The following is a 57671-nucleotide window of genomic DNA, read 5'->3' as shown; positions in this document are numbered from 1 at the left end:
ACGATTGTGGTGTTACTCAAAGCTAGGCGCGAAGCAGCTTAAGCCCAAAGTCAAATGACCTCAAACTTCCTCAATCTCATGAAATATTTTAATGTTTCCGAACTAGCTCTTTACAGATTCTTTTGATCAGTCCCGGACCTTCATAAATGAAACCAGTATACAACTGAACCAATGAAGCACCTGCATCAAGCATAGCCTGCGCATCTTTAGGAGAATGAATCCCTCCTACTCCAATGATTGGAAATGCTTTGTTTGATTTGGTAGATAAATACTTCACCACCTCAACAGAACGATTGGTTAGTGGCTTACCACTTAAGCCTCCCATTTCACTTCTAAGTGGCTCTGGACTTTGTAAAGTACTCCTATCGATAGTTGTATTGGTAGCGATAACCCCTGCGATGCCTGTCGTCATTACAATCTCTACGATATCGTCGAGCTGTTCATTAGTCAAGTCTGGAGCTATTTTAAGCAGAATTGGTCTGCTGATGTTATTTTTACTATTGCGTTGCTGTAAGGTATTCAACAGCTGCATCAATGGTTCTTTTTCTTGCAATGCCCTTAATCCTGGCGTATTTGGAGAACTTACGTTTACTACAAAATAATCGACTACATCGAATAAACGGTCAAAACATTTTATATAATCGCTTAGCGCATCCTCATTAGGAGTGTTTTTGTTTTTACCGATGTTACCGCCAACAACGATGTCGCTGTTTTTGCTTTTTAACAATCTAAGTCTTTCAGCAAGGGTATCTACACCTTTGTTGTTAAAGCCCATGCGATTGATAATTGCATCATCATCCTGCAAACGGAACATCCTTGGTTTATCATTACCCGGCTGAGGCAAAGGTGTAACTGTTCCAACTTCTATAAAGCCAAAGCCAAGATCGCTTAATGCTTCTATGTACTCTCCGTTTTTATCAAAACCTGCCGCAAGACCTACAGGATTTTTAAATTTAATACCAAAAACTTCGCGCTCAAGTCCCTTAATGTTAACATCAAAGCTCCCTCTAAGGATAGTTTGACCAAGCGGGAAGTGATCATGAAACCATTTCAATCGCTTAACGACGAAATAATGAACTTTTTCGGGATCAAATTGAAAAAATATAGGCTTAATTAAACGGTACATGGGACGAAGATAGGAATTTGTTTGTATTTTTGCAGCCACATGATTTCGATAAACGACTTAACATTCCTGATAGGCTCCAGAGCTTTATATGACGAGGCTAATTGGCACATTAAACCGGGAGACCGAGTTGGGCTAATTGGTGCCAATGGAACAGGAAAATCTACACTTTTAAAAATAATAGTAGGTGAGTATGCTCCTTCTTCGGGTACTATTTCTATGTCTAAAGACTTAAAAATAGGTTACTTAAACCAGGATTTACTTTCTTACGATTCTCACCATAGTATATTACACGTTGCAATGGAGGCTTTTGAACGCCAAAACCAATTGCACGATGAGATTGAAGAACTACTTAAAAAAATAGAAACAGATTATTCTGAAGAAGTTTTAAATAAACTGAGCGATAAGCAACAGGAATTTGAAGCTTTAGACGGGTATAATATAGAATATAGAGCTAACGAGATTCTGGCCGGTTTGGGTTTTAGTACTCAGGATCAGTTAAGACCGCTAAATACCTTCTCTGGAGGTTGGCGTATGCGTGTTATGCTTGCTAAAATTCTATTGCAAACTCCTGATATCTTGTTACTGGATGAGCCTACCAACCACATGGATTTACCGTCTATTAAATGGTTAGAGACTTACCTTTTAACTTTTGAAGGTGCTATTGTAATTGTATCTCACGATAGGTACTTTTTAGATAAGGTGGTAAACAAAACTGTTGAATCTCGCAAAGGAAAGTTAACTTCTTATGCTGGAAATTACAGTTTCTACCTTGAAGAAAAAGCATTGCGTGGTGAAATTCAAAAAGGAGAATTCAAAAATCAACAGGCTAAAATTAAGCAGGAAGAGCGCTTAATTGAACGTTTTAGAGCGAAAGCTTCTAAAGCTAAAATGGCTCAGTCGAGAATGAAGGCTTTGGATAAAATGGAGCGCGTAGAGGATGTTGATGATGACAACCCTACTGTAAACTTCCAGTTTAAGTTCTCTAAACCTTCAGGCCGTCACGTAGTTACAATTGAGGGTGCTACTAAGAGCTATCCTAATGTGGATATTCTTGATAATGCCGAAGGTATCATCGAGAAAGGTGATAAAATTGCCTTGATTGGTGCCAACGGTAAAGGTAAATCGACCTTACTGAGAATTATTGCTGAGGCTGAAGGTTTTACAGGTAGATGTGAAACTGGTCATAATGTTACTACTACATTTTTTGCGCAGCATCAATTGGAGTCGTTACACCTTGGAAACAGCATTCTTGAAGAGTTACAGGCTTTTGCGCCTAAACATACTGACACTGAATTACGTGGTATATTGGGATGTTTCCTTTTCACGGGTGATGATGTGTTTAAGAAAATCCGTGTATTATCCGGAGGGGAGAAATCGAGGGTTGCTTTGGCTAAATCGCTAACAACTGACTCTAACTTCCTGATTCTGGATGAGCCAACGAATCACCTTGACATACAATCTGTAAACATCCTTATTCAGGCTTTACAGCAGTATGAGGGTACTTTTATTGCAGTATCTCACGATAGGTATTTCTTAGATAATGTTGCCAATAAAATCTGGTTCATTGAGGATAAAGACATTAAAGAATATCCTGGAACTTATGCTGAATACGAAGAGTGGAATAGCAAAAGACCTCCTGCAAAACCTAGCGATATTCCTGTTAGACCTGACAAAGAGGTAAAAGAGGTTAAAAAAGCAATTGAACAAAAACAACCTGCTGCGCCAAACACTGTGCAACAGCTTAAAAAGCTAAACGATCAATTGAAAAAGATTGAGGTTGAGGTTGCTTCTTTTGAATCGGACGTTAAAGCTGTTGAGGCTGAGCTTGCTGATGAGGCAGTTTATTCGGACGCAGGTAAACTTGCCGAAGCAAATAAGAGATATTTAGCTGCCAAACATAAGTTAGATACTGCCCAAAATACTTGGGAAGAGCTGGCTTCTGACATAATGGAACTAGAAAGTAAATGATAAAACCCGCAGGATTATTCTTTTTACTGTTGTTAAGTATACAAATTGCTGTTGCTCAAAATCAGCAATTTGTATATGAAAACAAGGTGTACCAGCCTCAAATAAAAACGGTACAGTGTTACAACTCGCAAAAAGAACAGTCCCTACCGGTAATTACTTTAAAATCAAGCGAATTCTTAGTGTTTTCATTTGACGACCTGAATGCAGGTAGCAAAAACTACTGGTACACGGTTGAGCATTGCACTTCGGACTGGAAATCGTCTCGCTTATCAACCATTGATTATCTGGAAACCTTAACTGAAGACAGGATCAGTGACTTTAAATACTCTTTTGGGACTATCCAAAAGTACACCCACTACCACTTAACTTTACCGAACAGTCAGATTAAACCTAAAATTGCAGGCAACTATATTTTAAAGGTTTATGAAGAGGGTAATCAGCAGAAACCGGTTATTTCTCAGCAGTTTTATGTGGTAAATAACACGGCCAATATCGCTGTAGATGTGGTGGCCAGTTCGCAGGTATCACTGCGTTTTAGCAATCAGAAAGTTAACTTCACTATCTTACATCAATCGCCAATTCAGAACCCGTATACGGATTTGAAAGCGATAGTGATGCAAAACGGAAATCCCCAGACGGCAATTGTAAACACAAAACCAAACTTTATTAAGCCGGGTTCATTGGCTTACAATGAGATAAACAGCAATGATTTTCCGGCAGGTAATGAGTTTAGAAAGTTTGATATCCGCAGCTTGCGCTACAAGGGCGACAATGTGCAAGATATTATTAAAGACTCTGCAACGAATGTTGTTCTTTTTCAGGACATCAATACCAGTAAGGCTAAATACAGCAATCTGGTTGATGAAAATGGTAATTTCTTTATCAGGAATAAGGAAGGTAGCGATGACCCAACTGAGGGTGATTACGCGAATGTTCTTTTCACTTTAAATGCCGTACCTCCTACCCCAAATGGTGATGCTTATGTTGTTGGCCGTTTTAACAATTATGTTTTAAACGAAGCAAGTAAGCTTAATTATGACTCGTCGCGCAAGCGCTTTTATGGCAACATATTGCTTAAGCAAGGGCTTTACGACTACAAATATATTTGGTTAAATAAGGATACCGGAAAAATTGATCAGACAGTTTTTGAGGGTTCTTTCTTTGAAACATTAAATACCTATCAGGTATTTGCTTATTATAAAAAACCGGGTATGCGCTGGGAAGAATTAATAGGCTATTCGAACGTTGGCAACGTAAAACGGTAAATAGGCTTTAGTTTGGTTTTAATCCAGCCTTAGTCTGGTTTTAATACCCACACAGAAACGCTTTTCTCGGCACATAGAAACGTTGCCCATCCATCTTTATTTACTATCGTAGGTTCGGTTATATTACCAAGCTCATCTATAAAAGTTTTGTTGGCATGTTTAAGTCCCATTTCCATGTTTTTAACACCAGGACCACTGTTGCTCATCACTACGGCAATGCCGGAATGAGGGTGCTCATCTGTGCCTTCTCGTGTCCATCCGATACAATTTGGATGATCCAGATAGTCGTGTTGGACGCCATAGGAGAGGTTTTTACGGACGTCACATAACTTAGGCAGTTCAAACACTGCTGAGAGTTCTATCTCTATTTCATTGCCATTATGGTCTTTGTCTTTATAGGAGCAGCCATAAAGATCGGGATAGAACAGACAGGGCATCCCTTGTTCACGTAAAAGGATAAGTGCGTATGCTAATGGGCGAAACCAGACCTCTATAAACGACTCTAATGCCTGCAAAGGTTGAGAATCGTGGTTGTCAACAAATGTGACTGATAAACATGGCTTTAATTCTGTTAAGGTTCCTTCGAAAATCTTGCTAAGGTCGTATGTTTCATGTTCCTGACTGGCAACATATAAATTGTGGTGTAAGACAGAATCGAAGAGTTGCATCCGGCCTTCGGTAAGTTCTATGTATGTTTCAAGGTCCTCTACATTATCAACCACCCAATTTTCGGCTACTATAAAGAACTCTCTTTTAAGGGTGTTCTTCATGTGGTCTATCCACTCATTTAAAAATTTATGGGAAATGTGCTTTACTGCATCCATCCTAAAACCATCCATCCCACAGGTATTGTAATACCACTCGCCCCATTCTTTTAGCTCTTGTCTTACCGCCGGATTTCTTGATTCTATATCATTAAACATCAGGTAATCATAGTTACCATGTTCTTTAGAAGGTACATCTTCCCATCCTTCGCCGAATTCATTTTGTATGGAAAAGATCCCTCCCTCTTTTAAGTTTGCAGCAAAATCGAGGCCGCTGAAACAGCGGTAATCCCATATAAAACTTGAGTATTTCCCTTGGCGGCCGGGAAAGGTGAATTTAGTCCATGCCTCAATTTCTATAACCGGCGAAATGAATTCTTTACGGTTTTGAGGATCTACTTTGCGCACTTTTATTTTCTCAAGCTCATCTCCCCCAGCCTTGTGATTAAGTACCACATCGGCAATTGTAGCTATCCCATTGGCCTTTAATGTGCTGATTGCATTTATATATTCTTCTTTGGTTCCGTACCTGGTGGCTACGCAATCTTTCTGATCAAATTCGCCAAGGTCAAAGAGGTCATAACAGTCGTAACCTACGGATGTATCGCCTGAAGTTGCTTTGTAAGCAGGTGGTAACCAAGCGCCTGTAACCCCTAAATCAACAAGTGTGGATACTTCTTCGGCTACTCGCGCCCATAGCTTAACGTCTTCTTGATAATACCAGTGAAAATATTGTATCAGCGTTTGATTTTTCATGCCCCTACAATGATGGAGATAATTTAATGACAACGGGGATACTAGAAAATAACATACATCTAAGATACACAATCAACAAGAAACTTGGCGTCATAGTTTGATTAACTTTAACATCCTGCTTTTATCCGGTAAAAGTGATGTCTGTTGAATTTTACTTACTTTTGTGCTGAGATGAGTACAAAAGCTAAAAATCCGAAGGATTCCTTCACCATAATGAATGAGTTGGTTTTACCCAACGATACCAACACCCTTAATAATTTAATGGGTGGAAGATTATTGCATTGGATGGATATTGCAGCTGCAATATCGGCTCAAAAACATTGCAATAGAATTGTGGTTACTGCTTCTGTGGATAATGTATCATTTAAACAACCCATAAAACTTGGTGATGTAATTACTATTGAAGCCAAGGTTACCCGTTCATTTAATACTTCTGTAGAGGTAAGACTTGATGTATGGGCTGAAAATATCCCTTCGGGAAGTAGAGTGAAATCTAATGAGGCTTACTATACTTTTGTAGCTGTTGACCAGAGTGGAAGAACGATCCCTGTTCCGGAATTAAAACCTGAAACTGAGGAAGAAATTGAATTATTTGCCGGGGCTTTAAGAAGAAGACAATTGCGTTTAATATTGAGTGGTAAAATGTTGCCTAATGATGCTATTGAATTGAAAGCCCTATTTTTTAAGGAGTAAACAATAACAGCAGGAATGCTGTTATTAAATAAATAGGAAAAATGACGACCTACACTACACTGATTATTTTAAGCGGACTGGTCATCTTCTCTTATTTGTTTGACCTTGTTGCCAGTAAAACTAAATTGCCATCTGTACTATTGCTACTGATTTTAGGAATAGGCTTGCGCGTACTTGTAGATAATCTTAAGATTGAAACTTTTGATTTTCTAAAGATCTTACCTGCCCTCGGTACTGTGGGTTTAATCATGATCGTTTTTGAGGGCTCTCTTGAACTTAAGTATGATCGGGATAAGAATAAAATTATTAAAGGTGCATTTCTATCGGCTTTGGTAATACTGGTTGCCTCGGTTTCTGTGATCACCTTTATTATATACGAGATTACCGGTCGCGATCTTTACACTTGCTTTAGTAACGCAATTCCTTTTAGTGTAGTTAGTTCTGCTATTGCCATTCCATCCGCCGCAGCGTTATCTAAAAAGGGCAAAGAGTTTATCATTTATGAGTCTTCGTTTTCTGATATTCTGGGGATTATACTGTTCAACTTTGCAATTTCTAATCCTCATATTTCTACCTCTTCGTTTACAGGATTGGGGTTAAATACAATATTGATAGTAGTGTTATCGGCTATTTCCTGCATCGTGTTGTTGTATATTATGGGGAAAATAGCGCATCACATTAAGTTCTTCCTGATCATCTCTATATTGATAATGGTGTATGCGATTGGGCAGTCGTATCATTTGTCGGCCCTTGTTTTAATACTTTCTTTTGGCTTGTTTTTGAACAATGCGGACACTATTAAATATGCGTGGTTCAGGAGTAAATTTATTTACAAGAACTTAGCCACCGACTTAACTCAGCTACATCAGTTATCGGCTGAAAGTGCTTTTATTTTAAGAACGTTTTTCTTTGTGATATTCGGTTTTACAATGAACATTTATCAATTGAATGATCAAATTGTTATTGTGAATGGGTTGATTATGCTCGCCTCTATCTTTGTGATTAGGGTGGTATATCTTAAAATATTTAGAAGGGAAAACAGCGGCGCTGAGAGTTTTATTGCTCCCAGAGGGTTGATTAGTATTTTACTGTACTTTAACTTGCCTCATGCGCTTAAGATTCCTGAAATAGGGACTTCTTTCTTGTTTGTGGTGGTGTTGGGATCGAGCTTGATCATGAGTGTAGGCCTGCTCTTAACTAAGAAATATGTAAGAGCAGAACCTTATACTGGGATACATTGAGTTTAGCTCCCCATCTCTAGTATTTTATCAAATTCTTCTGCTTTAAGGGGCATTACAGATAGTCTGCCTTGTCTAACTAAAGAAACATCTTTTAGGCTTTCTTCTGCTTTGATTTGCTCCAGACTTACCGGATTTTTTAATGCTTCAACCGGCGCCAGATCAACTACAACCCAGTTAGCATCGTCGGTAGTTGGATCTTGATAAAACTCTCTTACCACTTTCGCTATACCGACTACGTTTTTACCTTCATTACTGTGATAGAATAAAACCAGATCGCCTTCTTTCATCTCTTTCAGGTTGTTACGTGCCTGATAGTTGCGTACACCATCCCAAAAGGTTCTGCCGTCTTCGTTAAATTTATCCCAGCTGTATTTAAAAGGCTCTGATTTTACTAACCAATGTTGTGTTTTATTCATATTTAAAAAGGGTTTTACATGTGCTCATTGACAAAACCGTTGACAAAAATATACTTTTATTCCTTATTATTTACATCTGCAAAATAACTAGTAATGGGAAAAGAATACTATCTTCAAAAGAGAAGAATTACTTCACTTTTTTTAGGGTTCAATAATGATGTGGATTAAATTCGGATTGAGAAATGTAGCGAACAATGACATTGAAGATTTATGAGAACTTAAAAGCATGGTACAGTCTGAAAGTAGATAGCACTCCATAAGTGCATCTTTAGCATGTAAGAATGGACTTGAAGTAGAAAAATGTAAGCCTTTATTATTCTTTAAAGTATCTTTATAATCACCTTCAAGATCATACATAATTAGCTTTTTCTTGTATCTTTTTTCCATATATAACCTTAATCTCAATTCATCAGTAGAGAAGAATATTCTATCGCACATATTATTCTTCAACATAAAATCTATTTTCTCTACATATATTCGAAATGGCAGTAGATCGGTTTCCTGAATTTTATCAGTTCCTCTGTAATGAACACCAAGGATTCTGCTCTTGCCAAAGTTCTCCTTCTTGAATAACCTAATAAGCTTCTTGAATTCAATCTGGAGATTGAAATATTTCTTTATCAACATGTTGGCTTTTAGTTTTTCCGAAGTAGAAATTCGGCACCAATACAAGAAAGGAATAGGATTTACCACAAGAATCTTCCCCAATTCAGGAATAGCATCATATTCCTGCGAATAAAAATAATTAAAAATATTACTTCCATGTTCCTCTTCATAGTATAAATGATTAGGTCCAAGTAAAATTATTGGCTCGATGTCCTCCATTTCACAAATGTATAACCCGTATAAAATGCAGTAGAAACTTGCAAAAAGACCATGAACCCTACTATCTATTATACATAATCCATGCTGCTTTATAGAGCCTGAAAATTCAATATTGGGATATTTTGAAAGCGCTTCCATTTTTTATCTATTTTTTATTAGTTATCGCCATTTATAAAACTTATTTTCTTAGTTGCAAATGTTATATAGTAAAAATAATATTTTTTACTATATAACATTGTACGCGTTTTACATTTTTAGATATCCTAATCTTATAAATTTAGCAGATAGACAAAAAATTTACGCATTGCTAGGCGTTTGTGCATCTGCCAATATCTTTGCGCAAAAAAAGAAAACGCCAGTATCTGTTAAAAAAAACTTATGTAAAATCAATCTACGGGTATTTATTAATATCTATAGATACTTACACAAATTATAGCCCTGCTACCTTCTTTATACTATCTCTATCTAACATCTCCATTCTTGTGATTACTTTAGGATTCACTTTACCATTAACATCTACGACCACATAAGATGGGAACCCGCTTTCTGCATTAAATGCAGTTTTTAATTGGGCTATAATTTTTTCATTGACAAAGATATGGGTGCCTGGAATTTGCAGGTCTGCAACTCTATTTTTCCATACATCAATATTTGAACCATCAGTAGTACATAGGTAAACGTATTCTATAGCTAGATCTTTGTTTTTCTCATGAAGACTTTTACTAAATGGTAAATCCGATAAACAAGGAGCGCACCAGGTGGCCCAAAAGTCAACAATAAGTGCTTTTTTTGAGAACTTTGATTTTAGATTAAGTATAAAATCATTAACGTTTGTTAGTGTATCTAATTGATATAGATTAGCTTCGAATGGTAATTTCATCAATGGAGTGCCAATATTTACTGCTTCTAATGTTTTAGATAAGGCAAACAAGCTATCTATCTTTTTTTGACTAATAGTAGCTTTAGCAAATTCATCCGTTGCAATTTTCTTACACCATTTTGTTTTGATACTATTGATAATCGATGGATAAGACTCGGAAAAGCTATCTTTTTCTGATCGCAAAAAATATAGCTTTAATATATCAGATTTCTGTTCTGTATATAGGCTGTCGCATAATTTCAAGGTATTTTCAAGCCTATTTGGTTTTATATCCTGAGTGTAACTCTTCAAATACTGATAATACAAAGCGCCATCATTACTTGTAAAATAAGGTTTATGGTTCTTAACTTCTTTAAAAAGTTTATCAGGCATATCATTACCCCAGTAGGCTACACAAAGATTTCCATAAAACTCAGACAAAGTCTCATTTTTAACCGCCCAACCATAATTAGGAAACTTAGCGATGAACTCGTTATCTATTTCTGTTAGTTGTTTGCGAATAGAGTCGGTTTTAAATAGGAAGGAATCAACAGTATACTTTTTCCTTGAATTGCGTAAACTCCCCAAGCTATCTTGTATAAGTTCTTTTTCCTTCTTTTTAAACAACACATTTTTATTCATTACTGTATTCAACTCCCCATCTTTACCTGAATACGCTACTCCATCACCAATCATGTAAACGCTAGCATTTGATGTTTTACCTGCATCGATGGTAACAGTTAATTCTTCATTTACATATATGCCTGCGTATAAATAATTGCCCACGCTTAACCATATTTGTTGATAAGGTAAGTTCTGATCAAGAGTTATTTTCGATAACCCTGTAGCATCAGTTTCCGTATATTTTTTAACCTGGAACCCTGCTCCGAGCTGTACCAGCGTATACTGCACATCTACTTTTTTAATGCTATCCGGAAGATTTTTCACCAGAATAGTCAATATGGCTGGTTTGCGATTGATGAGATAGGCATCCATTTTTTTATCCTCCATTGTAATAGGAGAAACACTTTGTGCATTTAACTGAATGCAGTAGAATGACAGGAAGAAAAACATTAAATATTTCATAGCGTTTGGGTTTATTTTTTAACGGTGTGTAAAGCTTTTAGTAGGTTTTCTTTTTTACCCCTGGAGATGGGAATACGGGTATTATCGTTTAATAAAAGGTATCCACTGTCTTCTTTGACCAGGCTTTTTATAAACTTCTTATTTACTAAATGAGATTGATGGCAGCGAATGAAGTCATAACTCGCTAATAATTCTTCATATTCGAAAATGGGTTTTGACACCATGATATTCTTTCCGTCAGTTAAATAGAATTGAGTGTAGGCGTTAGATGATTCGCAACGAATAATTTCCTCAGTATGCACAAATCTGATTTCTTTAGTTGAGGCTAACGCTAATTTGTGGTCTTTTTTAGCGTCTTTGTCTCTAATTAGTTCCATCAGATTTTCCAGTTGAAGGTTCTCCTTTTTCCGATTAAGCTTTGCTTCTACTTTATGAATCGATACTTTTAATTCATCAGGATTGATGGGTTTTAGTAAGTAATCTATAGCAGAGAATTTTACGGCCTGTATCCCATATTGATCAAAAGCCGTAACAAAAATGACTTCGAACTGATGGTGTGGCAATGCTTTAAGTACATCAAATCCATTCTTTTCGGGCATTTGAATGTCTAAAAACAATAAATCAGGGTTGGTTGCTGCAATTGTTGCAACCCCGTCGTCGGCATCAGTGGCAGAACCTACAATGGTTACTGGCAGTTCATGTTTTTGTAGTAGCTGTACAATATTTTCAATATTGTTTTTTTCGTCATCAATAATTACGGCTCTTATCATATTAACCAATTTTTGAAATGAATAATCACTTGTGTTTTATCATTCATTCTTTTTACCGAAAAATTAATTTGTTGGTCATTGAGTGTTTGGTTCAATAGTTTAATTCTTTCTTTTGTTAACTGCAGGCCAAACCCCTTAGATTCAGCATTTTCATTAAACCCTTTACCATTATCTGTTACCTGAACAACCATATCGTTATCCACTTTTTCAAATGATACGGTTAGGTATCCTTTTTCTTGTAGGGCGGATATTCCATGTTTTACTGCATTTTCTACCAATGGTTGTAAAAATAGACTCGGAATTTCAATTGCATTGGTGTCTACTTGGGGGCTTGTTTCTATTTTATAATTAAAGCCAAAACGCAATTTTTCAAGATTCAAATAGTTCTCCAGTATCTTTATTTCACTTGAAATGCTTACAAATTCGTTATTAGTTGCCTTTAGTGAATCACGCATCAAGTTGCTGAATTCGATTAAATATTTTGATGCATTCTCCGAATCGTTTTTTGTAATAAGACCTTGTATAGAACTGAGAGCATTGAAGACAAAATGCGGGTTGAACTGAGATCGAATAGATTTTAGTTCGGTTTGCACCAATTGTTTTTGTGTCCCTTGCGCTTTTAGTTTTTCAGCTTGTTTTCTTGAACGCCATAGGAGTACGACAAAACCGATGGCGAGCAGGCCGATTACTGTAAGCCCTATTTTGGCCCATAGAGTCTGGTACCACGCCGCCTGTATTGTAAATAAATATTTGCAGACATTCATCCGCTGTACGCTATAGCGTATTTGCAGTTCATAATTGCCAGGTGACAAATTTTTGAGCCAAACCAGATTGAAGTCGAAATCGTTTACAGCCCATTTCGTGCTGTCGCTTTCTTTTACCAACCTATACTCGATGATGTTCTTTGATATAATGATATCATCTAGATAGAAAATTAAGTTATTCTCATCATGACGGAAGTTCTTTTTAAGTTTTAGAAGTGTAGAGTCTGCACTCCAGTCTTTAGCATCTTCACCAAATGACATCCTCTTCCATTGTTGTTTAAAAATGGTCAAAAATTCAGGAAGTTGGGAAAAGGTAAATACACCTACTACTCTAGGCTTCCATTTTAACCAATAGGCAGTCATTGATGTGTTTATACTGTCAGGAGTATTGATGTCTCTTACCTGAAAGGTCAGAGAAGTTCCGTAATTTCCTTTGAACTGACCCAGGTAGGCTGCAAATTCATCGATTTTCGTTGAATCGGCAATCTTTGTCATCATATATGCTTTGGTAAATAACTTAGGCCTGGTCCATGGCATCACAATTTTTTGATTATCTTCCAGTACCCGAAACTGGTATTGTTGCACGTTTGAAGCATTTATACCATTTACAGTTAACATGATTCCGGTAGAATCGAATATAGGTATTGCATAGGCACCTGAATAGCTATTAAAAGGTCTAGATATTATTTCATATGCCTTAGGACTGCGAAGTAGTTTTAGCTCCGGTATTTTCGATAGTACGTACTCATGGTTGACTGCTAATTTGTTGGAAAAGAAAGCCATCATCATCAGATTCTTTTGCTTTGTCATTTTTGCTTCATGGCTATAAAAGGTATATGAAAAATGTTTTCTGATAGAATCACCATGACTATCATTCTGGATGATTGGATTAATACTATCTAGTTCCATCTCTAGCTTTTGTGCATAGCAATAGATTTGAGAAAATATGATAAATATGAATATAACAATACTGCGCATCTGCTTCTTTGAAATTTATGTTACCTCAAAGTAAAGGCTTTCGAACTCTTTTTGTATATGCAGATTTGAATCTTGTAGAGATTATTTTGAATTGGACGATATAAGCTTTCGTTTATGCAAAATCAAAGAGTATTTATCATTCAACTAAATGAACTTTAATACTCTTATAGAAAATTGTTATCTTTATTTTAACGCTTAACTTCCGCTCTTTGTGAGCAAATAGTATCTTATCTTCCTAATCTAATATGAAAAAAACAATAGCTTTCTTATCCCTTTTATTCTTCATTGCCTTTAGCTCTTGTGCCCAAACTGCTTCGCCCCCTCTCAATAAAGCAAAGCTAGATAGTTTACTCAATGCTCTTGATAAAAATAATAAGGCGATGATGAGCCTTGCGGTAATGCTTGATGGTAAGCTTGTTTATAGTAAAGCAATTGGAGATGCCAACCGTAGCAGTGCTAAACCTATAACCGCTACACCACAAACAAAATATCGTATCGGTTCAATCACCAAGATGTTTACCGGAACAATGATCTTTCAATTGATTCAGGAAGGTAAACTTAGCCTCACCACACCTTTGTCTACCTATTTCCCTCAATTACCCAATGCTGAGAAAATTACGATTGCGAATCTATTGAACCATAGCAGTGGACTATTTAATTTCACCAACGATCCGGGTTACGTTGCTACTCTGGCTCAAAAGGTAAGTCAGGAAGAACTACTGGCTAAGTTTCAACATGCCTCTGTCTTTGAGCCGGGAAGCAAACACGAATACAGTAACACCAATTACGTACTGCTAGGCTTTATTATCGAAAAACTTGATAAGAAAACCTATGATGCAGCTTTAAAAGCAAGAATAACAACAAAACTAGGATTAAAAGACACTTATTATGGAGGTAAAATAAATCCATCAAATAAGGAGGCTAATTCTTATAAATGGATTGGTAGCTGGACACCAGATTCAGAGACAGATATGAGCATTCCTTGTGGTGCCGGAGCTCTGGTTTCCACCCCTTCAGATCTGGTAAAGTTTATAGATGCCTTGTTTAATGGCAAGCTGATTAGTCAGGAGAGCCTTACGCAAATGAAAACTCTGCAAGGAAATTATGGGATGGCAATGTTTGTAATACCTTTTTATGAACGACAAGGTTATGGGCATAATGGAGGTATTGACGGTTTCCAATCGGTACTTGCATATTATCCGACAGACAAAACTGCCATTGCTATTACTGCAAATGGAGTAAACACCCTAATGAACAATGTGACAATCGGTGTGCTAAGTATAGCGTTTAATAAGCCTTACACTATCCCTTCGTATGCTAATACATTTTCTGTTAAACCAGAAGACCTCGATCAATACTTAGGCATCTATTCAACAGATAAATTACCCTTTAAAATTGCGATCACTAAGAAAGATGGTATTCTTTATGGTCAGGCAACAGGACAATCAGCCTTTCCGCTTGAACCGGTAAAAGCGAATGTATTTGCCCTCGAATCTGCAGGTATTACTGGAACTTTTGATGTTGAAAAAAAGCAAATGACGTTTCAGCAAGGTGGAGCCACTTTTGTACTGACAAAAGACCAATAAAGATTTTCCTATGTTTATGTTAATCGTCATTCTGAATTTATTTCAGAATCTCGCACTAGCAAGGTTTTGAATAGCAATTGCGGGATTTTGAAATAAATTCAGAATGATGATTGTGCCTTTTGGGCATCCTCTTTTAAATGATTATATATTAAAGCGTAGTCATATCAATTACAAATCTGTAACGCACATCGCCTTTAAGCATTCTCGCATACGATGCTGTTATATCCTTAATATCGATAACTTCAATATCTGAAACGATGTTATGTTCAGCGCAAAAATCAAGCATTTCCTGAGTTTCAGCGATACCTCCGATACCAGAACCTGCAATACTTTTACGACCACCCAGTAATGAAAAAGGCTGAATTGCATAAGGCTGAGATGGAACACCAACGCAAATTTGTGTACCACTTGTTCTTAGTAATGACAAGTACATATCCATATCGTGCTCTGCAGAAACAGTATCAAGGATAAAGTCAAATGAACCTCTTACTGCATCAACCTGAGCAGGATCAGAAGTCACTACAAAGTGATGTGCACCTAAAGCTTTAGCCGCTTCTTCTTTAGAAGCTGATGTACTTAGTACAGTTACTTCTGCACCAAAAGCTACACCAAACTTAACACCCATGTGGCCTAAACCACCAAGACCTAAAACGGCTAGTTTATGTCCCTTACCAACTTTCCAGTGGCGCAGAGGCGAATATGTAGTAATACCTGCACAAAGCAATGGAGCTGTTGCTGCAAGTGGCAATTTATCTGAAATATGAAGTACAAATTCTTCGCGAACAACAATGTTGTTTGAATAACCTCCATAAGTTGGTACGCCATCCCTACCTTTATTATTATAGGTTTGCGTACTACCTTCAAGGCAATATTGCTCTAATCCTTGCTTACAGTTTTCGCAAGTCTGGCAAGAATCTACCATACATCCAACACCGGCCAGATCATACTTTTTAAACTTCTTTACATGATCACCCACTTTAATTACCCTACCAACAATTTCGTGGCCAGGTACCATTGGGAATACCCCGGGGAACCAATCGTTCTTTATTTGGTGAAGATCGGAGTGACAAACTCCGCAATATAATATTTCCAATTGAACGTCATGAGGTCCTACTTCTCTACGCTCAAAATCCCATGCTGCTAAATCTGTTTCAGCATCTTGTGCTGCATATCCTTTGGCTTGTATCATAGTTAATTTATTTTATTGAAAAATGATTAGTGTAGCATTTTAAATAACAATTCTTTCAACAGCTCGCCATCAGTAGTATTACCTGTACTATCTACCCCTTTACTCTTTAAATCGTACTCCCTTAATAAGCTTATGATATCAAAGGTTTTGTTTAGGCTATAGCTACGGGCTGCTGCTTCGTAATCTTTAACGAAGTATGGATTTACACCCAACTCTTTAGCTGCATCTCCTTTATTCTGTAGGTAATGGTATTTTAAGATCTTTGAGAAATAAGAATTCAGGTTGGCCATAACCATAACCATCGGGTTAGCTTTAGGGTTATCGGCAAAGTAATTAATGATTTGATTACATTTTAAAACATTCTTTACCGCCAGTGCCTTCTGCAATTCAAAAACATTGTATTCTTTACTGATCCCGATGTTCTGTTGAACAAGATCAGTATCAATTGTGGTTTCTTTGGTGATATTTAAAAGCAGTTTCTCAATTTCATTAGCAATCTTTGAAAGATCTGTGCCCAGATATTCGGCCATTAAAGCAGAAGCCTGTGGTGCAATTTTATACCCCTTCTCTTTTACAAGATCGTCTATCCACCCTGCTAACTTATAATCTCTTACCAGTTCAGATTGAAATATCACGCCGTTCTTATCAATGGCTTTATAAATCTTCTTACGCTTGTCGAAATTGGCGTACTTATAACCCAGTACCAGAATGGTGGTTGGCATAGGTTTGTCAAAGTAGTTGAGCACAAACTCAGCCTCTTTACTGCTGCCTTCTGTCTCCTTAGACCACTTCAAATCCTGAGCTTCTTTTACAATGATTAGCTGATAATCAGACATCATAGGATAGCGCTTGGAAGCGTTCATTATGGTAGCCATATCTGTATCTTTCCCATACAGAACAGTTTGATTAAATCCCCTTTCCATATCATTCAACACATTACTTTCCATATAATGGATGATCTGATCTATGTAATAAGGTTCTTCGCCGTGTAATAAATATACAGGCTTAAACTTTCTGGCTTTAATGTCTTTGATTATATCTGCAGCACTCATATTATGGTGTAAACTTAGATAATTTTTTTTGCCTATTTTTACAGAAATGTCATTTACACCTACACCACTTAACCTGCCGGAATATCCTTTCAAGATTACATTAAAGGAGTCGCGTTATTTTATCTTCGACGAAGTAAGAAAAAAACACCTGGTACTTACGCCAGAAGAATGGGTTAGACAACATTTTATCCAGTTTTTGATACTGGAAAAGAAGTTTCCAAAGTCACTTATTCAAATAGAGGGCGGCCTTAACTTAAATCAACTTCAAAAAAGAAGCGACATTGTAATATTTAATAGGCTCGGCGAAAGGATTATGGTGATTGAATGTAAAGCGCCTTCTGTAAAAATTACTCAAGCTACATTTGATCAGGCATCAAGATACAACTCCATCCATAAGGCAAAATGGTTGGTAGTAACTAACGGATTAATGCATTGTTATGCAACGATAGACCACAAAGAGGAACAGTTTGTTTTTATAAAAGACCTTCCTGAATATCAGTTTCTATAAAAACAAACCGTCTTCTCTATGTTATTTTTTATTGCCAACCACCGCCAAGAGCGCGGTAAAGGCTAATTACTGCTTGCCACTGCTGTAATTTATCTCCAATATTATCCAGTTCTGCCGACAATAGATGCTGTTCAGACGTTAATACATCTGTGTAATTTGTAGCAGAACTATAACGCAATAGCTTCTTGGTAAAATCTACAGACTTCTGTAACGACTGCAATTGTTTAGTTCTTATGCTTTGCTGTTCAATTGCTGTTTGGTAAGAGAACAATGCATTAGAGACCTCCTCTCCTGCTTTTAATAAGGATTTCTGAAACAAATACGCTGATTCCTGTTGAGCAGCCTTCGCTGTTGCTAACCTTGCTTTGTTTGCTCCTTTATTAAAAATGGGCTGCGTTATCCCTCCTGCAATATTTGCAAACAAACCCGATGGCGTAATCCAATCTTTAAAACTAAAACTGGTAAAACCACTTGAGGCCGTTATATTCAGTGACGGGTAAAACGATTGTCGGGCGACATTAGTTATTTCAAAAGCTTTCATAAAAGCATACTCTGCCTGTTTAACATCGGGTCTGTTTTGAAGCAATTGTGCAGGAATACCAATATTCAAATCCAAAAGCAATTGCTGAGATTCGAGAGATTTCCTGTCTATTGAGCCAGCCTGACGAGTAAGTAAAACATTCATCACATTTTCAGTTTCTCTGATCTGCCTTTTTAAACGTGGTATAGCCACTTCCGCAGCATATTGATTAGCTTCACTCTGTACCTCGGCTGCACCAGTTACGATGTTGGCTGCTTTTAAAGATTTCATAGTACTTACATCCGTTTTCCTGTTAACAACTGTTTTCTCTAAAACCATCAGTTGCTCATCCAATGCCAAAAGCATGAAGTAATTATTTGCGATATCAGAGATCAATTGTGTTTGAACAGCCTTTCTTGCTTCTTCAGTTTGCAATAAACCTGCCAATGCGCTTCGTTTACTACTTCTTAACTTACCCCAGATATCTGCTTCCCAAGAGGCTGTTAGTCCAACATCATATTGAGTTGAGGAGCTGATGATACCAAAGCCTTGCGGAAAAGCTAGCTTTGATTGGGTTATACTTGCATTACCGTTTAAGTCTGGTAAAAAGGTAGTTTTGCTTTGTTTAAAACTTGCTCTAGCTACATTGATATTTTCAACGGCTATCTTTAAATCCAGATTTTGCTGTAACCCTTCTGTTATCAGTTCTATTAAAAGAGGATCGTTAAACAACTTTTGCCAGGGCATTGTGGCTATCGTAGTTGTGTCTGTATTCTGCTGATCTCTGTAAAGATTGTTGGTATTTATTGTTGGCCTTTCGTATTTCTTTGACACCTGGCACGAAGCCAATACTGTCAGCAAAATTACCAGCCCTATATATTTTCTCATTGTATTCATTTCTTACGGATTATAAAACCTCATTGTTTTTACGTACACCGGATATTTTCTCCTGTAGCGATTGAAAGACCACAAACAACGCAGGAATTACAAATATTCCGAACACCGTGCCGATTAACATCCCTCCAACTGCTGCAGTACCTATTGAGCGGTTACTTAACGCTCCTGCACCAGTAGCTACCATCAGTGGAAGCAAGCCGAAAATAAAGGCAAATGAAGTCATCAAAATTGGCCTTAACCTCGCGGTAGCGCCAGAAATTGCCGACTGGATTAAGCTCATTCCACTAAGTCTGTGCATCAAGGCAAACTCTACAATCAGGATCGCATTTTTTGCAAGCAGACCGATAAGCATAATCAAACTGATTTGCAGGAATATGTTATTGTCAAGCCCAAATAAACGGGCAAATAAGAATGCTCCGGCCAATCCAATCGGCAGAGAAAGTAATACCGAGAATGGCAGAATGTAGCTTTTATACTGTGCGCTTAACAAGAAATAAATGAACAGCAAGCTGAGCATAAAGATTAATAGGGTTTGACTACCGCTAGACAACTCTTCTAATGTTAAGCCCGAGAATTCATAGGTATAACCTTGTGGTAAAGTTTGGGCTGCTACTTCCTGAATTGCCTTTATCGCATCGCCAGAGCTATAACCCGGTTTAGGTGCGCCATTTACTGCACCGGCCGTAAACAAGTTAAAACGATTTAAAAATTCTGGTCCGTAGACCTTTTTAAGTGTAATAAACTCCGATATCGGAGCCATAGCTCCTTTATCATTTCTAACATATATTCTATTGATTGCCTCCTTGTTGGTCCTCTGTTCGGCTTCTGACTGAATCATTACACGGTACTGCTTACCAAAACGGTTAAAGTCGGACGCATAAATACCGCCCAGGTAACCTTGCAAAGTTCCAAGCACCCGATTAACCGGAACACCTGCTTCTTTACATTTAGCAACGTTTACATTAACCTCGTATTGCGGGAAACTTGTATTGTACGACGTAGCGGCATACATGATTTCAGGACGCTGATTTAGCGTGGCCATAAATTTGCCAATTACCGCATCAAAGGCTTTGTAGCTGCCTCCGGTTTTGTCTTGCAATTGGAATTCGAAACCATCATTATTTCCAAACCCTTGTAATGTTGGTGCGGCAAAAAATATGATGCTTGCTCCTTTAATTTCTGCAGTTTTAGCGAACAGCTGGTTCACGATACTTTTAATATCCTGCCCCTTTTTTGTTCGTTCTTTCCATGGTTTTAATCTAATAAAGATAGCTGCGTATGAACTTCCCGCACCACTAATTAAATCCATACCCGCAAGCCTTGATGACAATTCAATTTCAGGGATAGACCTCGCAATACTGTCTATTTTATTGGCGATAAATTCGGTTCGCTCTAAAGAAGTTGCGGGAGGCAAAATCACGTTACCGTATATAGATCCGCTATCTTCATTAGGTACAAATCCGGTTGGAGTGGTTTTTACTAAAAACCAGAACAAGAGACTAAATGCAATGATGATCCCAAATGCAATCCACTTTTTTCCGATCAGAAAAATAACCGACTTCTTGTAACGGTTTGTCATGGTGCTAAATGAGGCATTGAATCCTGCATAAAAGCGTTGTAAAAAGCCTGTTTTCTGTTGATTATTTTCGTCGTGGGGTTTAAGCAGCAATGCGCACAGTGCCGGGCTCAATGTAAGTGCATTTACCGCAGATATGATAATAGCCACAGCAAGTGTTAAACCAAATTGCTTATAAAATACCCCTACCGAACCTGTAACAAAGGTTACAGGAACAAACACCGCAGCCATGATGAGTGTAATTGAAATGATCGCTCCACTAATTTCGCTCATGGCATGCATGGTGGCTTTTTTAGCTGATTTAGCTCCCTGATCAAGTTTTGCATGCACTGCTTCTACTACCACAATGGCATCATCTACTACAATACCAATGGCCAATACTAAGGCAAATAATGTAAGCAGGTTAATGGTAAACCCAAAAAGCTTCAGGAAAAAGAACGTTCCTATAATAGCTACCGGAACGGCAATAGCCGGAATTAATGTAGAGCGGAAATCCTGTAAAAAGATAAATACTACAATAAACACCAATATAAAAGCTTCAATAATGGTAATAATCAATTTAGAAATTGAAGCATCTAAAAACTCATTGGCATTGGCAAACACACTATATTTTACACCTTTGGGAAAGGTTAATGAAGCATCATCCAATATCTTAATACACTTCTTTATAATCTCATTGGCATTGGAACCGGAAGTCTGGTTTATTGCCACATACGGCGATTCATGACCTTGAGCTATGATTGTACTGGAATAAGTAAAAGAGCCCATATCAACCTGAGCTATATCTTTCAATTTAAGTACTTGTCCGTTGCCTACCGACTTAAGGATAATGTTTTCAAACTGGGCAGGCTTTTCAAGCCGGCCGGTATACTTTAAGGTATACTGGAACGGCTGACCGCTGTTCTCTCCTACCTTACCTGGTGCGGCCTCAATATTCTGTTCTGCAAGCGCCTCTGTTATATCAGATGGGATAAGCCCGTAAGCTGCCATTGCATCCGGTTTAAGCCAGATTCTCATGCTATAATCCATGCCACCATATACCGCTGCATTTCCTACTCCCTCAACCCTTTTAATTTGAGGCATCACATTTATCTTCAAATAGTTATCAAGGAATTTCTGGTCGTATTTTCCATCCTCACTATATAAGAGGAAGCTAAAAACCTCACTATTCAATCTCTTACTGGTCGTAATACCTACTTTAATTACTTCGGCAGGCAATAAACTTGTGGCTTTAGTAATCCTGTTCTGCACATTAATTGCGGCCATATCCGGATCTGTACCTTGCTTAAAGTTTATGGTAATGCTGGCACTACCATCATTACTTGCCTTAGAAGTCATATATGTCATATGCTCTACTCCGTTGATTTCTTCTTCGAGTGGAACAATTACACTTTTCATAACTACATCTGCACTGGCTCCCTGGTAGGATGTGCTTACCTCTACCGCAGGCGGCGCAATGTCCGGGTACTGGGAAATAGGCAATGAGTATAGCCCTAGCAATCCAATTATAACAATGATAACCGATATAACGGTAGACAATACCGGGTTATCTATAAATTTCTTTAACATAATATTTTAGTGTTTTGGTTTGATTTTCATTCCATCTTTCAGACTTCCCATTCCTTCTGTCACAATCTGCTCGCCGGGGTTCAATCCTTTCGTTACTACATAAAATTCACCTGAAGGGACATCCATTATCTCTATCTCCGTGCTTTTTACTGTCCCGTTTTTAACTGTGTAAACCATCGTCTTTTCCTGCATTTCGAAGGTTGCTTTAGCTGGGACTAATAGTGCATTGTTTACTTTTAATGGAATGCGAATAAGAGCACTGGCTCCACTCCTAATCAAGCCATCTGGATTAGGAAAGCTTGCTCTCAAATTAACTGAACCTGTTTCTGTATTGATTAAACCGTTTAAGGTTTCCAGGTTCCCTTTTCTTGAATACTCTGATCCATTGGCCAGCAAGAGCGTTACCGGAGGGATACTCATTAACTTATCCTTTATGGTTTTCCCTTTATTACTTTCTGTAAAGTCTAAAAACTGTTTTTCATTGAAAGAGAAATAAGCAAAAACACTGGCAATGTTTGACACCGTTGTTAGTGGTTGAGGTGATGAACTGCTCACCAAACTACCTGTTTTATAAGGTAAATTCCCTACTACCCCATCGGCAGGGCTACTTATGCTGGTATATCCGAGATTGGTACGGGCATTTGCTAGACTTGCTTTTGCCTGAGCTAAAGCAGCCTCCTTAGCATGTAAATTAAAGTTTGCCTGCTTAAGTTCATAATCGCTAATGATCTCTTCTTTTACCAGTGGCAGGGTTTTCTCTACCTGCATTTTCGCCGTATTCACTTCGGCTTCTGCATTTTTTATGGCAGCAGCAGCGGTCTTTACTTCCTGTTCGTACTGCGGAGCGTTTATTTTAAAAAGAAGTTGCCCCTTTTTAACAACAGCACCTTCGTCAACAAGTATTTGCTCTACAAAACCATCTACTTTGGGCCTTATTTCTACATTCTGCTGTCCCTGAATGGTTGCAGTATAGTCGGTATTGAGAACAGCATCTTTAGCTTCTAGTGTGGAAACCGGATATTCCTGAATGGTTTCTTCCTGTGTTTGAGTTTGCGTTGGTCCGCAGGCTTCAAACAGCAGCGTTCCGGCAATTAATGAGAGTAATTGTATTGTTTTCATAAATGTAATTTTTCTTTTAGGGCATAAAAGTTCCCCGTCTCCTAAAAAATCTCTTTTTTTGGCAGTTAAGGTTAACAGCGATTATTTACCGCTTGAATTAAGTGTTGAATTATTTAGTTAAGTATTGAGTGTTAAATTGATTTCATATTCTTAGGTTCTAATCATTAGTAAAGTAGTTATAAGGGTTACATTGGAGATCAGGTCAAATTATAATTCCTTATATCATTAAAAAGTTAAGCAAAGTTAGTACTTTTGTTAATAAAACAACTAAACGCTTGTTTTATTAGATTATGAAGACAAATCGATTCTTAATGCTATTAAAAACCCGTGGTGCACTAACCGCGGGAGAAATTTCAAAGGAACTTGGGATTACAAGTGAAGGTGCGCGCCTACAGCTTATTAAATTAAGTGAGGAGGGTCTAATCAAGTCGACCAATGAATCGAAAGGAGTTGGCAGGCCTACAGTATACTTTAGTTTAACTGAGGAGGGAAACGCAGGTTTTCCTGATACTCATGCTGAGCTAACCGTTAAATTAATACAACTGGTAAAAGCCACACTAGGCGATGAAGCGCTAGACAAAGTGATAACAGCAGGTGAGCAAGCCGGTAAAGAAAAATATTCAAATGAATTGCAGTCCGTTACTGACCTGGAAGGTCGTATATCTCAACTCGCAGATATCCGTACCCGAGAAGGTTACATGGCTGAGTATAGTAAAGATGAACAGGGCTATTTACTAATAGAGAATCACTGTCCAATTTGCGCAGCCGCACAAGTTTGTCAGGGTTTTTGTTCTTCAGAACTAAATACCTTTAAGTTTGTACTAGGTAAGGATGTAGATATTACAAGGGTAAATCACATTATTGCGGGCGACAGAAGGTGCGCATACCGTATAACATTAAAGAAGGCAAGTTAAAAGTGAAGAGGGTGATCATGGTTTATATGGTACACCCTCTTCATTAAAATTATCCTTTTAAAGCAGCAAGGCTTTCCTCGATCGTATTGATCTTCGATTCAGCATCTGCCTTTTTATTACGTTCGTTCTGAATGATCTCAGGTTTTGCATTTTGTACAAAACGCTCATTACTTAACTTAGCATCTACAGATTTCAAGAAACCCTGTAAATAAGTAAGCTCTCCGTTTAAACGCTCTATTTCAGCATCAACATCGATAGCTTCATTTAAGTGAATAAAGAACTCATCATTACCCACCATAAAGTTTACAGCTCCAGGAATCTTATCGTTTACAAACTCAACCTGATTAATGTTAGCCAGTTTGAACACAATGTTTAACCATTTCTCGAAATCTAAAGCAGAGTTTACTTTAATCGCTAAGGGAAGTGCTTCTTTAGGCGAGATCTGTTTTGTATTTCTAACGTTTCTGATCTCAGCAACCAAACCTTTAATCACCTCTACTTCTTTAAGTAATTGTGCATCAGCATTGCCAACAACAGGATAGCTTGCTACAATACAGCACTCTAATTCACCTTTCTCGCCGAAAAGCTCATCATGCCATAATTCTTCTGTTAAGAAAGGCATAAATGGATGTAACAAGGTTAGAATCTTCTCAAAGAAACCAATGGTAACTTTTAAAGTTTCAGCATCTATAGGGTGTTGATAAGTAGGCTTAACCATTTCAAGGTACCAGGCACAGAAATCGTCCCATACCAGTTTATAACAAGCCATCAATGCCTCAGACAGACGGTATTGTTTAAAGTTATCTTCAATCTCGGCAAGAGCCTCATTAAAGCGGTTCTCGAACCACAATATAGCTTGCTGATTAGGGTTTTCAAGATTTGCATCAACTTCCCAACCTTTAACTAACCTGAAAGCATTCCAGATTTTGTTAGCAAAATTACGGCCTTGCTCGCAGTAGCTTTCATCGAACATTAAGTCGTTTCCGGCTGGAGAACACAATAACATACCTACCCTTACTCCATCAGCGCCATACTTCTCAATTAGCCCAATTGGATCAGGAGAGTTACCCAGCGACTTAGACATTTTACGGCCTAATTTATCTCTTACAATACCTGTTAAGTAAACATTTGTAAAAGGTTTCTGACCTCTAAACTCATGTCCAGCCATGATCATACGAGCTACCCAGAAGAATAAAATCTCAGGAGCAGTTACAAGGTCATTAGTAGGATAGTAATAGTTAATATCTTTATTGTCAGGATCTTTAAAACCATTAAATACAGATATTGGCCATAACCATGATGAGAACCAGGTATCCATTACATCCGGATCCTGACTTACAAAAGGAGCCAACTGATGTTTAAAGCCATTAGCTTCAGCCTCAGTAAATACGCCATCTATATCCTTAAGTTTTAAAAACTCATTAAGTGCTTCTTCTTTAGTTTTAGCAACAACCCAATTGCCTTTATCATCATACCATGCAGGAATTTGTTGTCCCCACCATAATTGTCTGCTGATGTTCCAATCCCTAACATTTTCCATCCAATGACGGTAGGTGTTAACAAACTTTTCAGGGATTAACTTAACATCACCTTCCAATACATCTCTCAATGCTGGTTTGGCCATCTCATCCATTTTACAGAACCACTGCATAGATAATTTAGGCTCAATAGCTGCATTGGTACGTTCAGAAAAACCTACCTGCGACTTATAATCCTCAACTTTATCTAAATGACCAGCTTCGTCTAATAAAACAGCAATCTTTTTTCTTGCTATAAAGCGATCTTCACCAACAAGAACAACAGCAAGTTCGTTTAATGTACCATCTTCATTTAAGATATCTATTACAGGCAATTTATGTTTAACCCCTAATTCATAATCGTTCAGATCATGAGCCGGAGTAACTTTTAAACATCCTGTTCCAAAATCCATCGTTACATACTCATCCTGAATAATAGGTATTTCACGGTTGATTAGTGGTACAAAAACCTTTTTACCTTTCAGGTGATGGTAACGCTCGTCGTTAGGGTTAACGCAAATGGCAGCATCTGCCATGATTGTTTCCGGACGAGTGGTTGCAATGGTTAAGAAATCATTGGTTCCAGATACCGAATATTTTATATAGTATAGCTTTTGATTTACCTCTTTACGGATAACTTCTTCGTCAGAAACTGCGGTTTTACCTGCAGGATCCCAGTTTACCATACGCACACCACGATAGATTCTTCCCTTTTTATATAAATGGATAAAGCTATCAATTACTGCTTCCGACAAGTCGTCTTCCATAGTAAAACGGGTACGCTCCCAGTCGCAGCTTGCGCCTAGTTTTTTCAACTGATCAAGAATAATACCTCCGTATTTTTCTTTCCATTCCCATGCATACTTCAGGAACTCTTCTCTGCTAAGGTCTTTTTTGCTGATGCCTCTTTCTTTAAGCATCGCCACAACTTTGGCCTCAGTAGCAATTGATGCATGATCTGTTCCAGGTACCCAGCAAGCATTTTTACCTTGCATACGTGCCCTACGAATCAGTACATCCTGAATTGTATTGTTTAGCATGTGTCCCATGTGCAAAACACCAGTCACATTTGGAGGAGGTATTACAATCGTGTAAGGCTCACGTTCATCAGGCTCAGAATGAAAAAAGTTCTTCTCTATCCAGTAGCTATACCATTTGTCTTCGGTTGCCGCCGGGTCGTATTTTGTGGAAATGCTCATTATTTTATTTATAGTGTCCTCTTAGCGAGTGAATTTTAATTTGTAACTGATTTTCGGATAATTCATAAATCAACCTGTGTTCTTCGTCAATACGTCTTGACCACTTGCCACTCATTTCGTATTTTAAAGCTTCAGGTTTACCAATTCCGTGAAATGGATTACTTTCTATTGCATTAAGGAGTGATGTAATTTTTGCTTGTATTTGTTTATTGCCAGATTTAACCCAGAATTTAATATCAGACTGAGCCTGTTCAGAATAGATTATTTCCACAAATCTTCAGTCTTAATTGAAGTATGTTTTCCGGATTTAAATTCTTCATCACTAAGCTTTATCTTTTCAACAAATTTTGAATTATAAACTGCATTTGATTCTTTAACTTGATTTTGATCACTGACGGATTCAAGTTCATTGACGGAATAATCACCCTTACTTTCCTCAAAAGAGATCTTAAGAGCTTTCATAAAAGCCTTCAGTACTGACAACTGCTCTTTATTTTTTGGATGTACAATTAGTGTTCCCATGCTACAAATTTATGGTTTATTGATTACAAAAAGAAAAAAGACAATTCATTAGGAATCTATTAAAGATTTATGGAATCAGAAGATCAAAGATTTGCTGATTCCATAAGCTCTGCTTACTTCAAATTTTGCATAAAGTAATCTGTAACCTTCTGATATAGATGCACCCTATCTTTACCAATTACATTATGCTCATGACCAGGATAAATCATATAATCAACCTGAACACCTTTATCAACAGCTTTCTTAACAAAGTCGACAGAATGCTGCTGTACCACAACCGGATCCTGCATACCGTGAATTAGTAACAATTTTCCTTTTAATTGATCAACCTTGCTACTCAAATCTGTAGCAGCGTAACCTTCAGGGTTTTCCTGAGGAGTATCCATATAGCGTTCAGTGTACATTACCTCGTAAAACTTCCAGTTTATTACCGGACCACCTGCAACGGCAGCTTTAAACACACCAGGGTGAGTAACCATAAAGTCGACCGTATCGAAACCGCCAAAGCTCCAGCCAAATAATCCCATGTTAGCAGAATCAACATAAGGCAAGCCTTTCAGGTAATCAACAGCTTTCATCATATCTTCCATTTGCACATCACCCGCTCTACGGAACATCGATTGTTCAAAAGCTTTACCCCTGTTGTCACTTCCTCTAGTATCGATAGTTAATACCACATAACCACGCTCTGCCATATACCTGAACCAATAATCTCCAGCTCCGGCATTCCATGAATTTAAGATAAGTTGTGCATGAGAACCACCATACCAATAAACAATAACAGGATATTTTTTGGTACTATCATAACCAACTGGTTTATATAAACTGCAATACAAATCATCTCCGCTATTACTTTTTATAGTAAAGATCGATGAGTTTTCAGTAGCAAAATCAGATAAAGGATTAGCCGCTTTTAATAACGTTTTTGTTTTAGCACTTGCAGTTTCTATTAACTGAATTACCCTAGGCTGCTCCGGACTGCTGTAATTATCTATCACAGTATTTCCAGAAGTACTTACCTGTACATTATGTACCGCACGACCTTGTGTAATCCTATTTGATTTACCTGATTTTAAATTAAGTACATATAAATTCCGGGTGATTGGAGACTCTTCTGTAGAAACATAAAACAACTGATCGCCTTTTGCATTAAAACCTTTTACATCAAGCACCTCCCAATTACCTTTAGTTAACTGTTTTAATACTTTTCCGTTTAAGTCGTATAAATACAAATGATTCCATCCATCACGATTACTTTGCCAGATGAACTTAGAGGGATCATTTTTAAGGAACAACATAGGCTCCAATGGCTCTACATACTTTTCGTCCTTTTCTTCGAATAAGGTTTTAACGAAATCACCACTTGTTGCATCATATTGATTTAACTTCATGTGATTCTGTCCGCGGTTTAAAACAGCAATATAGATGTATTTATCATCCGGGCTCCAGGCAATATTAGTAAGATATTGTTCAACAGGCTCACCGGTTTTAAGGTAAACCACAGCTTTAGTTACTGCATTATAAACTCCTACAGTTACCTCATGACTTTTATCGCCAGCCATAGGATATTTAATATTTACATTTTTTGCGGGTCTTGTAGTCCAATCTATAATTGGATAATCCGAAACCATGCTTTGATCCATTCTATAGAAAGCGAGCGATTTACCACTATTGCTCCAAAACGTTCCTTTTGATATGCCAAATTCATCACGGTGCACCGACGAAGCATAAACAATATCCTTAGTACCGTCCTTAGTTACCTGATTCTGATCTGAACCATTAGCCACAAACAAATTGAAATTATCCAGATATGCGATATACCCAGCTTTACTTTCTTCTACGTTAGTTTTACCGGCAATAGCTGCATCTATAACAACCTTATAAGTATTCTTTGCAGGATTAAAAGCAACCTTACTTCCGTTAATGGTTAATATCCAATCAGGTCCCTGATTAAACTGAATAAAAGGCATCGCCTTTAAAGTATCCTTTTGAAGTGCTTTTAATTTCTGATTTAACTGAGCCAACGATAAAAACAGCTGTTCCTGCTGAGTTTTAAAATTGCCACTCATCCATACCGGTTCACCTCCTACTCGTTTTGCGTACACATAATTCTCTGTACCGTATATAAATTGAAGTTGAGAAAGGTTTTCAGGAGCCAAAGTAGTGCGTGCATTACTCATTGCATCCTGAATGGTCAATTGTTTATTCTGGGCTATACCATAAAACGCAATCGACAACAAGTGAAGACATAAAATCAGTTTTTTCATCAGTACCAAATAATAAGTTAGAGCCAAACTTATACAAAATAACGCAAATTACATCGTTCGCTTGATTACCTTTGATGTGTGAAAAACATCATAAATTTATTATGATTGTTCAATCGTAATAAAAAACAATAGTTTATTAATGAAAAATATCTTTATCGGGTTACTATTTGCAATGCTGTGGGCTTCGGCATCAGTAGCCACAAAGTTTGGCATTTTATCATCTCCCCCATTGGTTCTTGCAAATATTCGTTTCTTCCTTGCAGGCTTTGTATTACTTTCAGTTGGATATATATTTAACAAATCATATAAATTACCTACTGCCGAAGAATGGAAGCACCTTGCAATATTTGGCCTTTTAAATACAACCGTTTACCTGGGCTTGTATGTATGCGCTATGAAGTATACGGCAGCAGGTATAGGGAGTCTGGCCACTTCAACGAACCCACTATTAATTGTGCTACTATCTTCATGGCTAATTGGCCGTAAACCATCAAAAGAAGAAGTATTTAGCATCATAATCGGCATGGTAGGTATCGGAATTGCTACTTATCCATTATTAAAAGACAGTAGTACAACCATCATGGGGGTCAGTTTATTGATGCTAAGTATGGTCTGCGTATCCTTTGCAAGTGTATATTATGCAAGAGTAAAATGGACCTTGCCCAATATTTTAATCAATGGATGGCAAGTGGCACTTGGAGGTATATTCCTACTCCCATTCACTTTTATCTTTAGTGATTTCTCAGCCGTACAATTGGATCACAGATTAATATTCTCTTCATTATGGCTAAGTCTTGCTGTATCTGTTGTTGGCCTTATCTGTTGGTTCAACTTATTAAAAATAGATACTGTAAAGGCATCATTATGGCTTTTTCTATGTCCGCTTTTCGGCTTCTTTTATGCATGGTGGCTAATGAATGAGCCTATTACCATGTACACAGTTGTTGGAACTTTACTCGTTGTTTTCGGACTATATCTTGGTCAGCGAAAAAAATTAAGCATGGCTAAAACGCAATGAGCAGCCCATACCTACCAAACAATAGAACATATTTTACAACCCTCACACAATAAAATATGTTAAAATATGTTAAATAGGTATAACTGACTTAGTCATGAAAACGATAAAACTATTTTCTTTTACAGGTTCCTTACTTAGGCGGTTTAGCTTAACTAGAATCTACTACTGGTTTAACAAGTAATATTTTCAATAGACAAAATACTTGTTTCACAGTATTTATTACATTTACCGCATTGATGTAATTATAAACACCACATTTAGCAGGAATTCTCTTGCATAGGTAAAGTGTTATAAAATCTGTTGACTAACTTTATGAATATTTCAAAACTGACCAGGCATATTGCTGCCTTAGGAATTCTTGCGACCAGCTATACTGCGAACGCCCAATCTCCTGCAAAATTTATCGACCCTGCCAATATGGATCTCAGCGTAAAACCTGGCGATGATTTTTACACCTATGCCAGTGGCACATGGATTAAAAACAACCCTGTTCCTGCAAAAGAAACCCGTTGGGGCACTTTCAACGAGTTAAGGGATTTCAACATCAATGCTGTAAAAGGGCTTGTAGAAGATGCTGCTACAGATAAATCTGTGTCGGAGGGATCAGTAAAAAAACGTGTGGGTGATTTCTTCGCAGCAGCAATGGATAGCTCAGCAATTGAGAAACTAGGTTACTGTCCAATTAAAGCAGATTTAGAAAAAATTAAACAGCTTAAATCCATTCAGGATATTTTAGACCATACGGCATACATGCGCGTAAGCGGACTTGCCTCTCCTATGTTTGGATTTAGCGTTGGTCAGGATAGGAAAAATGTAACCAAATATGTACCTCAACTTGGACAAGGAGGCACAACGCTTCCAGATCGCGATTACTATTTGAAAGATGACAGCAGAAGTGTAAAGATTCGTGAAGCATATACAAACTATATGACTACCCTTTTTGGCTTAATTGGCTATAAAAATGATGAGGCGAAGAAAAAAGCAGCAACTGTATTGTCGATAGAAAAGAGACTAGCTGATGCTCAAATGTCACGTGTAGAAATGCGCGATCCCTATAAAACCTACAATAAGTTCACTGTTGCGGATTTTAGCAAAACCACCCCATTTGTTGATTGGGCTAAGATGCTACTTAAACTAAAAGTAAACGCACAGGATACCATACTTGTTTCTTCGCCTAAATTCTTTGTGGCTTTTGATGAAATATTAAAGAGCGTACCACTTAAAAACTGGAAAACATATCTGGAATGGAACATTCTAAAAAATTCAGCACCTAATCTGAGTTCTCCTTTTGTGGCTGCAAACTTTACTTTCAATCAGGTACAAAGCGGGCAAAAAGTTCAAACTCCAAGATGGCAGAGAATGTCGCAATTAACAGATGGCACAATTGGAGAACTACTAGGCCAACTTTACGTAGCTAAATATTTTAAGCCGGATGCAAAATTAAGGATGACTGAGCTTATCAGTAATCTGAGAAAAGCATTTGAAATCAGAATCAAAAATCTGGATTGGATGAGTGCCCCAACAAAAGAAAAAGCACTTGCCAAACTAAATGCATTTGTTCCAAAAATCGGATATCCAGATAAGTGGAAAACCTATGATGGTTTGGTGATTAGTCGCACAACCTACTTCCAAAACCTAAGAAATGCAGGTGAATGGGGTTATAAAGAAATGATAGATCAACTTGGCAAACCTGTAGACCGCACCCGTTTTGGAATGACCCCTCCAACAGTTAATGCATACTACAGCGCAACAATGAATGAAATTGTATTCCCTGCAGGAATTCTGCAATTCCCTTTCTTTGATCCAAATGCTGATGATGCCGTTAATTATGGTGGTATTGGTGCAGTAATTGGACACGAAATGTCTCATGGATTTGATGATTCAGGAAGTCAATACGATAAAGACGGTAATCTGCGTAACTGGTGGACAGATGAAGATAAAACCAAGTTCGAAACTAAAACAAAGGCATTAGGAGAACAGTTTGATGCTTACACTGTGTTAGATACCATTCATGTAATTGGAAAACTAACCATGGGCGAAAACATTGGTGACCTTGGAGGCCTTAATGCTGCGTACACCGCATTCAAATTAACCAAACAAGGCCAGTCGAACGAAAAGATTGATGGTTTTACACCAGATCAGCGTTTCTTTCTTTCATGGGCTCAAGTTTGGAGAGGCAACATTTTACCAGAAAGTGCAGCGCAGCTGATTAAAACAGACCCGCACTCGCCAGGCCCTTATAGAACTATTGGCGCCCCTGTAAATATGGATGCATGGTATGAAGCATTTGATGTTAAACCGGGTGATAAACTATTCAAGAAACCTGAAGACAGAATTAGAATGTGGTAATTCCCCTCATCATTATGATAACCTAATCATAATGATAGTCTCGTCATTATGACAACCGTGTCATTACAATAACCTCGTCATTCTGAATTTATTTCAGAATCCCGCACTAGCAAGGCTTCCTTTCTCTTGAGGGATCCTGAAATAAATTCACTGTTGTCCGGAGAAAGTTTTATAATAAATTTTAACCGGACAGCCGACTTACAAATGGCTGCAATATTTGGCTTCTGAAATATTATTTTCCTGAATATTGCAGCTATAAAGAGTTAAGAATGCTAAAACACGAATTATAATCTAATTTTCTCCGGACAGCCGGATTTAAATAGGAATTTTAAAAATGGGAAAAACAGAGGGCTTGCTTTTTCAAAAGACAAAAAAAACACTGTTTTTAGCTTAATTTAAATGATTTAATGGTGTGTTTAGATTTTAACCGGACAACAGTGAAATAAATTCAGGATGACGCTTTCAGGATGATACTCTCAGGATGACGCCTTATCGTATAACAAATCAGTAAGCTGATCCAACGAGTTTAATATTCGATCCATATCAGCTGGATTATTGATATCAATCCCGCAAAACGGATTTCCACTAGCCTTAGCCTGCAATACCATAAAAATTATACCTGATACCTGCAACGCGATTATAGCACGAAAATCAACATCCGTTTTGTCGAAATGTGGCAGTAATAGCTTAAAAACCTCTTCCCCAAATGCCTCTCGTTTTAAACCAACCTCTTTCATTAGCTTGTTTTTCTCGCTGGTTTCCCAAATCACAATCTTCTGCATCTCCTCTTCAGTGTAAAAGAAACTAAGGTGAGTTTTTAAAATCGTCTTAACCATTGGTCTGCCATTGTCAATTTGAGATTCGGCCATAAGCTTTTCCATATCTCCCGACAAACTAATCCAATAATCCTTTGTTTTCACATAGGTTTCTATCAAATTATTTACATTATTATCAAAATACCTGTAAATCAACTTCTTATTAACCTCTGCTTTTTTAGCAATATTATTAACCCCTAATGCCGTATAGCCCTCACTTTTAATGATTTCACCAACCGCAGCAATCAATTTAAGCATTGTTCTTTCTTTATCTCTGATTGCTCCAGCTATACGCTTTCTTGGTTTCTCCATGGGTTAAAATTAATAAAAAAATACGTATGTCACCACTTAGAAAAATTCTAACAAGTATTTTTGAAAAAGTTTAACTACCTAACTAACCAAACCATAATCTCTCATTATGAATGACGTATCGGAACCTATGCAAGCACTAAAAGCCATTAGTATTTCACAACTGGCTATTGGGGACTCTCTAGTGAACTTAGGCAACGTACTGGAAATCAACGAAAATGAGAAGAACTTCTCACTAGTTATAGAGAGAATGGAGCAAAGGCAAGTTTGGAATTTTAGTAAAACCGAAGAAGTAATTATAAAATCTGATTCTTAAAAAACAGATCAAAAGTATAAACTCAACGCTCAACAATTCAAATGACCTGGAAGTAATTTCGGGTCATTTTTATTTACGGGAATCTGCTAATTAGCACATTAAAATACAATTTCTCATTTTTTTTCATCTGCACTGTAACCTTTTACACCATTTGAGCATCTTATAAATAGCTAAATAAGAATCACAAAACCATTCACATATTCAATTAATATGCTTAAAAGCGTATGTGGAAAAACTATGCATATTATGAAACCTAATAAATACATTTTACTTCTTGTCCTATTCGCTAGCACTCTGCTATTTACGGTAGCAAATGCACAAACAGACAATACAACCGGAGAAATATCCGGTAAAGTTTTAGACGAACAACAAAAAGCATTTCCATATGCTACCATCAGCTTGTTAAACGCCAAAGACTCAACTGCTATAAAAGGTACACTTACCTCCGACAATGGCACTTATCAACTAAAAGAAATTAAACAAGGTAATTACCTAATAGCCATCTATGTAGTTGGGTATAAAAAGGTATTTAAGGGGCCTTACACTATAAGTCCTACCAAAAAATCTCATGAACTTGGCGATGTACAATTGGCTACAGACGCGAAAGAACTAAAAGGTATTGAAATTGTTAAACAAAAACCACTGATAGAAAGACAAATTGATAAAACCGTAATAAATGTAGAGAATAGTGCATTGGCGGCAGGTAACACAGCTCTCGAGATTTTACAGAAATCTCCTGGAGTTACTGTTGATAAAGATGGCAAAATTAGCCTAAAAGGTAAGCAAGGGGTAACAGTAATGCTTGATGGTAAACCTACTTATCTATCTTCAGAGCAATTGGCCAACTTACTTCGATCTACTGAAGGTAATGCTATCCAATCCATCGAATTAATCACCAACCCTTCAGCAAAATATGATGCAGCAGGTAACTCAGGTATCATCAATATCAAATTGAAAAAGAACCGAAATTATGGCACCAATGGATCTGTACTTGGAGGTGTGGGCTATGGCAAATACTACAAAGCAAATGGTGGCCTAAACCTAAATCATCGCGAAAAGAAAATCAATGTTTTTGGAAATTATGATTACGGTCGCAACAAGTCATTTGGTAGTACAGATATTTCCAGGGTAAACAATACGGAAACAGATCAAACCTATTTTGATCAAACTAGCGACAATACTAGACTTAGAAACAACAGCAACTATAAAGGCGGTATAGACTATTTTATTAACGACAAGAACACCATTGGCTTTGCTTTTAATGGATATAATGCAAACGGAAAAAACGCCTCAGATGTACTCACTTTAATAGGCAATCAGCCTTCCAAAACTGATTCATCAGTGGTGGCCCAAAATCCTAATAAATATAAATATACCGGCATGTCATACAACCTAAACTATAAAGGAACAATAGATAGCCTTGGCCAGGAAATAACTATAGACGCAGATTATTCTGAACATATAGGCAGACAGGATAATAATTTCAACAACAGATACCTTAATAATCAGGGGCAGCCTTCTAAACCCGACTATATTTTCAGAAACGCGACACCATCAACAACCAAAATATGGGCAGGAAAAACTGACTACACCTACCCTATTAATAAAGAGATGAAACTTGAAGTTGGTATAAAATCAAGCTTTGTAGAAACAGACAACAACTTCATATTTGAGAATTATGAAGACAATCAATGGCAGAACGACACCAAACGAAGCAACCAATTCCTTTACGATGAAAACATTAATGCTGCCTATGCTAACTTCAGTAAAAAATTTAAAACAACATCTGTACAATTAGGCTTAAGAGCTGAACAAACCAATTCAAAAGGAAATTCGCTTACAGAGCAAAAAGTAGTTAACAGACACTATATTAATCTTTTTCCAAGCGTATTTATCAATCAGGAATTGTCAAAAGATCATGATATGGGAATTTCATACAGCAGAAGAATTGATCGCCCTGATTACGGTTCATTAAATCCATTCATTTATTATCTGGACTTATACACTTATAGATTTGGTAATCCATTCCTAAAACCACAGTACACAAATGCCTTTGAACTATCTTATTCCTACAAAAAAACCTTAAATGTAACCTTTGGATACAGTCATACTACTGATGTAATTTCCGATGTACTGTTAACAGATACAGTTAAGAAAACAATCTTCATTTCTAATCAGAATCTTGCAACACAAGATGCATTCAACCTCAACATTAGTTACCCAATACAAATAACCAAGTGGTGGAGCAGCACAAATACCTTTACCGGTTTCTACAATAATTTTAAAACACCTGACATTTTAGGTAAACCATTTCAAAGTGGAAAAGCTGCATTTAACTTCAATACAACTCAAACCATTACCTTAAATCCAACGCTAAATGTAGAGTGGTCTGGCTATTACCAGTCTAAACAGGTTTATGGAACCATATTCATTGATCCTCAGTATTCTATTGATCTCGGCATCAGTAAATCATTACTGGATAAAAAATTAAATATCAAACTCGCAGCAAATGACCTTTTTAATATGCAAAGAGCAAAGATTACAAGCGCCTTAGCCTCACAAAATTATACAGTTAGAGAAAAATGGGAAAGTCGAGTATTCCGTTTAACCTGCACTTACCGCTTTGGAAGTAATGACATCAAAGCAGCCCGTCAGCGTTCCAGCAGTTCTGAGTCAGAAGGCCGCAGGGTTAAATCAGGTAAATAGCCGTTAGTTATACTTCTCCTGAACCTTTTTGCTGAGCTTTCTTAGCACAAAGGTTCGGGATTCTGCTACCCTGCTTTTCAATTCAGGCTCCAGCAATACCTCCAAACTATCTAACGATATCCATTGCCGCTTTGCCATATGATATGCTTGCTGTACTCCAGGTCTGGCTACCAGCATATCAAACTCATCAGGATCACATTTAATAGACAACCGACCTTCCTCAAGCGACATAATCACATAGATTTTTTCTTCTATCATAAAGCAAAGGTGATCCCATTTCATACCCTCTGTAGTTCCTTTTAGGCTCAGGCAATAGTCTCTAAATGTTTCAATATCCATAACAAGCAATTAAGACCTAAAGTTAAAAACTATTTTATCTAAGTTTGTACGGATGAATAAACTTATCCAAACCGCCGATGGTTCAAACACCCTGTACAACGAAAGTATTGGCGAAAATTATCACTCTAAACACGGAGCACTGCAAGAAAGCAAACATGTATTTATTGATGCAGGCTTAAAACATGCAATAGCCAGCTTTCCTGATCAAGAAATAGCTGTTTTAGAGGTTGGCTTTGGTACAGGTCTTAATTTTCTAATGAGCATTGCCCATTCTACAGAACATAAGGTAGCACTTAAATATACAGGACTAGAGGCCTTTCCTTTAACGATTGAAGAATTAGAATCAACAGGCTACAATGCATATGTATCAGATGCAATTTGGAAGAGTCTCATCGACAATTATGGAAAAGCATTACTGCAAGCGGTAAACCTATTGCCTGATCAACAGCTTAAAATTGTGCAAACCTATCTTCATAGATTCGAGACCGCACAAAGATTCGACCTCATTTACTTTGATGCCTTTTCAGTTCAGCATCAACCTGAAATGTGGACGGATGAAATCATTGTCCATACCTGTCAGTTTTTAAAACCAGGAGGGATATTTGTTACTTATGCCATCACCGGAAAACTTAAGCGCGCACTCAAAGCCGTAGGCTTTACCATAGAAAAGCTACCCGGAGCACCCGGAAAACGAGAAATGCTAAGAGCAACCAAAACAGTTGAAACCAAATAGTTATCTATATATTCCAAACTGCCGACGATAATAGAAACATGACGCTGTTATTTTTGTTAAAGAAGTATTCTGCTCTCACGCAACCTACCTTAACAACAGAAATTACAGCTCATGAAAAAGAGAAAACTAGGACATTCCGACTTGTTTATTTATCCAATAGCTTTTGGAGGTAACGTATTTGGCTGGACTGCCGATGAAAAAAGATCATTTGAAATACTTGATGGCTTTACTGATGCAGGCTTTAACTTTATTGATACAGCAGATGTATATACTGCATGGATACCCGGGAACTCAGGTGGCGAATCAGAAACAATAATTGGGAACTGGATGTCCCAGAAAAAGAACAGAGATAAGATTATACTTGCCACAAAAGTTGGCGCTCCGTTGCCTTCTGATAAAAAAGGTTTATCTAAAAAGTACATCTTTCAGGCAGTAGAAGATTCTTTAAAAAGATTAAAAACAGACTATATAGATCTTTATCAATCACATTACGATGATCTCGACACACCAATACAAGAAACTTTAGAGGCTTATCATCAATTAATCAAAGAAGGCAAAGTCAGGTGGATTGGGGCCTCTAACTTTTCACCAGAGCGTTTAATTGAATCATTAGAAATAGCAAAGAAACTCAATCTACCTAAATACCAAACGCTGCAACCAGAATACAACCTATATCAGCGTGAAGGATACGAAAAAAACTATGAGCAAATTGTACTGGACAACGAATTAGGAACAATTAACTATTTTGCCCTTGCAAGTGGGTTCTTAACAGGAAAATATCGTTCAGAAGAAGACTTAAACAAAAGTCAACGGGGGAGGGGAGTTAAAAAATACCTTAACGAGAGAGGTTTTAAAATATTAAAGGCGCTTGATGAAGTCTCAGAACAATACAGCGCAGATCAGGCAAGTATAGCTCTAGCCTGGTTAATAGCCCGGCCGTCTATAACCGCTCCAATTGTAAGTGTAACCAGTTTAGGTCAATTAGAGGATATCAAAAAAGCGGTAACCTTAAAATTAAACATTGAAGACATTGCTATTCTGGATGAGGCGAGTGCCTGGGAATAACATTTCTTTTAATATAACAAACGCTCTGCTAAATATTTGGCAGGGCGTTTGTTTTTAGTTAATTTCCCTACGTTAAACTTTCACTAACTGGGTTCAACCAATCATCTATGAGGAACATCGCACTCCCTTTTTATGCCAAACTAGCATTAGTGCTATTTGCAATCATTTGTTTAGGATACCTGGCTATTTTAGGACAAACATTACTTGCACCCTTGCTAACCTCATTTCTGTTGGCATTACTTTTACTACCCCTCTCTAATTTTCTGGAACAAAAATGGCGCTTTAAAAGAAGCTTGGCTTCAATTGTATCGGTTATACTAATGATCGCATTTATATCAAGTATCTTATACTTTTTAGCTAATCAACTTACAGATTTGTGGCAAGACTGGCCTGCACTTAAAAAACAAGGAGAGACCTCTTTTCACGATATCCAGAACTGGATCTCCAATACCTTTAACATCAATACCAAAAAGCAAATAGACTATTTAAAAGATAGCGCCAGCAGCGCTGTTTCTACCAGTGCAACAGTTTTAGGAGCAACATTGCTTACCCTATCCTCTACCCTGCTTTTCTTGTCTTTTCTACTTCTTTTTACCTTTTTCATTCTAAACTATCGTAAAGTACTTTTCACTTTTTTAACCTCCGTATTTGAAGAGCAACATGCAGATAAGGTTAGTGAAATACTAAGACGTATCCAATACATTATCAAGAAATACATCACAGGCTTATTCCTCCAAATGTTTATTGTAACCCTATTAATGGTTTTAGTACTCTGGATTTTAAATGTGAAATATGCAGTTCTATTAGGTTTAATAGCCGGTATCTTTAACATTATACCTTACATTGGCATCTTCACTGCTTTACTCATCAGTTCACTTATCACTTTTGCCACAGCAGGTGCAGCTAAAATGCTGCTTGTAGTAATAGCCTTTGCAGGTGTCCACGCATTAGATGGAAATGTATTGATGCCTTTGGTAGTTGGATCAAAAGTAAAGATAAATGCCTTATTCGCCTTTATAGGCATAGTAGTTGGCGAAATGATATGGGGTATATCAGGTATGTTCTTATGTATTCCTTATCTGGCAATGCTAAAGATAATATTTGATCGTGTAGACTCGTTAAAACCGTGGGGAATCTTGCTTGGTGGAGAAGAAAAACCACAGAAAAAACGTAAGGTGTATCGACTAACCAAAAACATTAAGCTCGAAGAACAGGAATAAACAAATTTTAAAAATGCATTAAATGCCTGAAAACAGAACTCCACATATACTTAACACTTCTGCCACCTTACTTGGCCTCTGTTTTATAGTACTAACCTCCCTTAAGGTTGCAAAAATGAGTGATAGTACCGTCATTGATGAAACTACTGCTCTTGCAATTATTCTATTTATGACAGCATGTATTCTTTCCTTTCTATCCATGAAAAGAAAAGGGCCTGCAAACTATGGATTAGAGAGAACGGCCGATATTATATTTATATTCGGTCTTCTTGTTCTTTTTTTAACCACAATGATGGTTACCTTTAACGTCATAAAATAAATTACCCAATGCCTAATAATATACCTCCAGTTACCGCAAACGATCCAGCTTCGGCATTTCAACGACTATTAACTGTATTAGATACCTTACGTACTCAATGTCCATGGGACAAAAAGCAAACCATGGAAACGCTAAGACATTTAACTATCGAGGAAACTTATGAATTATCAGATGCTATCCTTGAGGGAGATTTGGATGAGGTAAAAAAGGAACTGGGAGATGTAATGATGCACCTTGTTTTTTATGCACGCATTGCTTCTGAAACTAATGATTTTACCATAATTGATGTGCTTAACAGTGTATGCGACAAACTAATTAGCAGACACCCTCACATTTATGGAGATGTTGAAGTTCAGGACGAAAATGATGTAAAACGCAACTGGGAACAACTAAAACTTAAAGAAGGTAACAAATCTGTATTATCAGGAGTACCGGCTGGTTTGCCCTCTCTGGTAAAAGCAAGTCGTATTCAAGAAAAAGCAAGAGGTGTTGGTTTCGACTGGGACAATAAGGAACAGGTGTGGGAAAAAGTTGAAGAAGAATTACAGGAATTTAAAGATGAATATAATGTAGCCGACAACGCGGCTATTGATATTGAAAAAGCAGAAGCTGAATTTGGTGACCTATTATTCTCGCTAATTAACTATGCTCGTTTCATTAACATCAACCCTGAAAATGCCTTAGAAAAAACCAACAAGAAATTCATCAAACGCTTCCAATATCTGGAAACCAAGGCAAAAGAAAACGGCAAAGCACTTAATGATATGACCCTCGCCGAAATGGATATTTATTGGAATGAAGCCAAAAGCTTAAAGTAACAATCCCGAAAAGTATATCAAACGTTTGCATTCAAACTAACACACTGATATATTGACATTTACAATAACCATAAAATCCAGTTTATTTTATCCTTCGCAAAACCATCCGATTCTGCATTTAAAAAGGGTTAAATCAACTATTTCCTGCGCACAGAAGCAAAAAAACAAACAACTAGGCACTTTATACCTTTCTAATAAGTGATTAATTTAACGATAAATTAATCGCTTTTTAAATTCCGACGGTAGTTCTCTACAAAAAAGACAAAGCAAACGTTTGCGCAACGTTTATGTTACAATTCAATAGTTCCCAACTATTTTTAGTTCTACCTTCACTTTTAATACGTTACATCAGTTCATACATTTAAAATGTTGATCTGAGTGGAAAAAAAATAAACAACTAACCTAAACTATAATGAAACTTCGTAGGGACTTCCTTATTGACTTTTTTCATTTTTGCTTCAGCACAGATATCCCTACGCCTTGTTTTTTAATTACAGAAAGAACGCTCCTAAAATCAATTCCATTCTTTCAAAAACTAAAACAATAAACATATAAACCAATAAATATGAAATCTAAATTTCTACTATTTTCATTATTAATAACATTTCTCCTCTCCATTGAGGGTTATGCCCAAACCGGAGTAAAGGTGAATGGGAAAGTTTCGGACGCTAAAGGAGAAGGCATACCCGGAGTTAACATTAAGGTAAAGGGTGGCAAAACCGGAGCACTTACGGATGGTTCCGGTAGTTATACTATTACGGTACCAAATGCGCAAAGTGTTTTACAGTTCTCATTTATTGGTTTCGATCCCCAGGAATTTACTGTTGGAACTAAATCAGAAATAAACGTAACACTTAAAGAAACTCAAAACGAACTGGATCAGGTTGTTGTTGTTGGTTATGGTACTTCTAAGAAAAAAGACCTTACCGGTGCAATTAGCTCCATTTCAAAAGAGAGTTTAAACTTAGGTGGCGTTACCTCAAACGTTGCGCAAGCCATTCAGGGCCGTGCATCAGGTGTACAGGTTACTCAGGCTAGCTCAGCTCCGGGAGGTAATACGCTTATTCGCATCAGGGGAGGTAACTCTATTAAATCTACCAACGAGCCTTTATATGTAGTTGATGGTTTCATTACTGACAATGGGCAAACCATTTCACCAAGTGACATTGAGGATATTCAAATCCTTAAAGATGCATCTGCAACAGCTATTTACGGTTCTCGTGGTGCAAATGGGGTTGTTCTCATTACTACCAAAAGAGGTAAAGCAGGAAAATCAGTAGTAGAATTTGAAAGCTATTACGGAACTCAAAGAATCAAAAGCAAACCTGATTTGATGAATGCAACTGACTACAAAGCTATTGCTAATGCAAAAGCCATTGAACAAGGTAATCCACCAGAATATACTGCGGCTGATTTGGCAAGCACAACCAATACTGATTGGTTTGACCTTGCAACAAGAAATGCAAGCGTACAAAGCCACAACATAAACATTAGCGGTGGTAATGAAGATACCCGTATCTCTATCTCAGGAAATTACTTCGGACAAATAGGGGCACTAAAGAAAACTGATTTCGACCGCTATTCAGGTCGTTTCAATATTGATCATAGAGTTAGTAAGAGATTTACGACTGGGGCCAATGTATATGCTGCGAGGTCTTTTTCTCAATTCAAAACTTACGATGGTAACATCGTACCATCTAATGTATTGTATGGCATTATGTTTACTTCACCTGCTATTGCACCTTACAATGCAGATGGAACATATGGTCGTAGAAATGGTAAAGACAATCCTTTAGCATGGTTACTTGAACCAACAAATGATCGCTATAATAATAGAATGACTGCCAACATTTTTGGTGATTTACAAATTCTAGATGAGCTTACCTTACACGTTAGTGGAGGAACAGAGTTTTCAGCTACAAAAGAAGGAACTTATTTACCTATGACTCTTGTTTCAGGAGAAAAAGTTAAAGGACAAGCCTCTCTTAATGAATTTAATACAACCCGTAATTTAGCGGAAACATACCTTACCTATAAAAAAGTATTTAACAACATCCACTCTTTTACTGCAGTGGGTGGTTTTTCTTATCAATTTGACCAATACGAAAGACACTATACTCAAGTACAAAAATTCACTAGCGATAAGTTCCTTTACAATCGATTAGATGCTGGAGCTGAAAGGATCGGAGCACTTAGTCTTAAAGAAGAAGAAAAAAGATACTCTTACTTTGGCCGTTTAAACTACGCTTTAAAGGATAAATATCTAGCCACATTTACTTTCAGAAATGATGTTTCTTCAAAATTCCCTTCTAAATACAGACTTGGCTACTTCCCTTCAGGGTCATTAGCATGGAGAGTAAGCGATGAGGATTTCATGAAAGACAATAAGGTATTCTCTAATTTAAAAGTTAGAGCAGGTTACGGTGTAACAGGTAATGACAGGGTTCCTAATTATACCTACTTAGCTACCTATGTACCAAGTGGAGTTTCACTAGGGGAAGGAAGTGACCTCTATGGTGCACTTTACGCTAGTAGATTGCCAAACTCAAAATTAACCTGGGAAAGCACTTACCAATTTGATGCAGGTGTAGACATGGGCTTTTTAAAAGATCGACTAAGTGTTACCGCTGATTATTATCGTAAGAGAACGAAAAATCTATTACTAGATATTCCAGTTGAGCAGATCTTCGGATTTTCAACCCAATTAATCAATGGAGGAGCAATCCAAAATCAAGGAGTCGAACTTTCTATCAACAGCCGAAATATTGAGACAGATAACATGACCTGGAGTACAACGTTAAACATTGCTTACAATAAACAAAAAGCAATAGATTTAAATGGCAGACCTTACATTATCTCTCAAACAGCTAACCCTGATGGAAGTGTGCCGGCAGCAGACTTTTCAAAACTTGAAGTAGGTAAAGAATTAAGTCAATTATACGGTTATGTTTACGATGGTGTGGTTAAAACAGGTGAAACTTACGCCCCACAACCATTATCTAAACCAGGCGATCCAAAATATAAAGATCTAGACGGTGATGGATTAATTACTTCAAGTGATCGTCAAATATTAGGAAATGCTTATCCTCATTATGTAATGGGTTTCAACAATAGTTTCACATATAAAGGTTTTGAATTAGGTGTATTTTTTCAAGGAGCCTTCGGTGCAGACTTATATAACATGAATCGTTTATTATTGGAAACCTACACAGGTACAGACGCTTTACAACGTTGGACTCCACAAAACAACAATACTGATGTTCCTAGAAATGGATACTTTACCTCTAAATATGGTGGCTATATCAACTCAAGATTTGTTGAGAATGCATCTTATGTAAAATTGAAAAATCTAAGTATAGGCTATAACATTCCTACCTCAAAAATCGGATTCCTAAAAGGAGTGAGTAATGCTAAAATCTATTTTACAGCCCAAGATCTATTTACAATAACCAAGTACACAGGTTCTGATCCAGAAGTTAGTTCTAACAATAATGGTTCTGATCCTACCAGTGCTAATTTAAGAGCAGGTTTAGATTTCAATGCCTATCCAGCTTACCGTTCTTTCACTCTTGGTCTTAAATTAAATTTCTAACCTATTACAATTGTCAATTATGAAACGTACTATAATTTTATTCTCAGCTTGTTTAATAGGTCTTGCTTCATGTAAAAGAACGGCCGAACCTAGCGTTTATAGCTCTTTAACTGATGTTAATGCTTTTGAATCAAATGCTGATGCCGTTGCTGCAGTTAATGGAATCTATGCCCGTTTGAAACAACCAAGTGGTGTAAGTGATTCTTATCAATACTATGCCGGATTTCAAATGGCCATTACAGACTTTACAACTGATATCGGTCACTCATTTCAATCAGGGGATATCTCACAGCTTTCTGACGCGCAATGGTCAAACAACAACAAATACATAAACTTTGCATATCAGCATCAATACAAATTAATTGCTGATGCAAACAATGCATTAAACAATATTCCAAAAATAAAAACGCTTACAGAAGCGCAAACAAAGCAGTATTTTTCGGAAATCAAATTCCTAAGAGCACTGGCTTACATCGATTTAACTGATGAATTTGGCCCAGTAGTTCTTATTACAGAGCAAGAGATGAAAGAGCCTAACTATACAGCTAAAACACCTCCTGCTAGTGTCGAGACTATCAACACTTTCCTAATAAATGATTTAGTAACTGCTGCTGAAAACCTTCCTGTTAACTACGAAGGAAAAGCAATCTACCCTACTAATGACGTTGGTCGTGCTACTAAAGGTGCTGCCCTTTCATTACTTACAAAGCTGTACATGAGAGAACACCAATGGCCAAAAGCTTTAGAAACCATTCAAAAAATAGAAGACCTACACCAGTATGAGTTATTTCCAACATATGCTGGTCTATTTGCCGAAAGCAACAAATGGTGTAAAGAATCTATCTTCAGTTCATTGGCTGATGCATTAAATGATGCAACCGAGTTAATGAACCACTTTGGTCCACTAAATAATCCGGTTGTAACAGATCGCTGGCAATATTATGCAGTGAGTTGGAGCTTCTGGAATTCATACGCACCAAATGATGAACGTCGTGAAATGTTCTTTTACAGCTACAAAGGAACCGATGGTTTAGATTATATGCAGGCGCCTGCAGGACAAACTACCCCTCCTGCCGGTAAATACTACTTACCAGACGTTGCTACTAAAAAATATGCAGATCCGGCTGGTTCTAAAACCTATTATGATGGTCACGGTATTCCAATTCTTCGCTACGCAGATATTGTTCTTTGCAAGGCAGAAGCATTAAACGAAGTAAATGGCCCAACAAAAGCAAGTATAGATCTTATCAACTCAGTAAAAGGACGTTCAAAAGCAACCCTACTTGGTGATGCAAGCACTTATACTAAAGAAAGCCTTCGCGATAAAATCCTACAGGAACGCGGATGGGAATTCTTCTTTGAGTGCAAACGCAGAGCAGATTTAATTCGTATGGGTAAATACCAGGAAGTAGTTAACGCTTATCTAAAATCAGTTGGCAAACCAGCTGCAATTGATATTGCTAAACACAGATATTTCCCTTATCCTCAAACTCAGGTTGATTTAAACCCTAACCTGAACAATGCAGGAAGACTTTAATAATTAATACAGCTAATCGGGATACGGCAACTTTAACATTGTTGTATCCCGATTTTTGTTTCTATACAATTTCCCTTTACCTTGTACTACTCCTAAAAACTATTCATATGCTATTCATCAAGAGACTGATTCCTGTATTCTTTTTGTTCCTGTTAAGCGCCTGTTCCAATCAGTGCGAAGAACAAATCATAGAAATAAAACTCAGCGCTCCTGACAGAAATAGCCTAAGAGTAAATGCAGATGTAGAACTCAAACAACCTTTGGATGTTTCAATTGAATATTGGATAAAAGGAAAAGAGAAACAGTTATCAAAAACTCCCATTTCTACAAACAAAAAGCATCACCACATAGTGATGACCAACTTAAAACCCAAACAAGAATACCAATATCGTGTAATTACACAGACCAAAAACTGCCAGGCTACCAGCAAAACCTACGACTTTAAAACAAATGACTTCCCAATGTGGATACAGGACTTCTTTAAAGTTTATGCTCCCGATCCAAAAGTAATCCCTACCTCTTTTAAAGAAGGCTATATGCTCATTTACAGAAGAGAAATACCAGGCATTATTTTCTTAATAGATGCTAAAGGAGCAATAAGATGGTATCATCAGGTAAATGGAACAGGCTTTAAAACAACCCACTTTACACAAAACAAAACCTTACTCTCAATTCTTGGTAACGATGAATATCCAACTAGCTATGGCAATGAAATACTTGAAGTGTCCTTAAATGGTGATACTCTACTTCACCTCAAAAAAGGAGAAAAAGACTTTAAGCAAACCATCCATCACGAAATCATATTAAACAAGCAAAACCAGGTTGTTACCTTGTGTGTAGAACAAAAGATAATGGACCTGAGCAAATATGGCGGCAGCAAACAAGACACCGTAAAAAGCGATGGCATTTTAGTACTCGATAGAACTGGAAAGAAAATATGGAGCTGGAAGGTATTTGATGAGCTTGATCCGTTAAAGGACAAGAACTTAATGAGAGATAAAAAAGACTGGATGCATGCCAATAGCCTAAGTTTTGATAAAGATGGCAACTACCTGATCTCCTTTTACAATAACGGACAAATCTGGAAGCTTGATGCTAAAACAGGCAAAGTAATCTGGAAATTTGGTAAAGATGGCGACTTTAAAATGCCCGAAGGAAGCACATTTGACCAAGGCCATTCTGTCCACATGAACAGCCAAGGCAACCTGATGCTGTTCGATAATGGCACTAGTAAAAAGTTAAGCAGAACATTGGTATTTAAGCTAAATGAAAGCGACAAGACCTCCCAACTGGTTACAGAAACAAAACTCCCACAGGAGATATATAACGATCGTATGGGAAGCTCCTATCTGGTAGCAGATACTACAATTTTACAGTGCACCTCAAAAAGGCATACTGTAGTACTTACCAACTTCAAAGGAACCTTCCTTTGGATGCTAAAAAGTAGTATTATGCCTTATCGAGTGGAGTTTATACCTAAAGAAAAGTTAGCGCCGTATATAGAAAATTAACCGTGTTTCTTTTTCATGGTCATTTTAGCCTTCTGCCCTATTCCGTAGTTGTAGTCTTTAGTGTTACTTTCCTTTTTATCATGAAAAGCACCGCCACCTTTAGGCCCCTCAACAGTTTCTTTTACGGTCTTAATTTTTGTAGAAGCTTTAACAACTTTATCAATCACTAAATCTTCAGGTAAATCCATAACCGGAATTTTAGCGCCTAACGACTGCTCAATCTTCCTTAAATCTACCAATTCCATATCAGTAGCAAAAGTAATGGCCACAATCTCTTCCTCTCCTGCTTTTACTACGCGACTCAAAAACTGCTCCTTTTGCTCAGGAACCTCAAAGTGGAATAAGAATGGAATGCCAGATAAATCCACATTTGCAGATCCTTCATTGGCTACTATTAAAACCCTGGCTTCAGCAGTATCTTTAAAATCTTCAATATGATCAAAACCCTCTTCGTCAAAAAACAACGGATTCAATACAGAAACTTCACCAGGCTTAGCTGAATGTAAACTTTTACCTAGCTTCTGTGCTGTTAATCTCGAATTCACAAAAACTACAACCTTATCAAATACCTCGTCATCACGTAATAACAGGTTCAGTAAGTTTACTTTTGTTTTATAATTAGGCACCTGATATAACAAAAGCTCATGAGTTATTGCCTTGCTCTCTCCAAGATCTTCAACCTCTAAAGTAGTAGGGAAGTTCATAAACTGATCAATCATAAGGTTCAGTTTATCATGAACAACAGTAGTAAAAATCAAATGTTGAACCTTACCTGCGCTTCTTGCTAACTCGCAAACCGGCAACTGCATTCCTTGTTTTACAATTACTTCAGCATCATCAACAATCAGCATCTGCAATCTGTTTAAGTTAAGGCCAAGCTTTAAGTATACTGCACGAGCTCTGGTCGGTGTAGCAACAACAATGTCGATACCGTCTAACAGTTCCTGAATCACTTCATCCATCCCTCCTGTGCCGTACAGGCCGATAATACGCAGATTACGGTTTTTACTTAAAAGCCTAAACTCTTCAATTACAGCAAGCACACGTTCCTGATCTGGAACAAGAATTAATACCTTAGGAGCCTCATCAGTACTGTATTTTAAACGCATTAAAACCCCAAGTACATAGGTCGTGGTTTTACCGCAGCCCTCAGGTCCAACAGCAATAATATCTTGCCCGCCAATTATTCTGGACATAGTTTTTGCCTGAATTTCTTTAGCAGATATATATCCGGCATCATTCATTGCTGTTACCAGCGACTTGCTTAGTTTTAATTTATCTAACGACACAGTTTCCTAATATTAAATTATAATGCCGCAAATTTACGGAAATAAAACAACATCGTTATTCATAGAAAACAGAAAGCTAATACATAGTTAACAATTAATTTAATCTATAACCTTTAAGTTATAGGCACCGGCTTTCTTTTGCACAAAAAACACAAAACCATAATCCCATTTTCATATTGAGATTACAGCACCCCTCTAGATTTGCGCTGTAAAAATCAAACTCCAATATGAAAAGAAAACTACTTTTATTTAGTGTTATGTGCCTTCTCTTCGCTCAGGCAGCATTAGCACAAAATCTCATTAAAGGGGTCGTAAAAGACACCAAGGGCGACGGTATACCCGGCGTTAGTGTAAGTGTAGCAGACGCAAAAAAAGCTACAGTTACAGATTTTGAAGGTAAATACAGTATTTCTGCAGCTGCAGATGCCACCCTTTCATTTACTTACCTGGGTTACATTTCACAAAATATTTCCGTAGCAGGTAAATCGCAACTAGATGTTACCTTGCTAGAAGACTCTAAAACTCTTGGCGAGGTAGTAGTAACTGCAATTGGTATTAAGCAACAAAAGAAAAAGCTTGGATACGCAACACAAGAAGTGAAAACAGATGTATTGTCAGAATCAAAAACGATGAACATTGGTAATGCACTAACCGGACAAGTTGCTGGCTTAACAGTAAACAATCCTACAGGAATGTTCCAATCGCCAAGCTTCTCTTTAAGAGGTAAAAATCCACTTATTGTAATTGACGGTATCCCTGTTGAAACAGACTTTTTTGATGTTTCTGGAGATAACATTGCCAACATAAACGTGCTAAAAGGTACTACAGCATCTGCCTTATACGGTTCAAGAGGTAGAAACGGAGCAATCTTAATCACTACAAAAAATGCAGATAAGGACGGACTGGAAATCAACATCAATACCAACAACATGGTTACGGCAGGTTTCACTGTATTCCCTAAAACACAAACCGAATACGGAAACGGATCTAACGGAAAATACGAATTCTGGGACGGTGAAGATGGTGGTATCTCTGATGGTGATATGATCTGGGGGCCTAAATTTCAACCAGGTGTTAAAATAGCACAATGGAACAGCCCACTAAGAAACAAACAAACCGGCGAAACTATTGAATGGTACGGAAACGTTAAAGGAACTATCTATGATGATAAATCTAAATATGAAAGAGTACCTACTGATTGGGTTAGACACGACAACTTAAACGATTTTCTAAGACCAGGAATAGTAACTAACAACGATTTCTCAGTTGCCTACAAAGGAGCCAAAGCACAGTTTTATGCATCAGGTAAATACGGATTCCAAAGAGGTCAGGTGCCAAATACCTCACTTACAACAGGCGGTATAAACTTCAACTCTTCATTTAACCTTGCAAGTAACCTACAATTAGACGCAACCCTATCTTATAATAAAGTTAGCTCTCCAAATTACCCACGTTACGGATACGGACCTAAAAACCACATGTACACCATCTTAATATGGATGGGCGACGATGTAAACGGTAAAGACCTTAGAGACCACATGTATGTTCCGGGTATGGAAGGTTACAGACAGGCAAACTATAACTACGCCTGGTACAACAACCCATACTTCGCTTCAGAAGAACTTACACAAGCAACAGACAGAAATGTATTAAGTGGACAAGCAAAACTTAGATGGCAGGTAACACCGGGCTTAAGCTTACAGGCAAGAGCATCAGGTCGCGAAAAGAAATCGTTCGATAACATGAAGAGCCCTAAGTCGTACATGAACTATGGCGATTCAAGAAATGGCGATTACAAGATGTGGAACAACTCGCAAATGAACGTAGATCTGGATTTCCTTGCTTCTTACAACAAAGAGATCTCTAAAGATTTAACCTTCACCCTAAACGCGGGTGCATCTACCTTTAACAGAGATATACAACAAGAATATGCATCTAGTGATGGCTTAATTGTTCCTTTTGTTTACAGCTTAAACAACACTCAAGGTCCGGTACAGGCAACAAATTACCTGGAGCAGAAATCTATCCGAAGTGTATACGGATCAGCAAACTTCGATATATTCAATGCAGTCTACCTAAACCTAACCGGCAGAAACGATTGGTCATCAACTCTTTCAAAAGAAAACAGATCATACTTTTACCCATCTGCATCCTTAAGTACTATGGTTTCAGATTATATAAAAATGCCTAAAGCTTTAGATTACCTGAAACTTTATACCTCATGGGCAAAAGTCTCAGACGATCTTGCTCCATATAGCATCGCTTCTACCTATACAAAAGACGTAACTTACGGAACAACACCATCAGTTACCTACCCAGCTGGCCTTATCAATCCTAATATCAAACCAGAGCAATCTACCTCGTACGAAGTTGGTTTATCTACCTCATTGGTTAAAAAGGTTGGTTTAGAATTTACTTATTACAATGTGATAGATGAGAACAAGATCATAGATCCGGCTACATCAGAAGCATCTGGCTTTAAAACACGTAAAGTAAACGGCAACAAATACAAAACTCAGGGTCTGGAAATAATGGCCAACTACAATGCCATAAAACGCGATGACTTTAAATGGGATATTGCTGTAAACTGGAGCACTTCTGAAAGAAAACTAACTGAAATATACGACAACCAGCCTAAATTCGGAGACCTGAAACTAAACGATAGAGCAGATAGTTTTTACGGAACCGTATGGCAAAAAAGCGCGACAGGCGAAGTAATTTTAGATCCAAATACAGGCTTACCTACAAGAGATAACTTCAATGTAAACCTTGGTCATAGCGATCCAAGCTGGCGCTTAGGCTTACAAAACAAGTTCATGATAAAAGGCTTTGATGTAAACATCGATATCGATGGAGCATGGGGCGGTGTTATGCGCTCTGTAACTATCGAAAAAATGTGGTGGGGTGGTAAACACCCAAGTTCTGTTGAATTCAGAGATGCAGAATACGCTGCCGGAAAAGCAATCTATGTTCCAGAAGGTGTAGTAATTACTGGCGGAGAACTTAAAAGAGACGTAAACGGAAAAGTACTTTCTGATACACGTACCTATAAGAAAAACACTACAGCCGTAAACTGGCAAACATGGAGTCAGATCTATCCATACCAGGCTAGAGTTACTGAAGAAGAAAACAAGAAATTTGCTAACGTTTTTGACCGCTCATTCTTCAAATTAAGAAGAATATCTGTAGGCTACGACCTTGCAAAGGTTATAAAAATGGGTAGCTTAAAATCAGTTCACGTATCTGCTTACAGCTACAACCCATTGATGTGGAAGAAAATGCCACTGTTAGATCCTGATTATGGCGATGACAACAACCTACAAGATCCATCAGCAAGATTTATCGGCTTATCATTAAGTGTAAAACTTTAACAGCAAACACATTAGCACCTTTAAAACAACAGAACAATGAAAAAATTAATATATAGTTTAATAGCCGGGGTAATCCTTCTGTCATCATGCAAGGATCAGGATCTGATGAACATAGACCCTAACAAACCGACACAAACCCACCCTCAGCTTTTGCTAACCAAAATAGAATGGGATACCTTCCGTGCCTACAGCGGTAGTTCGCCTTTGTATGCAACCCGCATGCTTGTACAAACAGACGGAGAAAGCGAAGGCCAGTATTTTAAATGGGGAAGAGGTGATTTTGATGCCTACTCCTCTCTTAGAAATGTGACCAAGATGATTGAAGAAGCCACTCGTATTAACGACAACTCTTACATCGCCTTAGCCAAATTTTTTAGAGCTTACTACTTTTACAACCTAACCCTTACCTTCGGTGATGTACCTTACAGTCAGGCCCTAAAAGGAGAAGATCAGACAGGTTACAAGCCTCCTGTTTACGACGATCAGAAAACCGTTTTTAAAGGAATCCTTAAGGAACTTGACGAAGCAAATACCATGCTTAAAGGCACTAACGCACCTATTGCCGGCGATATCATTTACAAAGGTGAGGCCGCAAAATGGCGCAGACTGGTTAACTCTTTCAGACTAAAAGTGCTAATGACTTTGTCTAAAAAAGAAAGCGACAACGACCTGAAAGTTAAAGAAACCTTTGCTCAGATTGTACAAAGCGAGCCAATTTTAGGCACTACTGATGCAGATAATGATGGCCAATTAATTTTCTTAGATCAGGAAGGAAACCGCTATCCAGAGTTCAACTCAAGCGGATTCGGATCGGGTATGTTTATGTCTTCTACCTTTATAGATCACCTTAAAAACAGAAAAGACCCACGTTTATTCCTGTATTGCACACAAACAAAAATTGGTAAAGAAGCAGGTAAAGCAATTGATGATTTTACTTCTTACGAAGGCGGCGATCCTGCAGCGCCATATGCTGAAACCAGTATAAAAGCGGCAGATGGTAAGGTATCTAAAGTAAACGACCGTTTCCCAAGCGACGCTACCAATGAGCCTTTAGTGCTAATGGGTTACTCAGAACAAGAGTTCATCATAGCCGAAGGAATTGTAAGAAACTGGATTTCCGGCGATGCGAACCAACACTACAAAAATGGTGTAAAAGCATCTTTTAAATTCTATCAATCTTACGCCAAACTTTACGGAGCCTATGTAACGGAAGAAAAAGCAAATGATTACCTGGCATTGCCGATAAACAACTTTGCTTTGAGCACCACAACAGCTCAGAAAATGGAGCAGATCATTACTCAAAAGTATTTAAGAACCTTCTTCCAGTCGGGATGGAGTGCCTTTTACGACAACCTTAGAACCGGATACCCTGAGTTCCGTCGCCCTGCCGGAGTTACTATTCCTTACCGTTGGATTTATCCTTTATCGGAATATGATAACAACCAAACCAATGTTTCAAAAGCAATTGAATCGCAGTTCGGCGCAGGTAACGATAAAATTAACCAACAAGTTTGGTGGGTAAAATAAAGCAAGTTAAATAAGGATAGAATTCATATTTTTATATAATTGTCTTTGCACATCGTCATCCTGAATTTATTTCAGGACCTCGCACTAGAAGGGTTTTCTTTCTCTTGAGGGATCCTGAAATAAATTCAGGATGACGATCGTATTAAAAACCAACACCAATTACAACAACACCAATTACAAAACGAACCACAATTAACCTGAATAAAACAACCTGAATTAAATGGAAAGCAGAAGAGACTTTATCAAGAAAGCAACCTTATTAACCGGCGCACTGGGGGTTGCAGGCATACTACCTCCAGCAATACAAAGAGCAATGGCCATAAACCCTAAACTAGGCAGTACCTTTTTAGATGCAGAGCACGTAGTATTTTTGATGCAGGAAAACAGGTCATTCGACCATGCATTTGGCACACTAAAAGGCGTAAGAGGATTTAACGATCCAAGAGCAATTACCCTACTCAACCAATACCCTGTATGGTTGCAAAGCAATAAAAAAGGTCATACCTATGCGCCATTCAGGTTAAACATTAAAGATACAAAAGCAACCTGGATGAGCTCACTTCCACACTCGTGGGAAAATCAGGTCGATGCCCGTAACAACGGCAGAAACGATGGCTGGTTAGAAGCCAAAAAATCAGGCAATAAAGAATATGAAGATATGCCATTAACCATGGGATATTACAACCGCGAAGACATCCCTTTCTACTATTCTCTTGCCGATGCCTTTACCGTTTGCGACCATAATTTCTGTTCTATTTTAACAGGAACGAGCCCTAACCGCTGCTTTTTCTGGACTGGCAAAGTCCGCGAAGAACAAAATGCAACATCTCTTGCCCACCACTCTAACGGCTATATTGATGGTAATGAAAACGTTTCGTGGAGTACATTTCCGGAGCGCCTTTCTAAACACAATGTAGACTGGAAAATATACCAAAACGAACTAAGCGTTGGTGTTGGTTTGGAGGACGAAGAAGACAGCTGGTTGGCTAACTTTACAGATAACGACATGGAGTTCTTTAAACAATACCATGTAAAAAGACATCCTGAACATTTGGTTGGCCTGCGCAAAGAAAAGACCGAAGTCGAAGCGAAATTAAAAGACAAATCAGACGATAAATTAAAAAAGAAACTAGACTTTCTAACTAAGGAGATTGAATTCTTAGAGGTAAACACCCTTGACAAATTAACTCCTGAGCAGCAAGACCTACATAGAAGAGCCTTTGTAACCAATCGTAACGACCCTGATTTCCACAAACTGGAAACCATTACTTACGATGATAATGGCACTAAAAGAACAGCCCAAATCCCTAAAGGTGATGTACTGCACCAATTCCGTGAAGATGTTGATGGCGGCAAATTACCTACCGTTTCGTGGCTGGTTGCACCATGCAATTTTTCTGACCATCCGGGAGCGCCATGGTATGGTGCCTGGTACCTTTCAGAAGCCATAGACATCCTAACCAAAAACCCTGAAGTATGGAAAAAGACCATCTTTGTTCTTACTTACGATGAAAACGACGGATACTTTGATCATCTTCCTCCATTTGTATCTCCTGATCCTAAAAATCCTGAAACCGGAATAGTTTCAAAATCATTAGACAACAGCTCTGAGTACCTTTACAAAGGAGAAAACAGTGATAGAGAAAGCTCTTTAGGCTTAGGCTTTAGAGTACCAATGGTGGTAGTTTCGCCATGGTCTAGAGGCGGATACGTAAACTCGCAAGTGTTTGACCATACCTCTTCTATCCAGTTTTTAGAGCAGTTTTTAAGTCACAAAACCGGCCAGAAAATCTATGAGGATAACATCAGCTCATGGAGAAGAAGCCTATGCGGCGACTTAACCTCGATATTTAGACCTTACAACGGCGAAAAAATTCCACTGCCAAAAGCAGTTGAAAGATTACCTTTTCTGGAGAGTATCCACAAAGCGAAATTCGCCAAGTTGCCTAACAACTTTAAAAACTTAGATCAGTTGGCCATTGCCGGCATCATTAAAAACCCTAAAGGCAATCCTAATTTGCCTAAACAGGAGCCTGGAATTAAACCTGCAAACGCAATTCCATACGAACTTTATGCTCATAGCGCATTGGATACAGCAAACGGTCAGTTTAAAATTGATTTTACTGCCGGTAACAAGTTCTTTGGCGACAAGGCTAAAGGCGCAGGTTTCATCGTTTACGCTAATGACAACAATTGGAACTTTACCGTTGATGCGGGTGATACTATTGGTTATACCTGGCCATTAAACAGCTTTAAGGATGGCGCTTATGATTTAAAAGTGTACAGTGCCAACGGTTTTTACCGTAGGTATAAAGGTACTGCCAACGACCCTAAAATTGAGGTTTCGTTAATGTACCAAAGTGAAAAAGATGGTAGCCGAGTAAATGGCAATGTGTTATTACACGTTAAACGCTTAGCCGGTGGCGATTTAGTTAATTTGCTTGTAAAAGATAACAGTTACAAAAAGGCAGCTATTAAAGCTGTTTTAAAGAAAAATCAGGAAGAAATTTTTATTCCTATAGACCTAAAATCAAGCCATAGCTGGTATGATTTAACGGTTACTGCAGAAAAACATGCTGGTTATAGTCAGCAATTTGCCGGCCATGCCGAGCACTCAAAAGAAAGCTTTACAGATCCGCTAATGGGTCATTTGGTTTAAAGCAACCATCTATTCTCATGATGAGGGTACTCTAGCTAGTACCCTCATCATATTGACCTCGGGGAAACCCCAAAGCAAAATAAATTACCAACGACAGATAATATTCGTCACCCTGAATTTATTTCAGTTTATATGTTTGAAGTAGCAAATTTCAACGTGTAAATTTATTATAAAAACAGCCATGGGAAATGTAACTTTAGGCAAAAGCCTGGACTTCAGTGGGCAAAACATT

41 protein-coding genes are annotated in these 57671 nt (G+C 37.7%); 22 read left to right on the top strand and 19 right to left on the bottom strand.

Annotated elements, in window-relative coordinates:
- Nucleotides 1-88: 88 nt before the first annotated feature.
- Nucleotides 89-1126: a quinone-dependent dihydroorotate dehydrogenase gene (locus HQN83_RS23930; protein ID WP_173094086.1), complete on the bottom strand. Its 1038-nt coding sequence runs from the start codon at nt 1124-1126 to the stop codon at nt 89-91.
- A 39-nt stretch (nt 1127-1165) separates the two neighbouring features.
- On the opposite strand from HQN83_RS23930, the gene HQN83_RS23925 reads away from it, so the two are divergent.
- Nucleotides 1166-3094 carry an ABC-F family ATP-binding cassette domain-containing protein gene (locus HQN83_RS23925; RefSeq protein WP_173094084.1) on the top strand — a complete coding sequence of 643 codons (1929 nt, stop codon included), beginning with the start codon at nt 1166-1168 and terminating at the stop codon, nt 3092-3094.
- Nucleotides 3091-4359, top strand: coding sequence for a type IX secretion system plug protein (locus HQN83_RS23920; protein ID WP_173094082.1), 1269 nt, complete (start codon nt 3091-3093; stop codon nt 4357-4359). Before HQN83_RS23925 ends, HQN83_RS23920 begins: the two co-directional genes overlap by 4 nt.
- Nucleotides 4360-4388: 29 nt before the next feature.
- Here the strand turns inward: HQN83_RS23920 and HQN83_RS23915 are convergent, their stop codons facing one another.
- On the bottom strand, nt 4389-5879 hold the full coding sequence (locus HQN83_RS23915; protein WP_173094080.1) for an alpha-amylase: 1491 nt from the start codon (nt 5877-5879) through the stop codon (nt 4389-4391).
- 171 nt (nt 5880-6050) lie between these two features.
- Between HQN83_RS23915 and HQN83_RS23910 the strand changes: the two genes are divergently transcribed.
- Both HQN83_RS23910 and HQN83_RS23905 read left to right on the top strand, forming a co-directional pair.
- On the top strand, nt 6051-6572 hold the full coding sequence (locus HQN83_RS23910; protein ID WP_108206728.1) for an acyl-CoA thioesterase: 522 nt from the start codon (nt 6051-6053) through the stop codon (nt 6570-6572).
- A 41-nt stretch (nt 6573-6613) separates the two neighbouring features.
- Nucleotides 6614-7813, top strand: a complete 1200-nt coding sequence (locus HQN83_RS23905; RefSeq protein ID WP_173094078.1) for a cation:proton antiporter — start codon at nt 6614-6616, stop codon at nt 7811-7813.
- 2 nt (nt 7814-7815) lie between these two features.
- Here the strand turns inward: HQN83_RS23905 and HQN83_RS23900 are convergent, their stop codons facing one another.
- The 5 genes from HQN83_RS23900 to HQN83_RS23880 form a co-directional block, all read right to left on the bottom strand.
- The gene (locus HQN83_RS23900; RefSeq protein ID WP_173094076.1) at nt 7816-8229 is read right to left on the bottom strand and encodes an EVE domain-containing protein; all 414 of its coding nucleotides are present in this window, start codon (nt 8227-8229) and stop codon (nt 7816-7818) included.
- 141 nt (nt 8230-8370) lie between these two features.
- Nucleotides 8371-9192, bottom strand: coding sequence for an O-fucosyltransferase family protein (locus HQN83_RS23895; RefSeq protein WP_173094074.1), 822 nt, complete (start codon nt 9190-9192; stop codon nt 8371-8373).
- 292 nt (nt 9193-9484) lie between these two features.
- Nucleotides 9485-10999, bottom strand: a complete 1515-nt coding sequence (locus tag HQN83_RS23890) for a TlpA family protein disulfide reductase (protein WP_173094072.1) — start codon at nt 10997-10999, stop codon at nt 9485-9487.
- An 11-nt stretch (nt 11000-11010) separates the two neighbouring features.
- Nucleotides 11011-11769: a LytR/AlgR family response regulator transcription factor gene (locus tag HQN83_RS23885; protein WP_173094070.1), complete on the bottom strand. Its 759-nt coding sequence runs from the start codon at nt 11767-11769 to the stop codon at nt 11011-11013.
- Nucleotides 11766-13442: a sensor histidine kinase gene (locus tag HQN83_RS23880; RefSeq protein WP_173094068.1), complete on the bottom strand. Its 1677-nt coding sequence runs from the start codon at nt 13440-13442 to the stop codon at nt 11766-11768. Before HQN83_RS23880 ends, HQN83_RS23885 begins: the two co-directional genes overlap by 4 nt.
- Before the next feature lie 314 nt (nt 13443-13756).
- On the opposite strand from HQN83_RS23880, the gene HQN83_RS23875 reads away from it, so the two are divergent.
- Nucleotides 13757-15097 (top strand): serine hydrolase domain-containing protein, encoded by a 1341-nt coding sequence (locus HQN83_RS23875; protein WP_173094066.1) that lies wholly within the window; start codon nt 13757-13759, stop codon nt 15095-15097.
- 148 nt (nt 15098-15245) lie between these two features.
- Here HQN83_RS23875 and HQN83_RS23870 read toward each other — a convergent pair whose 3' ends face one another.
- Both HQN83_RS23870 and holA read right to left on the bottom strand, forming a co-directional pair.
- Nucleotides 15246-16286 carry an NAD(P)-dependent alcohol dehydrogenase gene (locus HQN83_RS23870; protein WP_173094064.1) on the bottom strand — a complete coding sequence of 347 codons (1041 nt, stop codon included), beginning with the start codon at nt 16284-16286 and terminating at the stop codon, nt 15246-15248.
- 26 nt (nt 16287-16312) lie between these two features.
- Complete coding sequence (holA, locus tag HQN83_RS23865) at nt 16313-17338, bottom strand: DNA polymerase III subunit delta (protein WP_173094062.1); 1026 nt, start codon at nt 17336-17338, stop codon at nt 16313-16315.
- Nucleotides 17339-17384: 46 nt separating this feature from the next.
- Here holA and HQN83_RS23860 point away from each other — a divergent pair, with 46 nt between their 5' ends.
- Nucleotides 17385-17846 (top strand): type I restriction enzyme HsdR N-terminal domain-containing protein, encoded by a 462-nt coding sequence (locus HQN83_RS23860; RefSeq protein WP_173094060.1) that lies wholly within the window; start codon nt 17385-17387, stop codon nt 17844-17846.
- Between the two features lie 28 nt (nt 17847-17874).
- Here HQN83_RS23860 and HQN83_RS23855 read toward each other — a convergent pair whose 3' ends face one another.
- Genes HQN83_RS23855 through HQN83_RS23845 form a run of 3 tightly spaced genes read right to left on the bottom strand, consistent with a single transcriptional unit; the run spans nt 17875 to nt 23527 of the window.
- A complete protein-coding gene (locus tag HQN83_RS23855) occupies nt 17875-19254 on the bottom strand; it encodes an efflux transporter outer membrane subunit (RefSeq protein ID WP_217277460.1) in 1380 nt (459 codons plus the stop codon).
- Between the two features lie 19 nt (nt 19255-19273).
- Nucleotides 19274-22408: an efflux RND transporter permease subunit gene (locus HQN83_RS23850; protein ID WP_173094056.1), complete on the bottom strand. Its 3135-nt coding sequence runs from the start codon at nt 22406-22408 to the stop codon at nt 19274-19276.
- A gap of 6 nt (nt 22409-22414) precedes the next feature.
- Nucleotides 22415-23527, bottom strand: coding sequence for an efflux RND transporter periplasmic adaptor subunit (locus HQN83_RS23845; protein WP_173094054.1), 1113 nt, complete (start codon nt 23525-23527; stop codon nt 22415-22417).
- Nucleotides 23528-23838: 311 nt separating this feature from the next.
- Here HQN83_RS23845 and HQN83_RS23840 point away from each other — a divergent pair, with 311 nt between their 5' ends.
- Complete coding sequence (locus tag HQN83_RS23840) at nt 23839-24441, top strand: helix-turn-helix transcriptional regulator (protein ID WP_246254575.1); 603 nt, start codon at nt 23839-23841, stop codon at nt 24439-24441.
- 49 nt (nt 24442-24490) lie between these two features.
- Here the strand turns inward: HQN83_RS23840 and HQN83_RS23835 are convergent, their stop codons facing one another.
- The 4 genes from HQN83_RS23835 to HQN83_RS23820 form a co-directional block, all read right to left on the bottom strand.
- Complete coding sequence (locus HQN83_RS23835) at nt 24491-27157, bottom strand: valine--tRNA ligase (RefSeq protein ID WP_173094050.1); 2667 nt, start codon at nt 27155-27157, stop codon at nt 24491-24493.
- Nucleotides 27158-27161: 4 nt separating this feature from the next.
- Complete coding sequence (locus HQN83_RS23830) at nt 27162-27428, bottom strand: Txe/YoeB family addiction module toxin (RefSeq protein WP_173094048.1); 267 nt, start codon at nt 27426-27428, stop codon at nt 27162-27164.
- A complete protein-coding gene (locus HQN83_RS23825; RefSeq protein ID WP_173094046.1) occupies nt 27419-27679 on the bottom strand; it encodes a DUF2683 family protein in 261 nt (86 codons plus the stop codon). The genes HQN83_RS23830 and HQN83_RS23825 overlap by 10 nt, the downstream gene beginning before the upstream one ends.
- A 113-nt stretch (nt 27680-27792) precedes the next feature.
- Nucleotides 27793-29946 carry a S9 family peptidase gene (locus HQN83_RS23820; protein ID WP_173094044.1) on the bottom strand — a complete coding sequence of 718 codons (2154 nt, stop codon included), beginning with the start codon at nt 29944-29946 and terminating at the stop codon, nt 27793-27795.
- A 139-nt stretch (nt 29947-30085) separates the two neighbouring features.
- On the opposite strand from HQN83_RS23820, the gene HQN83_RS23815 reads away from it, so the two are divergent.
- Complete coding sequence (locus HQN83_RS23815) at nt 30086-30964, top strand: DMT family transporter (RefSeq protein ID WP_173094042.1); 879 nt, start codon at nt 30086-30088, stop codon at nt 30962-30964.
- Nucleotides 30965-31276: 312 nt separating this feature from the next.
- Nucleotides 31277-33313, top strand: a complete 2037-nt coding sequence (locus tag HQN83_RS23810) for a M13 family metallopeptidase (RefSeq protein ID WP_173094040.1) — start codon at nt 31277-31279, stop codon at nt 33311-33313.
- 476 nt (nt 33314-33789) lie between these two features.
- Here HQN83_RS23810 and HQN83_RS23805 read toward each other — a convergent pair whose 3' ends face one another.
- On the bottom strand, nt 33790-34440 hold the full coding sequence (locus HQN83_RS23805) for a TetR/AcrR family transcriptional regulator (protein WP_173094038.1): 651 nt from the start codon (nt 34438-34440) through the stop codon (nt 33790-33792).
- Nucleotides 34441-34546: 106 nt separating this feature from the next.
- Between HQN83_RS23805 and HQN83_RS23800 the strand changes: the two genes are divergently transcribed.
- Both HQN83_RS23800 and HQN83_RS23795 read left to right on the top strand, forming a co-directional pair.
- Nucleotides 34547-34753 carry a hypothetical protein gene (locus tag HQN83_RS23800; protein ID WP_173094036.1) on the top strand — a complete coding sequence of 69 codons (207 nt, stop codon included), beginning with the start codon at nt 34547-34549 and terminating at the stop codon, nt 34751-34753.
- Between the two features lie 246 nt (nt 34754-34999).
- Complete coding sequence (locus tag HQN83_RS23795) at nt 35000-37459, top strand: outer membrane beta-barrel protein (protein ID WP_173094034.1); 2460 nt, start codon at nt 35000-35002, stop codon at nt 37457-37459.
- A gap of 3 nt (nt 37460-37462) precedes the next feature.
- Here the strand turns inward: HQN83_RS23795 and HQN83_RS23790 are convergent, their stop codons facing one another.
- Entirely contained in the window at nt 37463-37798 is a 336-nt protein-coding gene (locus HQN83_RS23790; protein WP_173094032.1) for an MmcQ/YjbR family DNA-binding protein, read from the bottom strand.
- 52 nt (nt 37799-37850) lie between these two features.
- Between HQN83_RS23790 and mnmD the strand changes: the two genes are divergently transcribed.
- The 8 genes from mnmD to HQN83_RS23750 all read left to right on the top strand — a co-directional run bounded on the left by mnmD (nt 37851) and on the right by HQN83_RS23750 (nt 48593).
- Nucleotides 37851-38531 (top strand): tRNA (5-methylaminomethyl-2-thiouridine)(34)-methyltransferase MnmD, encoded by a 681-nt coding sequence (gene mnmD / locus HQN83_RS23785; protein ID WP_173094030.1) that lies wholly within the window; start codon nt 37851-37853, stop codon nt 38529-38531.
- A 111-nt stretch (nt 38532-38642) separates the two neighbouring features.
- Complete coding sequence (locus HQN83_RS23780) at nt 38643-39596, top strand: aldo/keto reductase (protein WP_173094028.1); 954 nt, start codon at nt 38643-38645, stop codon at nt 39594-39596.
- A gap of 107 nt (nt 39597-39703) precedes the next feature.
- Complete coding sequence (locus HQN83_RS23775) at nt 39704-40816, top strand: AI-2E family transporter (RefSeq protein WP_173094026.1); 1113 nt, start codon at nt 39704-39706, stop codon at nt 40814-40816.
- A gap of 22 nt (nt 40817-40838) precedes the next feature.
- Nucleotides 40839-41135, top strand: a complete 297-nt coding sequence (locus HQN83_RS23770; protein WP_173094024.1) for a hypothetical protein — start codon at nt 40839-40841, stop codon at nt 41133-41135.
- An 8-nt stretch (nt 41136-41143) separates the two neighbouring features.
- Complete coding sequence (gene mazG / locus HQN83_RS23765) at nt 41144-41953, top strand: nucleoside triphosphate pyrophosphohydrolase (RefSeq protein WP_173094022.1); 810 nt, start codon at nt 41144-41146, stop codon at nt 41951-41953.
- A gap of 565 nt (nt 41954-42518) precedes the next feature.
- The gene (locus tag HQN83_RS23760) at nt 42519-45545 is read left to right on the top strand and encodes a SusC/RagA family TonB-linked outer membrane protein (RefSeq protein WP_173094020.1); all 3027 of its coding nucleotides are present in this window, start codon (nt 42519-42521) and stop codon (nt 45543-45545) included.
- Nucleotides 45546-45564: 19 nt separating this feature from the next.
- Nucleotides 45565-47082: a RagB/SusD family nutrient uptake outer membrane protein gene (locus HQN83_RS23755; protein WP_173094018.1), complete on the top strand. Its 1518-nt coding sequence runs from the start codon at nt 45565-45567 to the stop codon at nt 47080-47082.
- A gap of 107 nt (nt 47083-47189) precedes the next feature.
- Nucleotides 47190-48593: an aryl-sulfate sulfotransferase gene (locus HQN83_RS23750; RefSeq protein ID WP_173094016.1), complete on the top strand. Its 1404-nt coding sequence runs from the start codon at nt 47190-47192 to the stop codon at nt 48591-48593.
- Here the strand turns inward: HQN83_RS23750 and HQN83_RS23745 are convergent.
- Nucleotides 48590-49882 (bottom strand): DEAD/DEAH box helicase, encoded by a 1293-nt coding sequence (locus HQN83_RS23745; protein WP_173094014.1) that lies wholly within the window; start codon nt 49880-49882, stop codon nt 48590-48592. The genes HQN83_RS23750 and HQN83_RS23745 overlap by 4 nt on opposite strands.
- A 227-nt stretch (nt 49883-50109) precedes the next feature.
- Here HQN83_RS23745 and HQN83_RS23740 point away from each other — a divergent pair, with 227 nt between their 5' ends.
- The 3 genes from HQN83_RS23740 (at nt 50110) to HQN83_RS23730 (ending at nt 57439) form a co-directional block, all read left to right on the top strand.
- Nucleotides 50110-53253 carry a SusC/RagA family TonB-linked outer membrane protein gene (locus HQN83_RS23740; protein ID WP_173094012.1) on the top strand — a complete coding sequence of 1048 codons (3144 nt, stop codon included), beginning with the start codon at nt 50110-50112 and terminating at the stop codon, nt 53251-53253.
- Between the two features lie 36 nt (nt 53254-53289).
- A complete protein-coding gene (locus tag HQN83_RS23735) occupies nt 53290-54780 on the top strand; it encodes a SusD/RagB family nutrient-binding outer membrane lipoprotein (protein WP_173094010.1) in 1491 nt (496 codons plus the stop codon).
- Between the two features lie 220 nt (nt 54781-55000).
- Nucleotides 55001-57439, top strand: a complete 2439-nt coding sequence (locus HQN83_RS23730; protein WP_173094008.1) for a phosphocholine-specific phospholipase C — start codon at nt 55001-55003, stop codon at nt 57437-57439.
- Nucleotides 57440-57671 lie beyond the last annotated feature (232 nt).

This window comes from Pedobacter foliorum, assembly GCF_013266735.1.
In the GTDB taxonomy this organism is placed as follows: Bacteria; Bacteroidota; Bacteroidia; order Sphingobacteriales; family Sphingobacteriaceae; genus Pedobacter; species Pedobacter foliorum.
This window is presented reverse-complemented; position numbering and strand designations above follow the sequence as displayed.

What these genes read in the sequence shown, in the direction of transcription:
- HQN83_RS23930 (WP_173094086.1), bottom strand. Translation starts at nt 1,126, where the DNA reads ATGTACCGTTTAATTAAGCCTATATTTTTTCAATTTGATCCCGAAAAA.
- HQN83_RS23925 (WP_173094084.1), top strand. Translation starts at nt 1,166, where the DNA reads ATGATTTCGATAAACGACTTAACATTCCTGATAGGCTCCAGAGCTTTA.
- HQN83_RS23920 (WP_173094082.1), top strand. Translation starts at nt 3,091, where the DNA reads ATGATAAAACCCGCAGGATTATTCTTTTTACTGTTGTTAAGTATACAA.
- HQN83_RS23915 (WP_173094080.1), bottom strand. Translation starts at nt 5,879, where the DNA reads ATGAAAAATCAAACGCTGATACAATATTTTCACTGGTATTATCAAGAA.
- HQN83_RS23910 (WP_108206728.1), top strand. Translation starts at nt 6,051, where the DNA reads ATGAGTACAAAAGCTAAAAATCCGAAGGATTCCTTCACCATAATGAAT.
- HQN83_RS23905 (WP_173094078.1), top strand. Translation starts at nt 6,614, where the DNA reads ATGACGACCTACACTACACTGATTATTTTAAGCGGACTGGTCATCTTC.
- HQN83_RS23900 (WP_173094076.1), bottom strand. Translation starts at nt 8,229, where the DNA reads ATGAATAAAACACAACATTGGTTAGTAAAATCAGAGCCTTTTAAATAC.
- HQN83_RS23895 (WP_173094074.1), bottom strand. Translation starts at nt 9,192, where the DNA reads ATGGAAGCGCTTTCAAAATATCCCAATATTGAATTTTCAGGCTCTATA.
- HQN83_RS23890 (WP_173094072.1), bottom strand. Translation starts at nt 10,999, where the DNA reads ATGAAATATTTAATGTTTTTCTTCCTGTCATTCTACTGCATTCAGTTA.
- HQN83_RS23885 (WP_173094070.1), bottom strand. Translation starts at nt 11,769, where the DNA reads ATGATAAGAGCCGTAATTATTGATGACGAAAAAAACAATATTGAAAAT.
- HQN83_RS23880 (WP_173094068.1), bottom strand. Translation starts at nt 13,442, where the DNA reads ATGGAACTAGATAGTATTAATCCAATCATCCAGAATGATAGTCATGGT.
- HQN83_RS23875 (WP_173094066.1), top strand. Translation starts at nt 13,757, where the DNA reads ATGAAAAAAACAATAGCTTTCTTATCCCTTTTATTCTTCATTGCCTTT.
- HQN83_RS23870 (WP_173094064.1), bottom strand. Translation starts at nt 16,286, where the DNA reads ATGATACAAGCCAAAGGATATGCAGCACAAGATGCTGAAACAGATTTA.
- holA (WP_173094062.1), bottom strand. Translation starts at nt 17,338, where the DNA reads ATGAGTGCTGCAGATATAATCAAAGACATTAAAGCCAGAAAGTTTAAG.
- HQN83_RS23860 (WP_173094060.1), top strand. Translation starts at nt 17,385, where the DNA reads ATGTCATTTACACCTACACCACTTAACCTGCCGGAATATCCTTTCAAG.
- HQN83_RS23855 (WP_217277460.1), bottom strand. Translation starts at nt 19,254, where the DNA reads ATGAGAAAATATATAGGGCTGGTAATTTTGCTGACAGTATTGGCTTCG.
- HQN83_RS23850 (WP_173094056.1), bottom strand. Translation starts at nt 22,408, where the DNA reads ATGTTAAAGAAATTTATAGATAACCCGGTATTGTCTACCGTTATATCG.
- HQN83_RS23845 (WP_173094054.1), bottom strand. Translation starts at nt 23,527, where the DNA reads ATGAAAACAATACAATTACTCTCATTAATTGCCGGAACGCTGCTGTTT.
- HQN83_RS23840 (WP_246254575.1), top strand. Translation starts at nt 23,839, where the DNA reads ATGCTATTAAAAACCCGTGGTGCACTAACCGCGGGAGAAATTTCAAAG.
- HQN83_RS23835 (WP_173094050.1), bottom strand. Translation starts at nt 27,157, where the DNA reads ATGAGCATTTCCACAAAATACGACCCGGCGGCAACCGAAGACAAATGG.
- HQN83_RS23825 (WP_173094046.1), bottom strand. Translation starts at nt 27,679, where the DNA reads ATGGGAACACTAATTGTACATCCAAAAAATAAAGAGCAGTTGTCAGTA.
- HQN83_RS23820 (WP_173094044.1), bottom strand. Translation starts at nt 29,946, where the DNA reads ATGAAAAAACTGATTTTATGTCTTCACTTGTTGTCGATTGCGTTTTAT.
- HQN83_RS23815 (WP_173094042.1), top strand. Translation starts at nt 30,086, where the DNA reads ATGAAAAATATCTTTATCGGGTTACTATTTGCAATGCTGTGGGCTTCG.
- HQN83_RS23810 (WP_173094040.1), top strand. Translation starts at nt 31,277, where the DNA reads ATGAATATTTCAAAACTGACCAGGCATATTGCTGCCTTAGGAATTCTT.
- HQN83_RS23805 (WP_173094038.1), bottom strand. Translation starts at nt 34,440, where the DNA reads ATGGAGAAACCAAGAAAGCGTATAGCTGGAGCAATCAGAGATAAAGAA.
- HQN83_RS23800 (WP_173094036.1), top strand. Translation starts at nt 34,547, where the DNA reads ATGAATGACGTATCGGAACCTATGCAAGCACTAAAAGCCATTAGTATT.
- HQN83_RS23795 (WP_173094034.1), top strand. Translation starts at nt 35,000, where the DNA reads ATGAAACCTAATAAATACATTTTACTTCTTGTCCTATTCGCTAGCACT.
- HQN83_RS23790 (WP_173094032.1), bottom strand. Translation starts at nt 37,798, where the DNA reads ATGGATATTGAAACATTTAGAGACTATTGCCTGAGCCTAAAAGGAACT.
- mnmD (WP_173094030.1), top strand. Translation starts at nt 37,851, where the DNA reads ATGAATAAACTTATCCAAACCGCCGATGGTTCAAACACCCTGTACAAC.
- HQN83_RS23780 (WP_173094028.1), top strand. Translation starts at nt 38,643, where the DNA reads ATGAAAAAGAGAAAACTAGGACATTCCGACTTGTTTATTTATCCAATA.
- HQN83_RS23775 (WP_173094026.1), top strand. Translation starts at nt 39,704, where the DNA reads ATGAGGAACATCGCACTCCCTTTTTATGCCAAACTAGCATTAGTGCTA.
- HQN83_RS23770 (WP_173094024.1), top strand. Translation starts at nt 40,839, where the DNA reads ATGCCTGAAAACAGAACTCCACATATACTTAACACTTCTGCCACCTTA.
- mazG (WP_173094022.1), top strand. Translation starts at nt 41,144, where the DNA reads ATGCCTAATAATATACCTCCAGTTACCGCAAACGATCCAGCTTCGGCA.
- HQN83_RS23760 (WP_173094020.1), top strand. Translation starts at nt 42,519, where the DNA reads ATGAAATCTAAATTTCTACTATTTTCATTATTAATAACATTTCTCCTC.
- HQN83_RS23755 (WP_173094018.1), top strand. Translation starts at nt 45,565, where the DNA reads ATGAAACGTACTATAATTTTATTCTCAGCTTGTTTAATAGGTCTTGCT.
- HQN83_RS23750 (WP_173094016.1), top strand. Translation starts at nt 47,190, where the DNA reads ATGCTATTCATCAAGAGACTGATTCCTGTATTCTTTTTGTTCCTGTTA.
- HQN83_RS23740 (WP_173094012.1), top strand. Translation starts at nt 50,110, where the DNA reads ATGAAAAGAAAACTACTTTTATTTAGTGTTATGTGCCTTCTCTTCGCT.
- HQN83_RS23735 (WP_173094010.1), top strand. Translation starts at nt 53,290, where the DNA reads ATGAAAAAATTAATATATAGTTTAATAGCCGGGGTAATCCTTCTGTCA.
- HQN83_RS23730 (WP_173094008.1), top strand. Translation starts at nt 55,001, where the DNA reads ATGGAAAGCAGAAGAGACTTTATCAAGAAAGCAACCTTATTAACCGGC.